We start from the raw sequence: 55,387 nt of genomic DNA on the forward strand, positions 1-55,387 counted from the left end.
TTGGCCATTTTTATAGTGCCGGTCATCATCTGCCTTGCCATTCCATGTAACAGTCGGTCCCCTGATAGTGCGCATCGATGGGCTTTTCCATCAGGGCGAAATTCAGTTTCTCATACAGCCGCATGGCGGGCATGAGCTTGGTGTGGGTTTCAAGATACAGGCGCTTGCCGCCTTTGGCCTGGAAATAATCGATGACCGCCTCGCACAGCAGGCGCCCCAGGCCCAGGCCCTGCGCCGACGGGTCGACCCCAAGTTTGGTCAGCTCATAAATGCCGTTTCCGTCTGCTCGGATGGCGACGGTACCGAGAACATCATCGCCGCGTACGGCGAAGAAGATCTCCCCGCCACCGTCGAGAATTTCGCTTTCCGGGTTTTCAAGCGCGTGTCGGTGCACAGGCTCGACCGTGAAATATTTTTCCAGCCACGCCATATTCAGGTCATGGAATGCCTGCTTGTAGGCGCGCCGGTAGGGCACCACAGCAATGGCGTCCTGCTTATTCTGCGGCTGCGCGCTCATCACGGCCTCCCATCCATTCCATATAGTGGTTGGCACGCTCATAAGGGCTGGGCTCTGATGGTGTCAGCTTCTTGAAATTCAGTTTTTCATACAGGCGAATGGCGGGCGCGAGCTTGGTATTGGTCTCGAGATACAGCGTCTTGCCGCCGCGCGCGCAGAAGCGTTCGATCACCTTTTCACACAGGGCGCGGCCCATGCCGCCTTGTTGTACGGTTGGGTCGACCCCCAGTTTGGTCAGTTCATAGACACCCGGGGACTGCAGCTTCATGGCTACGGTGCCCACCGGTTTGCCGTCGATCAGGGTGAAATAAATCTCGCCACCCTTGGCAAGGATATGGCCCTCAGGGTCCGACAGGACAGTTTCGTCGATGGGTTCCATCTTGAAGTATTTCTCCACCCACCAGGCATTCAGGTCATAGAAGGCTTGCTTGAAGCGGATGTCATAGGGCACCAGCTCAAAATCGGGCGCCGCTTTCTGGCGAGCGGCCTGGCGTTCCTTCACCCGGTCGTACAGGCTCTTTTCGGCATAGGTGGCTTCCATGGCGTCAATGCCGGCGAGCAGTTTCGAGGCCCCGGCTTCGGTATTTATGGCTTCAAGGTCCCGCCACAGCGGGCGCACCTCATCCACCATGGCCCGCCCGGCGGCCGTCAGTTGCACACATTTCTGGCGGCCGTCATCCATGGCGGTAGTTTCCACCAGGCCTTCCTTGATCATGCGCTTGACAGTCTGGCTGACGGCGGAATGCGAGAAACCGGCAAGACGGGCAATCTCGCCAATCGGCATGCTGCCATGTTCCGACAGGGCATAGACAGCATAGAAATAGCTCACCCGAAACTTGAGGCCAGCTTCCTCATAGATGCGGTCTGCATCGGCCGTCAGTTGTTCCTGCAGGCGGCGCATGCGGGTGCCGACACCTAGCTCAAAAAAGATTTCGTTGGGGATGCTCATGATTCTGTCCTCGCTATACTATAAGAAATTATATAAGTACTTATGTAATTTCGTCAAGAGGGTGAATTTCAGGTGTCTGAGCATAAAAAAGGCCGACCCGAAGGTCGGCCCTCTAACGCTAGGGTGCCGCTTGGATGGCAATGGTTAGAAGTCGAACCAGCTACTGTCGACCGTGTCATTAACACCTGCGAGCAACACACTGCCGCCATCCCAGCTGAGAAGCAGGCCGGCATCTGTTGCTGTGGCCGTGATGTCTTCAAACACGACGCCAGCGCCTGTTAGGTCAAGCACATCGTCATCGCTGTCGAAGCCGTAAATGACATCGTCACCGGCGTTTTCTTCAAAGACAAAGCGTTCGCTGCCGCCCGCCTTGCCGCCATAGAGCGTATCGTTGCCTTCACCGCCGTTTAGGGTGTCGCTGTCTTTGCCGCCAAACAACTGGTCATCACCGGCCCCGCCTTCGATATAGTCGTTCTGGTTGCCACCGAACAGCATGTCGTTGCCGTCGCCACCGAAGATGGTGTCTTCGCCCTGGTTGGCAAAGACAGTGTCGTCGCCAACACCGCCGACAACCTTGTCGTTGCCGGTCTGGCCGCTGAACAGCACATCGTCGCCGCCAAGACCATAGAGCGTGTCGTCACCGACGCCGGCGCCCATTATGTCGTTACCATCGCCGCCGAACAGCTTGTCGTCGCCGATGCCCGACCAGAGGCTGTCGCCGCCGGTGTCGCCGTCAACGGTATCGTCACCGCCAACGTCATTGGCACCACCATCGTCGTTAGCGCCGCCGTCATCGTTGGCCCCGCCGTCATCGTTGGCCCCGCCGTCATCGTTGGCCCCGCCATCATCGTTGGCACCACCGTCATCGTTCGCGCCGCCGTCATCATTCGCGCCGCTGCCATCAGACATGAAGTCTTCAATGTCCACGATGCCGTTCTGGTTCAGGTCAACCCATGACCCACCAACCAGCGTGTCGTCGCCAGCGCCGCCGAAGAGGGTGTCATCGCCTTCCAGGTCTTCAAGGTCGTCTCCGTCACCGATCAACAGATCGGCACCGCCGCCACCGCCCAGGAGGTCGTTCCCCTGGCCGCCATAGGCCTTGTCATTGCCGTTGGCGTCAGATCCGGCCCAGATGAAGTCGTCGCCGTCGCCGCCATCAAGGGTGTCATTGCCATTAAAGCCTGCGAGCGTATCGTCACCGTCGCCGCCGGTGAGCGTGTCGTCGTCCTGGCTTCCCTTGACGCGGTCATCGCCCGCATCGCCAACAATTTCTTCCCATTCGGCATCCTGTGCAGCCTCAAGGGCTTCGCGCTCCGCCTCATGGGCTTCTTCGAGGGCCTCATATTCAGCCTCTTTTGCGTCTTCCAGGGTCTCCCACTCAGCGTCCTGTTCTGCCTCGAGTGCGTCGATCAGAGCATGCAGTTCATCTTCGAGTGCATCCCATTCGGTGTCATGCTGCTCTTCAAGGCCCTGCCATTCTTCTTCTTGTGCAGACGCAAGGTCGGCGACCATGGCGTCATAATCCGCTTCAAACTCAGCCAGCTGTGCGGCATGGTCATCTTCAAGAGCCTGGCGTTGGGCATCATGGTTTGCGGCCAGTTCGTCGTCCGCAGTACCTGCGTCTTCGGCTGTGGCCCATTCGTCCGCCAGCTGTGCCTCAAGGGCCTCCCATTCAGCCAGAAGAGCCGCTTCCAAAGTGGCATAAGCCGCATCCAGCTCTTCCTTCAGGGCCAGCATGGCGGTCTCATGTTCTGCCTGAAGTGCTGACGCTTCAGTCTCATGTTCTGCTGAAAGGGCGTCCAGCGCGGCCTGCTTTTCTTCGTAAAGCGCATCCCATTCCGCCTCATGCTCGGCGGTCAGGGCTTCAATGGCTGTGGTCCACTGGGCCTCAAGCTCGTCATATTCTGCTTGCTGCTCAGCTTCCAGCTCTTCCCACTGTGCTTCATGTTCGGCCTTCAATGCGTCAATGACCTCGTCACCGACATCTGTTTCGTCGTCATGAGCCTTGGGTGGATTGCCAGCAGCGCTGGCCGCCAACGGTGACGTTGGGGTAATTGATGTGATCACTCTTGCCTCCTACTGTGTGCCTGATTAGGCGGCTATATTAGTTGCCTGAATAGGGCATTTTGTAGGCGGCGAATTAAGAAAACGTCAAATAATACAATGACTTGACGCAAAATTGTCTTAAAATTTTTATAGAATTTTTATGGGTTTGAGGATTGGCTTTATCAATCAATGATTTCCCGCTCGTACACACCCCACAGATAGCGCCGTTCAATCCAGCCTTCGGTGCCATCAATGTCAAGCTGGCACCAGATGCCTTCGCAGGATTTGACCTCACCAATCACGCCGGCGTCGGCAAGCAGCCGGGTGGCGGAAGCCGGCGATGGGTCGTCATAAAGCTTGCGGGTTGTGCCGATGATCATGGCGGTGCGGCGCGAGGACAGAAGCGATACATGCATCCATCCGGTGGTGCCTTCATGATCGCGTACCTGACGCCAGGCCCGGTGCTCGTCAATCACTTCAAGAGGTAGTTGGGGGCGCTCGTACACCCACAGAATGGGGTACTGCCTGCCGGGTCCCGAGCGCATGAACGCCTTGCTGGCGGCAAGGGAAATCAGTCGGGGCAGTGGCTGACCACTTTCTCCGACACGCGGCTCCTGTGCCCCCGATTGGGCGTGAGTCGGCAGGGATTGCCCCAAAAGCCCACTGAAAAGCATCAAAATCGACAAAAAGCGCAGCATAACACCCCTTTCCCAGTCGCTTGACGTTTGAACTGGCCTCCACCTTCTGGTACTAGAAGCGCATGGTCTGAGGCAAGCACTGTCTCGCGGTTCTGAAAAAGGTATTTGTGGCCCATGGCTCAAAAAGGAAATCGGCAGCGTACCAAGGTTGTTGTCACCCGTAAGCTGCCTGACAATATTGAAACCCGCATGGCGGAGCTTTTTGACGTGCAACTGAACCTGGCGGACAAGCCGCTTGGCAAGGAAGGGCTGATCAAAGCCGTCCAGACAGCTGATGTTCTGGTGCCAACGGTGACTGACCAGGTAGACGCCGAGGTGATCGCGGCCGCTGGCAAGAATCTGAAGATGATCGCCAACTTTGGCGCCGGTGTGAACCATATCGACACCAAGGCCGCGCAGGAAAAGGGCATTGTCATTACCAATACGCCCGGCGTGCTGACGGAAGACACGGCAGACCTCGCCATGGCGCTGCTACTTTCTGTGCCGCGCCGCCTGTTTGAAGGCGAAAAAATCCTGCGTGCCGGTGACTGGACGGGTTGGACACCCACTTTCCTGATGGGGCACCGCATCCAGGGCAAGCGCCTGGGCATTATCGGCATGGGCCGAATCGGCACCGCGATTGCGCGCCGGGCCAAGGCCTTCAACATGGCCGTGCACTATCACAAGCGCTCCCGCCTGCCGGAAGACGTGGAAGCCGAACTTGAGGCAACCTATTGGGATGATCTGGACGAGATGCTCAGCCGGATGGATTTCGTGTCCGTCAACTGCCCGCTCACCGACGAGACGCATCATCTGCTGGACCGGGCGCGCATGAAAAGGCTGCAGCCTCACGCGGTGATCATCAACACCGCGCGCGGTGAGATTATTGACGAGGAAGCGCTCGCTGACCTGATTGAAGTGGGCCGCATCGCTGGCGCCGGCCTTGACGTGTTCGAGCAGGAGCCGGAGATCAATCCGAAGCTGATGGAGCTCGACAATGTGGTGCTGCTGCCGCACATGGGCTCAGCCACCGTTGAAGCGCGCATGGCCATGGGCGAGAAAGTCCTGATCAATATCCGCGCCTATGCCGACGGCCACCGGCCGCCGGACCGGGTGGTTCCTTACTAAGATCAATCAAAGACAAAAATCGGCCGCACCTAATGTGCGGTCGTCGCCCATCGGGGCCAACAACTGTCACAGTATGAGTTAGAAACGGTTATGACCGACCAAAAGAACATCCGCAATTTTTCGATCATTGCGCACATTGACCACGGCAAGTCCACGCTGGCTGACCGCCTGATCCAGAATACCGGCGCATTGACCGACCGGGAAATGAAGGCGCAGATCCTCGATTCGATGGACATTGAGCGCGAACGCGGCATTACCATCAAGGCCCAGACCGTGCGTCTGGAATATAAAGCCAAGGATGGCCAGAATTACACGCTGAACCTGATGGACACGCCGGGCCATGTTGACTTTGCCTATGAAGTCAGCCGCTGTCTGGCTGCGTGCGAAGGCTCGATCCTGGTGGTGGACGCCAGCCAGGGCGTGGAAGCCCAGACACTGGCAAACGTCTATCAGGCCATTGAGAACGATCATGAAATCGTGCCGGTGCTGAACAAGATTGACCTGCCGGCTGCGGAACCAGACCGCGTGCGCCAGCAGATCGAGGATGTGATCGGCATTGACGCCACCGAGGCGGTGGAATGTTCTGCGAAATCAGGCATCGGCATCAATGACGTGCTTGAAGCCATTGTCGAGCGCCTGCCAGCACCTGAAGGTGATCCGGACGCGCCACTGAAGGCCATGCTGGTGGACAGCTGGTACGATGCCTATCTGGGTGTGATGGTTCTGGTGCGGGTGATCGACGGCAAGATCAAGAAAGGCCAGACCATCAAGATGATGGCGGCTGACGCCGAGCACCAGATCGAACGTGTGGGCGTGTTCACGCCGAAGGGCGTGATCGTGCCTGAACTCGGGCCCGGCGAAGTGGGCTTTATCACGGCATCGATCAAGGAAGTGGCCGACACCCACGTGGGTGACACCATCACTGAAGTGAAGCGGCCATGTGCCAAGGCGCTGCCGGGTTTCCAGCCCAGCCGGTCGGTGGTTTTCTGTGGCCTGTTCCCGGCGGACACGAGCGAGTTCGAGCGCCTGCGCGACGCCTTGCAGAAGCTGCGCCTGAATGACGCCAGCTTCGAGTATGAGATGGAATCGTCCGCGGCTCTGGGCTTTGGTTTCCGCTGTGGCTTCCTGGGTATGCTGCACCTGGAGATTATCCAGGAGCGCCTGCTGCGCGAATTTGACCTCGAGCTGATCACCACCAGCCCAAGCGTGATCTACAAGATCCACATGACGGATGGGTCGATGATTGAGCTTCACAACCCGGCGGACATGCCGGACGCGGTGAAGATCGACCACATCGAGGAACCCTGGATCAACGCCACGATCCTGGTGCCGGATGAGCATCTGGGTGCAGTGCTGAAGCTGTGCGAAGACAAGCGCGGCATCCAGGAAGACCTGACGTACGCAGGCACGCGCGCCATGTTGAAGTACCGCCTGCCGCTCAACGAAGTGGTATATGACTTCTATGACCGCTTGAAATCTGTCAGCCGCGGCTACGCAAGCTTCGACTATGACCTATACGGCTACGAAGAATCGGACCTGGTGAAAATGTCGATCCTGGTGAACGCCGAGCCGGTGGACGCGCTCTCCATGCTGGTGCACCGCAGCCAGGCGGAAGGCCGGGGCCGGGCGCTGTGTGAGCGCCTCAAGGACCTGATCCCACGCCAGCTGTTCAAGATTCCGATCCAGGCAGCCATCGGTGGCCGTGTGATCGCCCGCGAAACCATTTCGGCCATGCGCAAGGACGTGACGGCAAAATGTTACGGCGGCGACGTGACGCGGAAGAAGAAGCTTCTGGAAAAGCAGAAGAAGGGTAAGGCCAAGATGCGCATGTACGGGAAAGTGGAAATCCCGCACAACGCCTTTATCGCTGCGCTCAAGATGCGGGAAAACTAAGTGGCTGAAAGCGTCGACATCAACCAACTGGCAGTGGCGGCAAATGCCGGGGACGCCGACGCCCAATATAAGATGGCAGCTTACCTGTCTGGTGAAGGCCAGAAGGATGCGGCCATCAAGATGCTCAAGGCCGCGGCCACCGCAGGCCACCTTGATGCGCGTTTCACGCTCGCAAACTTCATGCTGTCCGGCCATATGGTCGACCGCGATGTCAACCACGCCGTGCAGGTTCTTGCACAGGCTGCTGCCAAGGGGCATGAAGCCGCGACGCGGCTACTGGCTGTCCTCAAGGCCATGGGGCATGGCTGTGAGGCGGATTGGCCCGCGGCTGTGGCGCTTCTGGTTTCCGGCGCCCGCCAGGGCCACATTCTGGCGCTGGCGGAACTGGCGCTCCTGCGGGAGCTTTACGGCTTTAATGATGACCTGAATACCGCGCTTCTCTTGGCGGCAGCCACCCGCGGCAACATTATTGCCGCCATGCAGCTTGTCAGTCGCCACCTGAAGGGCGACCGGACGATCGAAGCGGGCCTGGCCAAGCAATGGACTCAGCAGGGCCGTCAACTGGGGCATCCGTTGGCGGGTAACCTGCTGCCAGCTTTTGAAGCTGTTGAAGCGGCACCACTGCCTGACCCGACGGCACTACCCGATATTCCGGAAGACCTGCTCTCGGATTTGGCGACAGCGCCCGAATCGCTTGCCCGCCCGCAAGCGCGGGTGGAGCTGGATCGCCCGCATGTAGAAACAATTGAAGGGCTGATCAGCCACGCCTTGTGCGAACATATCATCGCAGCCTCCGCACCGAGCCTCGCGCCTGCGCGGGTGGTGGACCCCAAGAGCGGTGAGTTGCGTGCGGACCCCTACCGCCATTCCTATAACATGACCTTCTGGCCTGCCGACCTTGACCTGGTTCTCTATGCCATTGGCGCGCGCATGTGTGCAGCGGCTGGCGTTACGCCGGATCACGGCGAAATGCTGAGCGTGCTCTATTATCAGCCCGGTATGTATTATGGGCCGCACTATGATTGCCTGGTACCGGGCGCGGACGGCCAGAATGCCGAGCTTGAGCGCAGCGGCCAGCGGCCCAAAACCGTGCTGATTTATCTGAATGACGGCTATGAGGGCGGCAGCACCAGCTTTGTCCGTGCTGGATTCGCGCATAAAGGCGGCATAGGGGACGCCATCGTGTTTCAGAATGTGCTAGCAGATGGTGAAATCGATGAACAATCGCTGCATGAAAGCACGCCTGTGACAGGCGGCGTGAAGTGGATTGCGTCCAAATGGATCCGGGAAAAAAGCTATCAATTTTAATGGCTTTGCCCTTTTCCTCGATAGGGCTGATGTGGGACCAACGAAAAATTTTTTCGCCAGATTCCTGATTTGTGATTTTTCGAGACTCTGTTTACCGGTTGTTAACAGGCTTCATTCTATAAAGAGGATGCTGATACAGCCTAATAGCTCCCTTGATCTGACTGTGTCGCGCGGAACCGCATGTCCTCCCCCGATTGCGGTTCCGCTTTTTTATGTGCTCCTCTTTTTCGATGCTCTTTTGCCCCTTCCTCTTGCATGCTGTGCCAAGATGACTTTGAATGTAGCTTCAATTGAAACGGCAAGGTCTGGTATGCAGTTGATCCGGTTGATCATTTTGACACTCTCAATGGTAAGCACCCTTGTGCTGGCTCAGCCCGCCCTTGCCCAGTTGCAGGGTGACGGTGAAGACCCGCGCCAGCTGGCACATGACATATATGTCGGCGTCAACCGGGGATCGCCTCCGGCTGCAGTGGCATTGAAGCTGGCTGACGTGATCAGGGTGTACCGCTTCCGTTGCACCCGGGTGACGGATTATCAGGTTTACGTATCGCGTCCCAATCTTCTGGACATCAAGGCCAAATGCAGCGGCGACCCGCTTTACGGTGTCACAGTGGCCTCGAACGGCTATGTGGCCGTCTATGGCGGTAACGGCATTCTGGGCGCGCTCGACCGCCGGGACGGGCTGATCTACAGCTTCTCGGCATCAGGCGATGTGGAATCCGATTCGCGCCTTACCGCGGATCAGGCGCTGGACGAAACCGTTGATCGGCTGCAGCTGGATGACGGCATGAACCTCTGGTACGTGATGGCGATGTTTGCCGTGCTGCTGGCCCTGATGATCCTGATTGCCGGTGTGTGGATGAAGATGTGGCGCCGCCGGGACGCAAAGAAGCGCGAACGGCGCAAGATCAAGCCCATGGCACGCCATACGGTACAGGCCACAACTGACGTCAAGGATATGCTTTTGAAGGAAAGCACCCGGGTGGCAGCCAATATCTACAAGCACCCATCGGGTATCTTCATTGCGCGCGGCAAACGCGGCAAGCGGCGCTTCTTTCGCTCACGCTTCTGGGCGGCCATGTATCGGTCTATCGGCCTCAGAATGTTTGAGACAGGCGCCCCTCAAGTGATGCATGTGGACATGCCGGGCGAGGCCGAAACCCCGCAAGGCTAGCGCTGGAAGGGCGGTGTCCAGTCGATGCCGGTGGTGATCGAGAACAGGTGTGCGGCGAAAACGAAGAAGCCGACAATCCCCAGAAACTGGATATAGAAGGGCGGTATCAGCGATACCGTCCCCATCTCATGCTTTTTTTCGCGCCAGTAGCCAAACAGCCACACCAGCACGCAGGCCACCAGGCCGATAATCGTTCCCTTGAGTGACACTGTTTTATTCCGTGCGCGGCGAATAATCGGGCTTGCCGAAGTGGAAGCCCTGGGCGAAATCCACGCCCAGCGAGCGCAGGAAATCCGCCTGGAAGCGGTTTTCCACATGTTCGCCGATGGTTTTGACCCCAAGGTCATTACACAGCCGCACGATCGACAGCAGGAAAGTCGGGCGGTAACCCGGCGTGTTCATGTCTTCCACATAAGATCCGTCAATCTTGACATAATCCACATTGAAGGCACGCAGATACTGGTAGCCCGCAGCCCCGGCGCCGAAGTCATCAAGGCAGATCTGATAGTCCATGGCCTTCAGGTCATTCAGGATGGCCTCGACCTTTTCGAGATTCTCGATGGTGGCGGTTTCCGTCAGTTCCACCAGGATGTTGCGGGCGGCGTCCTTGCCGGCGATGAATTCCTTCATCAACTGGTCGGTATAGCGGCTGTTATCCAGCGTCCGGCCTGAAATATTCACGGCCAGTGTCAGCGGGTTGCCCAGCTTCTTCATCTTTTTCACATAGTCGATCGCCTTGTGGCACAGGGCGATGTCGAATTCTTCAATAATGCCCACTTCTTCGGCGAAACGGATAATATCCAACGTGCTTTTGTCACCCATGCGGTCGTCAAAGCGGCTCAGCACCTCATTGTGGTGCACTTCGTTGGTCGACAGGGAAAAGACTGGCTGGAACGCCATCTTGAAGGTGCCGGTTTCGATCATCTGGCGCATGCCAACGACCCGGCGCTGAGCTTCGGAGGCCATGTCTTCATAGGCTGTCGACAGCGAATCGAAATCAACCGCGCCCGGGTCTTTGACAAATTGGTTCAGCACATATGTCAGCGTCCGCAGCACCTGGTCTTCCGTGCCTTCCTTGGGTATGTCAGACGCCAGGGTCGAATAGGCCGTCTTCAGTTTGACGTTTTCATCCACATGCTCTAGCGAGCTGCCGAGCTGCGAGCCGTCTGATTTTGCGCGGTGCAGGAAAGCGAAATGCTTGTCGCCGATCTGGCCGGCGATTTCGCCGTCTACCGACAAGGTCTTGAGGTGTGCGGCCACCTGCTTCAGGAGTACGCGCATATATTTCGGGCCGAATTTCTTCTTGGCGTCTTCGATGCCTTCAACTTCGACCGCAGTCATATAGAGATTGTTGCCTGCCGGGTTGTCCTTCATGGTACGTGACGCCAATTCCATGAAGCTTTCGCGCTGCAGCAGGCCTGTTTCCGGGTCAGTAGCTTCATTGTCCGCGCTACTGCCCCCCAGGGGTGCTGCGCGCAGGGCCAGGAATGTGTGGCTGTCTTCGCCCGGCATCTTGAGCGCAAACAGCCGAAGTGCCACGCTGCGGCCACCCTGCGAGATGAAGCGTAGCGGGATCGGACCAATCCGGCCCTTGTGCATCAGATGCTGCTGAAGGGCGGCATAGACATCGCGGTCATCTTCGTCGATCTGGTCAGCGATCAGCTCACCCACCAAGCTGCCGCTATCGGTGCCGACACGTTCTGTCGCGCCCCCTTCGAAGACAATCTTGCCTTTTTCATTCACCTCGAAAAAGATTTCCGCGGCGGCGAAGGCAAAGGCAACAAAGCGTTCACGTTCTTTTTTGATTTCTTCAATTGGGCCGGACATAGCGTTCCTGTTTGGCGTCGCATGTTGATGCGGAAACTTTTCCCTGAACCAGTACTAAGGGGGAAAGGTAAAAGAATTATCGTTAAATCATTAAAAACTTATCGCGCTTGTGATGGAAGGACAAGCTCTGCTAGGTTTTCGACCAACGAATTTATCAGACTGACAAGGGGATACAAGGAATGCGCATCACGGGGACACTCACGGCGGGCTTTTTGTGCGCCGCGGTCATCGGGTCTGCGGCAACTGCTGCTGACGAAGACGCCAAGAAATTCGAGCTGACGGACATCTTCAACCTGGAATATGCCACTGGCCCACGGCTTACGCCGTCGGGGGATGCTGTTGTCTATGAGCGCCGGTCGCTGGACATCATGACAGACAGCACCCGGTCCAATATCTGGCAGGTGAACCTTGACGGCAGCGGCCACCGGCCCGTGCTTTCGGGCAAGGCCAGCTACCGCATGCCGCGTTTCTCTTCGGACGGCAGCCGCATGGCTTATGTATCTTCCGTGGAGGGCAAAAATCAGATTTATGTGCGCTGGCTGGATACAAATGAGACCGCGCGCGTCACCGACCTGCAATATGGTCCGGGGTCGCTTTCCTGGTCGCCGGATGGCAGCATGATTGCCTTCACCATGTTTGTGCCATCGGACACCAAACCGCTCTATAGCCTGCCTGCGGCCCCCAAGGGCGCCGAATGGGCGGGCCCTGCCAAAGTGGTGGACCGGGTGACCTACCGGGCAGACGGTGCGGGCTATCTGCCGCGTGGTTTCACCCATGTGTTTGTGGTGCCTGCGGACGGTGGCACGCCGCGCCAGGTGACAAGCGGTGATTATAACCACGGTGGCGCGCTGGCCTGGACGGCCGATTCCCAGAACATCATCTTTTCCGCCAACCGCGTGGAAGGCTGGGAGCTGAATGGGCGTGAGTCTGAAATTCACAGCGTCAATGTGGCATCGGGCGAGATCACGACACTCACGAACCGCAAGGGCCCCGACTTCGGCCCGCAGATGTCGCCGGACGGCAAGCTGGTGGCATACCTGGGCTTTGATGAAGACGGCATGTCCAGCAAGAATGCTGAACTCTATGTCATGAACACGGACGGCAGCGGCAGCCGCGCCTTGTTGCCGACGCTGGGTCGCGGCATTGGCGAAATCCAGTGGGCACCGGATGGCCGCGGCATTTTCTATAGCTACGACAATAACGGCAAGACGCTGGTGGCATACGTGAACCTTGTGGGCGGTGGCCGTGTGATGACAGACGCCGTGGGCGGCACCACGCTGGGACGGCCCTACACCAGCGGTACATTCCGCGCGACCGCCGATGGCCGCGTGGTCTTCACCCAGTCCCGTACGGACCGGCCAGCTGACCTGGCGGTGGTGGACCGCATCTCCAATGTGACCACGCTAACGGACCTGAACGGCGATGTGCTGGGCCACCGCGCCATGGCGAGCGTGGAGGAAATCTCCTTCCCTGCAAGTGTTGGTGGCCATGAAATCCATGCCTGGGTGGTCAAGCCGGCGGACTTTGATGCCTCCAAGAAATATCCGCTGATCCTCGAGATCCACGGCGGCCCGCACACAGCCTATGGCCCGCAGTTCTCGGCTGAAATCCAGGCCTATGCCGCTGCCGGTTATGTTGTGGTGTACGGCAACCCGCGGGGCAGCACGTCTTACGGTGAGGATTTCGCCAATGAAATCCACCATAACTATCCGTCGAATGATTATGACGACCTGATGGATTCGGTGAACCAGGTGATTGCCCAAGGTTATATCGATGAAAACCAGATGTATGTCACCGGCGGCTCAGGCGGCGGCGTGCTGACAGCCTGGATCGTTGGCAAGACAGATCGTTTCCGTGCGGCCGTTGTGGCCAAGCCGGTGATCAACTGGACCAGCTTTGTGCTGACCGCCGACTTCAGCCCCTTCTTCACCAAATATTGGTTCGATGGCTTCCCTTGGGAAAACCAGGAAAACTATTGGAAGCGGTCGCCGCTCAGCCTTGTGGGCAACGTGAAGACGCCAACCATGCTCTTGACCGGCGAAGTGGATTACCGCACGCCTATGTCGGAAACCGAGCAATATTATCAGGCGCTGAAACTTCAGAAGGTGGACAGCGTGATGGTGCGCATTCCAGGCGCAGGCCACGGCATCGCGGCCAAGCCTTCGAACCTGGTGCAGAAAATTGGCAACATCCTGGCCTGGTTTGAGAAATACAAGCCGGAGGCTGAAGGCGAATAAATGTCAGACGGGGCATCGTGGGGGACCACGGTGCCCCAGACTTTTAGGGGAGGTGTTAATGACGCGTTTTTTTCAAATAGTGACGCTGGCGCTGGGCATTGTTCTGTGGGGTGGGCAGGCTTCCAGCCAACAGGCGCCGTCTGATGAAGCAACCCTTCTTGCCATGCACCAGGAAATTCTGGATGCCCACAAAAACATCGGGTTGGAAGCCTGGCTCGCCAAGGGCGTGGACCCATTCGTTTCTGCCAACCGCGGCGTAATCAGCTACCCCACGAAGGAAGCCCGGACTGACATGTTCCGGGGCTATATCGGTTCCACGGATTTTGAGTATTACCGCGACATGGTGCCGCCTGTTGTTAAAGTATCGGCAGATGGTACCCTTGGCTGGGTGATCGTTCAGGTGGAAGCGAAAGGCGTTCGCGCCGGCCAGGCTTTTGAGTTCCAGTCGGCCTGGGTTGAGCTTTATGAAAAGCAGCAGGGTGGCTGGGCCAATGTCGGCAATGTTTCCAATTTCAAGGAATGACCCAGCTAAATTGAGGTAACGGCCAAGACGAGGGATTGAGGTAGACGATGACGACGGAAGGGCAACAGGCGCATACGCCGCTGGAGATGCTGCACCCGCGGTCGCTCAAGTATCTGAGCCGCTACCTTCGCATCTGGGTACGGGGGCGCCTGTGGCTGCAGGTTGTGATCGGCATGATTGCCGGCCTGCTGCTTGGCTACGCCCTTGGCCCTACGGCAGGTTTGGTGCCTGCGGATGCATCCGCCACTATCGTCAGTTGGGTGGCGCTGCCGGGGCACCTGTTCCTGGCGCTGATCCAGATGATTGTGATCCCGCTGATATTCGCGTCCGTCATTCGCGGCCTGGCGGCCAGTGAAAACATGGAGCAGCTCAGAAGCCTGGGCATGCGTATTGTGCCCTATTTCATCTGCACCACGGCCATCGCTATCTCGATTGGCCTTGTGGCCGCCATGGTGATCAAACCGGGCCTGTATGTGGATGCGGAAACCGTGCGCGCCACCCTTGGCGGCTTGCCGCAGGCCGCGACAACCATGGCGCCGGACATGCTGAGTTTGGGCGACATTCCTGAGAAAATCCTGGGCATTTTTCCCACCAACCCGCTTGTCGCCATGACAGACATGGACATGCTGAAGGTGGTGCTGTTTGCCGTCATCGTAGGCGTGGCGCTGGTGATGATGGAGCCCGTGCAGGCCAAGCCGCTGTTGGACCTTCTTGGCTCCCTGCAGGCGGTGTGCATGACGGTCGTGCGCTGGGCCATGCTGATCGCCCCTTTTGCCGTGTTCGGCCTGATGACACAGCTTACCTCCAAGATCGGTTTTGAAGCGCTTCTGGGCATGGCCGTCTATGTGCTGACGGTGCTTTCGGGTCTTGCTGTGCTGTTCCTTTTTTACATGCTGGTGGTCACCCTTGTCGCACGGCGTAACCCGATCACGTTTGTCGGCAAGATCCGCGAACTGCTGTTGTTGGCCTTTTCCACTTCGAGCTCTGCGGCGGTGATGCCCATCTCCATTCGTACGGCGGAAGACAAGCTGGGGGTCAGGCCGTCTGTCAGCCAGTTTATCGTGCCCATCGGCGCCACCATCAATATGGACGGCACAGCGCTTTACCAGGGTGTGGCGGCGGTGTTCCTGGCGCAGGTGTTCGGCATCGATATTGGCTTGTCCGGCTATTTGCTGATTGTCCTGACATCCGTGGGTGCCTCCATCGGTACCCCGGCCACACCGGGGGTGGGCATTGTGATCCTGTCGATGGTGGTAACCTCAGTGGGCATCCCGGTTGAAGGCATTGTGTTGATCATGGGGGTGGACCGGATTCTGGATATGTGCCGCACCATGCTCAATGTCACGGGCGATATGGTCGCGGCCTCGGTGATGGACCGCTGGGTGGGCGGTGCACGGCCGCTGCAAATGGAGCTGGCGGCAGAAGCCCGGCGCGAGACCATCCGCCGCGAGACCGGCGAGGATATCATCATCACAAAACACTAGATCCCGCGGGTTGCATGATGAGTCTCTAAAGGTGTAATAACTATACCTTTAAGTGTATTTTCTGCTATACTCCATATTCTTCACAAGCAAGATGGGGAGAAGACTTATGGAGATGAAAGCGCAACAGCGCCTCGGCGGGGAGCGCGCGAGCAAGGCACTCTCAGCCAAAGAGCGCCTCGGACAAGAGCTCAACCTACCGCATGACTTTGAGCTGGAAGTGAGGCCTGTGGAAAGCAAGAGCGGTCTTGCCTTTGAGCTTAAAATCAAACGAGGTGGATTGCCCACAGGGCTGGACCTGGTGTTCGACCCGCTGGAGCCGGAAGGCGGCAGCTTCACGCTGGACCTGTCTGCCAAGAACGGCAAGGAAGAAAGCGGCAGCCGCTACTGTTCCTGCAATGGGGTCAGCATGAGCTGCCCGGAAGGCAAGTCGCCACATTGCGACTGCACGACCGATCCGCCAAGCCTGAGCTGCGGTTAAGCATAAAAAAGGGCGCCTTGAGGCGCCCTTTTTCTGTTTAGAGGTTATCCGCTCTATTCCGCCATATAGGCGACATTGCCTTTCACCACGGTCAGGATGGCCTTGGTTTTCGGGATATCAGCCGGTACCGCCGTCATGATATCGCGGTCGAAGGCCGTCAGGTCGGCTTCCTTGCCCACCGTGATGCTGCCCAGCCGGTCTTCAGCGAAGGCGGCATAGGCTGGCCACAGGGTGAACATCTTCAGGGCTTCGGTGCGGGTCACGGCTTCTTCGGCGTGCCAGTTCTCGCCCTGGAAACCCTTCAGGTCATGGCGGTGGACAGCTGCATAAAACTCGATCATCGGGTCACCGCGCTCGACCGGCGCGTCAGAGCCGCCCGCAACCACAGCGCCGCTGGCGATCAGGCTGGACCAGGCATAGGCGCCCACCAGGCGGTCATCGCCCAGGCGGTCCGGCGCGAAATGCAGGTCACCGATTGCATGGCTTGGCTGCATGGACGCGATGACGCCCAACTGTGCATAGCGCGGCAGGTCATCCGGATGCACGATCTGGGTGTGCTCGTCGCGCCAGCGCGGGTCGGCAATGGCCCGCTCAATCGTGGGCACGTCACCGAAGGCTTCCTCGAACCAGTCCAGCACCAGGCGGTTGCCGCGGTCACCGATGGCATGCATGGCGATCTGGATGCCAGACCCCAGCGCCTGCTTCAGGATTGGCATGGTTTCTTCCTTGGTGGTGATCAAGAGGCCCGATGATGCCGCATCGGAATAGGGTTCCAGAAGCGCCGCCCCGCGGGAGCCCAGCGCGCCGTCCATATAAAGCTTGATGGCGCGGGTGACAATACGCCCGTCCGCGTTCTGGCGCATGCCGGAGGCAAACAGGCTTGGCGCGTCTTCGGGCTCGATGGCGTTATAGACACGGATGTCCACATCACCGGCGTCTGCCAGGCGCTCCAGTGCATCCACGCGGCTGATGGGCACGGACATATTGTGCAGCCCGGTCCAGCCATATTCGGCATAGACGCGCGCGCCGGTCACCAGCGCGTGGTCAACGTCAGCGTCCGTCGGCGCGGGCACAAGACCGGACACCAGACTCATGGCTGTGTCCACCAGTATGCCGGTGGGCTCGCCCAAGGCATTCTTGATGATCTCACCGCCATAGGGCGCCTCGGTTGCGCCGGTTATCCCTGCCATCTCCAGTGCTTTGGAGTTGGCGACAACGGCATGGCCGTCAGCGCGGGTCAGGATCACCGGGATATCTTCAACGACCGCATCGATATCCCAGCGGGTCGGGAAGCGTTTTTCCGGCCAGTGGGTTTCGATCCAGCCGCGACCTACCAGCAGGCTGGGTTGTTCCTTGGTCCGCCAGTCAGCAACAGCTTTCTTCACACCTGAGAGAGAATCGATGCCCTCAAGGTTCAGGGTCAGCTCTCTCTCGCCAATGCCGTGAAGGTGCGCGTGGGCATCCACAAAGCCAGGGTAAAGTGCTGCACCGTCCAGCGACAGGACGGTTGTCGCATCACCCACAAGGGCTTCGGCGTCCGCCCGGGTGCCGACATGGATGAACACACCGTCCTTGATGGCAACGGCTTCAGCGCTGGGGTTGGCGTCATCTGCTGTATAGATGGGTCCGCCCCAGATCACCATGTCGGCGACAGGGCTGGACGGTACCGGTGCGGCAGTATCCTGTGCGACAACTGCGGTCGCGGTGGTGCCGGCAAAGGCAAGTAGGGTGAGTAGAAACTTGATGGGGCGCATGGTGCATCTCCTGATCTGAGGCCTTCATGCTATGTCGGCAAAAAGGTGTGTCAAGGGAAAGGGTTAGTCCGGCCTTGCACCTTGCATGCGGAGAGGCCACAATGTGGCCAGGTCCAAAAGGGACAGGGGAAGGTTCAAGCCGTGCGTGACATAGTTGTTGCATTGATTGTTTTGGGGTGGCTGCCCTTCGCCTTTTTCCGTCCGGTGGTCGGTATTCTGCTGTGGTTCTGGTTGTCGCATATGAACCCGCACGCCTATACCTACGGATTCGCCCAATATTTTGGGTTTCTCGATTATGTCGCGCTTGCCACCATGGCTGGATTGGTGATGGACGGCAGAAAAAAGTCTCTGCCGACGCATCCTGTTGTTGTCCTTTTGATCCTTTATTTCATCTGGATTGTCGTCACCACCATTGCGGCCTTCGACCCTGGCAGAGCCATTGAGAAATTTATCCATCTGTTCAAGATTCTGCTGTTCACATTTGTAGCTGTGATGACGATGCAGACACCCAATCGCCTTAAGGGGATGCTGTATGTCCTGATGATGTCGATGGCTTTCATCGGCCTCAAGGGCGGGTTTTATACGATTGCCACCGGTGGCGGTGGTCGTGTGGAGGGCGCCGGCGGCATGATGGGGGACAACAACCAGTTGGCCGTTGCAATGGCTATGTCATTGCCGCTTGCGCTCTATTTCTTCCAGCATCCGCCCAAACCTTTCCTGAAATGGCCTGCTCTTGGACTGGCCTTGTGTTTCGCCATTTCAGTGGTTGGTACCCAGTCACGCGGTGGCTTTGCCGCGCTTGCTGCTGTGTCATTCATGCTGTTGATGAAAACCAAGCGGAAGTTTACAGCGATTGTTGTCATGGCGGTGCTGGCCAGCGGCGGCTATTATTTTGCGCCCGATAGCTGGAAAAATCGGATTGAAAGCTCGGAAAAAACCACGGAGGACAGTAGCTTCCGTGGGCGGGTGGTGATGTGGAAATTTTCCTCCAACCTGGCGGATGACAACCCGATTGAAGGTGGCGGGTTTGATGTGTTCTATGTGCCGCGGGCGCGGGAGCTCTATATGAGCCCGGGCGAAAGGGCGCGGGCACCACATTCGATTTATTTCGAGGTTTTGGGCGAGCATGGTTATACAGGCCTGGTGCTTTGGCTGACCATCCTGTTCACCGGCTGGTATGCCGGCGGTACGGCGGCAAAACGATACCGATCCTATGAACATACACGATGGTTGGGAGACTTGTGTGCCGCCTGCCAGTTGTCGCTGGTTGCATATGCTGCTGGTGGCCTGACGGTTAATATTGCGACCTTCGACTATTTTCATGATCTATTGGCGATCATTGTGCTCAGCTTTGTCATTGGTGACAAACTGATTGCGCGGGGCGATCGTTTGGAAAGTAAGTCTGAAGCGGGAGAGAAAGCGTCGCCGCGGACCACGTCGTCCAAGAAGTGGTCGCCGTATCAAAATGGCGGTGGCCGGAATGGACAAGGCAGGGCGGCACGAGGCTTGCCCTGATCGCTTTAGTCGGTCAGCCCTGGGTGTCCGACTTGGGCGTCTCTTCAGGGTCGGGTGTTTGCCCGGCATCATACTTCGCCGCAAAATCCAGGGTTTGTGCACCTGACCGGCGACGGATGAAGGCAACCAGTAACCCGATCGCGGCTCCTGCCAGAATGACAGTTCCCAGCATGATGGCGAAGCCCAGCACCCAGCCCATGAGGCTGTACATGCTTTCGCAATTGTCGCCGCACAGGCTTTCCATTGGGTTGCCCACCCAGAAACGGAAGGCGCCGTAAGCCACAAGGCTCAGGAGTATCAGCCCAAAAAGATGCTTCATCCGGAGGTTCAGGGCCCCGGCCTTGCGCCGCTTCTGGCGCTTTTTGATCATGAGATGCTCTGACATGGGCCGCACTATGGGCTTGGGGCAGGGTGTGGTCAAGCCGCGATCTCACCGATCACGGCAATTTTCACGGGGTTTTCAGAGCAGGTCATGCTTCTTCAGGCCATGGCGGAACTGGTCATAGGTCAGGCCAACATGCTTGGCCGCTGCGCGCTGGTTGAAGCGGTTTTCCGCCAGCGCATGTTCATAAAGTTTGCGCTCAAAGCTCGCGGCTTCCTCACGCAGGTCAAAGGGGCCGTCTGGCAGGCAGGGTGTGGCGGGGTCCGGGGGCGATGCAGCGGGCGCGGGTGCAGCAGTCGCTGGCAGTCGCCGGTTGGTTTTGGCAGGTGGCCGGAAGGGGCTTTCGAACGGATCAAAGGTAATGTCGCATACCGGCTGTTCGCCGTCCCACGCGCGGTAGATAGCGCGTTCCACAACATTCTTCAGCTCGCGGATGTTGCCGGGCCAGTGGTGGTCCATCATGGTTTCGGTCGCTTGTTTGGAAAAGCCAGGGAACACCAGCCATTCCAGCTCGCGCGCCATGGCCATGCCGAAATGTTCGGCCAGCAGCATGATATCTTCCCGTCGTTCCCTGAGCGGCGGCACAGTGATCACGTCAAAGGCCAGGCGGTCCAGCAGGTCATGGCGGAACTCGCCCGCGTCTGCGGCTGCCGGCAGGTCTATGTTGGTGGCGCCGATGACACGCACGTCCACGGTGATGGTGTCCGTGCCGCCGACACGCTCAAACTCACCATATTCGATCACGCGCAGCAGCTTTTCCTGCGCGGCCATGCTCATGGTGCCGATTTCATCCAGAAACAGGCTGCCCTCATCCGCCGCCTCGAACCGGCCTGCGCGGCGGTTGCGCGCGCCGGTGAAGGCGCCGGGTTCATAGCCGAACAGTTCGCTTTCCAGCAGCGTTTCCGCGAGCGCCGCACAGTTCATCTTCTGGAAGGCCTTGTTCCAGCGGTTTGACAGATAGTGCAGGCGCCAGGCGATCAGTTCCTTGCCTGTGCCGCGTTCACCAATCACCAGCATCGGCCGGTCCAGCGGTGCGGCGCGGCTGATCTGGTCCATCATGTCCAGAAAGGCGGGGCTGTCGCCAATGATTTGATCTTGTTTTTTAATCATACGCCAATAGTAAGTGAAAAATACCAAATATTGGTAATTATTTCTGTGTGCCTTGTCGGTTATTCAAGGGGTAAAATTTTTTACCATTATAAAACAATGGCTTAATAATTTTTGAAAAACTGGCACACCCCCTGCAAACAAGGGAGATGTCAGCACAAAAAAAGACTGACACCAAAAAAACAAACACAAGACAGCGAAACAAGAACTAGAGGACGACAACAATGACCAAGATGCTCCACATGATGCCGGTAACGCCCGGGACACGACGCGAGGGGATGGAAGCAGTTGGTGTGATTGCAGGCTTTGGTCTGGTGCGCCATTCAGATGGCCGCTTGCCACAGTCAAGCCGCCGCAGCCGCCGCATGGAACGTCAGCGTCGTCTCAACTAGTTCAACCTGGCCCCGGTTTAACCCCAAAAAGAGGGATGCCGGGGCCGCGACTAACACAGCAACCCGATAATAATAAAAGCGAGGATCGGGGAGCACGTCCCAAAAAATGGCAAAAGCCCGGGACACGTAGCGAGGACATACGAAAGGAAGTATAAAATGGGTATTTTTTCACGCCTGACCGACATCATCAATTCCAACATCAATGCCATCCTGGACAAGGCGGAAGATCCTGAAAAAATCATCCGTATGGTCATCCAGGAAATGGAAGACACGCTGGTTGAGGTTCGGTCCTCCGCCGCCAAGACGATTGCCGACCAGAAAGATCTGGAACGCCGCATCAAGAAGGTGAAGCAGGCAACGACCGACTGGGAAAAGAAAGCCGAACTGGCGATTTCCAAGGGTCGTGACGACCTTGCCAAAGGCGCGCTGATCGAGAAAGCCAAAGTGGCTGACATGGCAGCGCACCTTGAAGAAGAGATGAAGCATCTCTCTGAAGCGCTGGGCCGGAATGAGGAAGATGTCATCAAGCTTGAAGCCAAGCTTCGTGAAGCCCGCGCCAAGAAAGCCAGCATGACCGCGCGTCATAAGTCGGCGTCCAACCAGGTGCGTGTACGCAAGAACCTGTATGACAACCGCATCCAGGACGCGTTCGACCGGTTCGACAAAGTTGACGCCCGTCTTGACCGCCTGGAAGGTGAGGCAGAAGCCATGGCCATTGGTCGCGGCGAGAATCTCGAAGACGCCTTCAAGGAACTTGAAAGCAATGATGAGATCGAACAGGAACTGGCTGCCCTGAAGGCGAAAGCCGCAGGCACGACGAGCGCGAAAGCTCCAGCAAAAAAATCGGCGTCGAAATAATCGGCGCCCAACAAAAACAAGAATGACTAGGGGAACTTAAAATGGACGTTGTACCGATCTTATTGCTCGTGATCGTGGCCCCTCTCTGGATCATCTTTCACTATATCACCAAGTGGAAGCAGATGAAGGGGATCACCGCGGAAGACGAAGCATCGCTGGGTGACCTGCGCACCGCCGCAGACCGCCTGGAAGACCGCCTTCGCACCATGGAACGGATCATGGATGATGAAGTGCCAGACTGGAGGAGCCGCCACCATGACAAATTCTAAAGGACGCCCGACCAAACTCTATAAAGACCCTGTAAAAGGGCGAGTGATGGGTGTATGCGCGGGTATTGCCGACTATTTCGATATCAAGGTTGGCGTCGTACGGTTCCTGGCTTTCTTTGGCATCCTCTTCACCATGCCGTGGCTGCTGATCGGTTACTTCATCCTGGGGATGTCGCTGGACCCAAAGCCTGAAGGTCTCTATGAGGACGAGAACGAGGAAGAGTTCTGGAAGCAGACGCGCAAGAGCCCGGACTATACAGCTGCTGAGCTGCGTCGCCGGTTTCGCGACATTGAGCGCCGCACGTCCGAGATGGAGGCCTACATGACCAGCAAGCGCTTCCGTCTGGAACGGGAACTGAAGGCCCTAGAGGACTAGACTATTCAAGGGACTATTTGTCGAAGCCTTCCCTTCCTAGAGAACTTTCCCTTTCTCCCGAGAGAAGTGCAGAGACAACGGGCAGGTGCTGATCGGGCCTGCCCCTTTTTTATCAAGCCGGATGGTTTAACCTGATGGTAACGAAGAGTGCCTAAAAGGCACCGACCAAAGCCGATGAGCCCGGTAAAGGGCCCCCGTTAAAGGGTAAGGCAGACAGCAAGGACAGTGAGTGACATGAGTGCAATTATCTTTGGTTTGGCCCTTGGGCTGAACGCCACATCGCCCGCGATCGCGAGTGAGATGAACCCCCATATGCTTGCAGCAGACCGCCACTATCAGGAACTGGTGTATCAGCACCGGCCGCTCATTCGCGCCGTACAAGGCAAGTCCGGCGAACTTGCTCTGCGCCAAAGGACCAGGGCCGAGAAACGAGCGGAAGGCGACGCGACAATCGAAGTGCGCTAGTGCCCTTCCTGTTTAATCTTCCTTAAATGTTGCACCCTATCTTAGAGGCCAGTTTTGGGGGCACGTGGGTGCGAGCATATGGTTGAAAGTTTACGCCTTGAAGGGCGTTTCAAGGATTTCTTTGATATCTGGGCTTCTTTCCGGCGAGAGGGGCAGCATGTTCCTGACTGGGAGCAGGTCAGGCCCATGGCGTTTGGCAATTTGCTGCCGGATGTGACGTTGGCACAGAAACATGGCCCTAACGACTATCGCTACAGGCTACTGGGGTCGGGGATTAACGAACGCATGGGGCAGGATCCTGTCGGGGTGGACATATTGTCTTTCCTGGCGTCCGATCATAGACGATACGCAGACGCCTGGCTGGAACTTGCAGCGGCACATCCTTGCGCTTTGCTTCATGAAGCCAGCGTGGAATACCAGAAGGTCCACCACAAGTCCTATCAAGCGCTGAACCTGCCCATCCGCGGGGGCAGTGGTGAGATCGATACCTTTATTTACTATAACCTGATGCAGGCCCCGAAGCTGGGTGAAGACACAGGCGAGCTGATCTCTGTCGGGAAAAAGGCGTTTGTGATCAAGCCGGTTGATATTGGGGCTGGGGTGCCGGACGCACCCAAGCCCTGCTAGCTGGCTTGGTTGAGCCGGGCTTCCTCTTCTTCAAGCGCTTTGGCAAAAGCCTTGCGACCCCACAACAACAGCCCGATGGACAGCGGCGTCGTGATGGCGGCAACAAGTGCCAGCGAGTAATTTAGCAGCATTTCATCGCCGAACAGATGGTCTGTGAAGGCGCCGATCAGCAGAGGGCCAGCACCGTATCCGATGATATTGGTGGCCAGCACATAGAGCGCGATCACCTGACCGCGCATCTGGTTTGGCGTGATGATCTGAAGGGCCGCGAAGGCAATGCCCGACGGCAGGTTGATAAAGATATTTGAGAAGCCCAGCACCCACCAGACAACAGTGGTGTCGGCAATGAATGGTAGCGCGAGAGACGGCACCAGATACATCACAGGGGCCACCAGGAGCGCCCGGATATGGGCATCCTTCTTGCCTTGCGCCAGCCAGCGGTCCGCCAGGAAGCCACCCAGCAACAGCCCTGCAGGGCCGGTAAACAGCGAAATGGTGCCAAAGGTTTTGCCCACATCGGCTGGGTTCATGCCGTGATAGCGGTAAAAGAAAAAGGCCAGGAAGCTGAGCGTACCAAACCCCAGCGCTGCCACACAGGAAACGCCAAGGCAGACACCCGCGTAGGCCCGGCCACGATCCTTCACATGCTTGATCACGTCACGCACCGGAATGCTTTTGCCGCCCTGTGTTGCGCCTTTGCGAATGGGTTCTTTCACCGTCAGCATCATCAGGGTCAACAAAAGGCCGGGAATGCCCACCATCAGGAAGGCCTTCTGCCAGCTGCCCATCATGCCAAAGCCGGGGACTTCCACATCAGGCAAGCTTTCGGCCAGGTCGATCACGGCGCCGCCGACGATAAAGGCGATGGCCGATCCCATCGGGATGCCCATGGAATAGACGCTGAGCGCTGTCGCCAGGCGTTTCTTCGGGAAGCTGTCTGCCAGCAGGCTGTTGGCGGCGGGCGCCAGTGCGGCTTCGCCCACGCCCACGCCCATGCGCATCAGGAACAGCGAGCTGTAGCTGCGCGCCAGTGAGGAGGCCGCGGTCATCAGGCTCCAGAGAAATAGGCCAGCGGCAATCAACAGCCGCCGGCTCTTGCTATCGGCGATGCGGGCACAAAACAGGCCGAAGAAGGTGTAAAAAAGCGCGAAGGCAAAGCCTGTAAGCAGGCCAAATTCAGTATCCGAGATGCCGAAATCCGCCTTGATAGCGGGCCCAAGAAGGCCAAGGATTTGCCGGTCGATGAACGAGAAGGTGTAGATAATCAGCAGCAGGATCACCATATACCAGGCATAGGCCGGGCGTGGATAACCGTCTTGGTTCGGTGACATATGCGCTCCCCTCGCTTTGTGTCGTGTGCTCTTTTTCGGCTTTTGGCCTTTAACTCCCCCGGCCAATCCGATAGACACACTGTCTGTACGCAAGGCATTAGGTCGGTCATTCGGCCTCCCTGTCAAGGCACCGGTGTTTGGATATAGACTATGTCACTTGAAAATACAACGATCGTTGAAATTTTGGATACATTCGAGTTTCTCGATGATTGGGAAGACCGCTATCGCTATGTGATCGACCTGGGGCGCAAGCTGGAGCCACTCGATGAAAGCGAAATGACGGACGAGTATAAAGTGCGTGGTTGCCAGAGCCAGGTGTGGCTGGTGCCTGAAGTGGACGCAGAAGGCCGCATTCAGCTGCGCGGTGACAGCGACGCCCATATCGTGAAGGGCCTCGTGGCGCTGATGCTGCTGATTTATTCAGGCAAGACGGCAGAAGAAATCCTGGCCACCGACGTCAAGGGTATTCTGGACAAGCTCGGTCTTGCGGCGCACCTGTCACCCATGCGGGCCAACGGCCTGTTTTCGATGGTGGAGCGCATTCGGGGCATTGCCGAAGCGGCCTGACCTGGTAGCAGTTTTGTCGCTACAATAGAAAAAGGCCCCGGAATGCCCGGGGCCTTTCTTGTTTGTGCCGGTCGCCTGGGCTTAGCCCACGACCGTATCGTAGATGATCTTGATAAAGATAATGCCGATCGCAGTTGGGCTGACGAAGCGTGCCAGGAAGTACCAGATGCGGAAGGTCTTATCTTCCATCGCCAATTCTTCCATCATTGCTTTGCGGCTGACGAACCAGCCCACGAACAGGGCAGTAAACAAGCCGCCCAGTGGCATGATGATGTTGTTGGTCAGGAAGTCTTTGGCATCCATGATGCTCAGGCCGAAGATGCTGATGCTGGACAGCATGTTGTCACCCTGGCTGTAGGCTGACAGCACGCCAAGCACGCCTGCTGCAACACCCATGGTGATCGCAACCTTGCGGCGGTTCCAGCCGGTCTTTTCTTCAACGTAGGATACCGGAGGTTCCAAAAGCGAAATGGAGCTGGTGATCGCTGCCACGGCCAGCAGACCGAAGAACAACGTGCCGACGACGATACCAAATGGCATCTGACCAAAGGCAATTGGCAGGCTCATGAACACCAGGCCGCCGCCTTCAGCAACATCCAGGCCGTAGGCGAAAACGATCGGGAAGATCGCAAGGCCCGCCATCAGGGCCACGGAGCTGTCTGCTGCGGCAATTGTCAGCGCAGACCTGCCGACATTCACATCGCGCGTCAGGTACGAGCCGTAAGTCATGATAGAGCCAAGCGCCAGCGACAGCGAGAAGAAGCTCTGCCCCAGGGCCTGAAGGACCATATCAAGGCTGAATACTTTAGTGGCACCGCCTGCAGCGATGGCTTCTGGCGAGTTGGCTTTATAGAGCAGTTCGTCAAAGTCCGGATTGAACAGGAAATCCACTGTCTTGGCGAAATCGCCGGTGAACCCGGAATAGACGACCAGTACCAGAAGAATGGCGAACAGAGCCGGCATCAGGTAGGTCACCGCTTTTTCAAGGCCGCCCTGCACACCCTTGGCCACGATGAAGATGGTGATGCCCATGAAGGCGAAGTGTGACACCAGCGTCATGACAGGATTTGAAATGTAGCTTACAAACGTGTCTTGGGCTGTCTGGGCATCAATGTTGCTGAAAGCACCCATTGCTGACTTGACCATATAGGCCAATGTCCAGCCACCGACGACCGAGTAGAAGCTGATCACGATAAAGGCGCCGACAACGCCAGACCAGCCAATCAGCCCCCAAAGCGGGCTGCGCTTCTCTTCTTGTGCGATCTTTTTCATCGACCCAATCGGAGACAGTTGCCCACGCCGCCCAAGCGAAAGCTCTGCCACCAGCATTGGTGTACCGATAAAGAAAACAAAAAGCAGATAGACCATCACGAAGGCGCCGCCGCCCCCCTGGCCTGCTTCATATGGAAATTTCCAGATATTGCCCAACCCGACGGCGCTACCGACGGCGGCCATGATAAAGGCCCAGCGTGATGACCAATGAGCGTGTTGCGCTGCTCCAGCCATAAGTCCCTCTCCCCAGATTACTGTGTTTTATTACGCAGGATCACGACCCATGCGTAAATTGGGCGCCATCATAGAAAGAAGGCGCCCCAGAGGCTAGCGGAATCTTTGGTGGCCGGAGAAGTCCGTAAACCAAGGCTTATGGCGCCGTATCGAGCACCGCGCAATAGTCGCCATTGCTTTTGACCTGCTGGCACAGGCGCCGCGCGTCTTCCCGCTCGTCCAGGCGCACGCCAAGGCGCACAACACCCCCGGAAACATTCACTTCCCATTGGTCGATATAGCCTTTCAGGGAGGTGAACTTGGCTTCAAGCGTTGGCTTGTTTGCCTGGGCGGACTGATAGGTCTTGTAGGATTCCAGGTGGGCGAACCAGCGTCCTAGTGGAGACGTGGAAGCTGGCCGGTAAACTGTCATGGGCGTGCTGGAAAAGCCGCTGGACGGCCTGACGGCACTGATGCTGCTGCCATCAAGGGTGGGCAGGCCTTCGTGCAGGGTCTGAGGCCGTGTTGCCGCAACGTCGAGGGACCGGAGGTCCTGCGCGATCACGGCCAGGCGGCGGGCTGCTTCGCCAGACACAGTGCCGTTCGCGAACACTTCGCTGCCGCAATCCAGATAGACAGGATCGGTCGCGCCTGAGGTCATCAGGGACGCATAGATTTTTCGGGCCGAAACGGGGTGGCCGCTTTTCTCCATCGCCAGCGCAGTGAAGAAACGGTCCACGGGCCCCGACAGGGGCTCGGCGGTCAGCATGGTAACCGCGTCGGCGGCGCGGCCTTCACACAGCGCGTTGGCTACCTGGTTTGGTGCGCGCTTGGCGCCGGCCGTTGGCTTGGGCCCTGACGGCCCGCTGGAGCAAGCCGCGACAAGCAGAAGGGACAGCGCGAAGCCTGCGCCTTTTGCGGTGATGGACATGCCGGATTTACTGAGTTTGCGCATCGAGGATAATCCGGTTGTCGCGCGGCTGGACCGGGCGGTTGTTGGTCCCCACAATGCCCTGAATCAGCTTGATCTGGTCGGCGGAAAACTCAATCGGCGTTTTCAGCACATACCAGTTTACGCCGGGCGTGCAGGGTGGGTGGCTCAGGAACCCCATATAGCGGTAATAGTCTTTTTCCTGGGGCATGAAGTCCCGCGCGTTGATCTTCACATTCGGCAGGTTGATGCCCTGGCCTGGCTCAATCGGCAGGTTGGGCAGCAGTTCTTCTGCGGCCTGATTGGCCCTGCCTTCCCTCACTAGAACCGACACAATGGCCATTTCCCCATTCAGCGCCTGGTGGGTGAACTGGATTTCCATCGGGAAGGTCTGCTCCAGAACCTGGTGTTCTGCAGGGGTATGAAAATGAAATTCCTTCAGGATGAAAACCTTGGGTCCAACCCGCAGGAGGCTGCCTTGCTCATAGTTCTGCTGTACGGTGTTGGCGGCATTCTGTGTGGCAACCGGTGTCACATTATAGAGCGTCTCCAGCCGGTGCATCACGGCCGGCTCGGTGCCGGAAATAACGATGGGTGACTGCATGCCCGCGCCGCATGCCGGCGCGACTGTGGACCAGGCGTCAGGCCCATCGCTGCCACCATAGCTCCAGTTTTCGCCAAAGCTCATGCTCTGCTGAAGCGCGGACGCAGCTGTCGCGGTGCCGATGATGGCCATTGTGGCAGCCAACGCGTGTTTTCGGATCATCTACCCCTCCTGGTGCGGCATTGGGCGGCGAACAATCAACAGGCCACCCTTTGTGTGCCGATCTTGGCCCTAGGCTACTATGGGGAGCGCGCTATTAAAAGCCTGTAATTTCATCTAGTTCCCGGACAAATTGGTCCAGCCTTTCAGGCATGGCGGCTTCAGGAACGTTGGCGAAGCCGAACAGCAGGCCCTTTTGTGCCGTGGCATGATTATAGGTGCCTGAAAGCGGCACGGCCCCCAGACCGCTGCGGTGCGCCGCTTTTGCCAGGCTCGTGTCATCCAGCTGTGCAAGCCTGTCGCCGGCGAGCCCAACTATATGCAGCCCGGCGTCGGTGGGCACCAGGGTGAAGTAGCGGCAAAGGCCCGCGCTTGCCGCATCAAAGAAGCACTGCAGCCGCGACTTGTGGATGGCGCGTAGCCGTCTGAGGTGGCGGGCAAAATGACCGTCAGCAATGAAGCGCTCCAGGATCATCTGGTCGCTGAGCGGCGGGAAGCTCTCTGTTTTCTCCCGGTGGCGGATCACTTTGGCGGCAATGTCGCGCGGCAGGATCAGATAACCGATCCTCAGCGACAGGAACAGCGATTTGGAAAAGCTGCCGCCATAGACCACCCGGCTGCCGCCATCCAGTCCCTGCAGGGACTGAACAGGCCGCCCGCCATAGCGGAACTCGCTGTCATAATCGTCCTCGATGATGAGGGCGTCATGCTCGCGTGCCCACTCCAGCAGCTCAAGCCGACGGCTGATCGGCATGGTGGACCCCAGCGGATAATGTCGGCTGGGTGTCACCAGCAGCATACCGGGCACGCCGTGGGTGTCTGATGGCACAATGGCCCCGCTGTCGTCAACGCCAGTGAAGGCAACCGTATGGGGCAGATGTTCCGCCGTCCTGAGGATACCGGGATAGCCGGGGTCTTCCAGAATCAGGGTGCGGTCGTGCGGTACGACACTTTCGGCGACAAACTTCAGGCCCTGCTGAAGGCCCGACGTGATCATGATCTGGTCTGCATCCGCCACCACGCCGCGCGCGGCCTGCAGATAGTCTGCAATGGCCTGCCGAAGCGGTCGGTATCCCGCCGGGTCATTGTGCTGAAGCTGCTGTTCGCTTGCGTGGCGCCATACGCGGCCAGCGATGCGGGCCCACAGCGCGAATGGGAACTGGTCCAGGGCCGGCATGCCGGAAAGGGGCCGGATTGTTCGTTCCGGGGGCGCTGCTGCCTTCTGGTTGGCGCCGTTCCCTACAGTCAAATAATGGTCAGGCAGGTCACTGCTGACAAAGGTGCCTGCACCCACGCGGCTTTCCAGGTAGCCTTCCGCCATCAGTTGGTCATAGGCTGCCAGCACCGTGTTGCGCGACAGCGCCAGGCGGCTGGCCATGGCGCGGCTTGCGGGCAGGCGGTCCCCCGCATGCAGGTGGCCGTTCAGGATGGCGTCCTGCAGAAGGAGCATCAGCTGCTCGTTCAGTGGTTTGTCGCTCTCCGGGTTTAGGCCGGGTGTCAGCAGGGTTTCCACCATTCGGTCGGTACGGCGGCGGGCGTTGGCGCCAGTCATAATTGGACCCTTTAAAAAATACGAATTGGACCTTCTGGTGGGATCAATAGTATCGCAAGCTGCGGCCATGTCCAGTGCTGAGGCTGGCAGAGTTCAGAGAAAAAGACATGACCGAGTTCACGATTAACGAGCGAAACCGGGTAAAGCGTGGCCACAAGCGCGCCTGCTATGATGAGGAAACCGTATACGGCATCCTCGACAGTCACTTCCTGTGCCATGTGGCGTATGAAGTGGACGGCCAACCACAGATTATTCCCACCAGCTATTGGCGTGAAGGCAACCGGCTCTATTGGCACGGTGCCTCGAAAAGCCGCATGATCCGGGAGGTGACAAGCGGCAAGGAAGCGTGTGTGAGCGTGGCCCATCTGGATGGCCTTGTGCTGGCGCGGTCGGCTTTCAACACAAGTGCCAATTACCGGTCCGTCATCTGTTATGGCCGCCCGGAGCTGGTGACCGACACCGCAGAGTTTGACCGCCAGATGGAACTGTTTTTCGAGCAGCTTGCCCCCGGCCGCTGGTCGCAGCTGAGGCCGATCACGGGCCAGGAACGCAAGGCAACGGCGCTGGTGGTGATGGAAATCACGGACGCCGCTGCCAAGGTACGCGACGGCGGCCCGGGTGACGGCGATACGGAGGACGTGGATTGGCCTGTCTGGTCCGGGCACATTCCGCTGACGACACAGCAGCGTGGGCCCGTGGGCGCGCCTGAAGGTGTGCGCGCGGCGCTCAATCACCGGCTGATGCCGGGTTATGACTGGAACAATAGGTAGGACAATTTGATGCTGGATATCAGGCCAAACTGCGAACAGTGCGACAAGGACCTGGCGCCAGACGCCACCGACGCCATGATCTGTTCCTATGAGTGCACTTTCTGCGCGGACTGCGTGGAAAGTGTGCTGGAAAACGTTTGCCCCAACTGTGGTGGCGGCTTTGTGTCGCGCCCCGTTCGCCCGGCGACCGAATGGCGGGCCGGGGTGTCGCGCAACCGGCAGAAGCCTAGCGACAAGCGGGTTCTGAAACCGGTGGACGGTCACGCCCACAAGGCCTACGCACAGACCATTAAATCCATTCCCCCAGAAAAGAGATAAGCCCATGGACGGTATGACCAAACCAAGCCTCAAGGATTGGACCGGGTGTAAGGTGCCAGGTGACGCGGTGCTTTCAGGCACCTATGCAAGGCTGGAACCGCTGGACTGGGCCCAGCACCGGGATGGGCTGTATGCGGCCGTCGCGGGTGAGGCGAACCGGAACTTGTGGGACTATATGCCCGTCGGCCCGTTTGAAGACGGCGCAGAGGCTTTTGAAAACTCGCTTGAGGCCATTCGTCAGCTTGGCGGCTGGCGCACCATGGTGATCCGCGATAAAGCCACTTTGGAAATCCTTGGCATGGCCAGCTATATGCGTATTCGCGAAGCCTTCGGCAGCGCCGAGGTGGGCTGTGTGGCCTTTGGTGAAAAGCTCAAGCGCACGCGCATTGCCAGCGAGGCCATTTACCTGATGGCGGCCTATGTGTTTGATGACCTGGGCTACCGGAGGTTCGAATGGAAGTGCGATGACGCCAACGCCGCCAGCATGCGCGCCGCCACCCGCTTTGGATTTTCTTATGAAGGCACGTTCCGACAGGACATGGTGGTCAAGGGCCGCAACCGCGACAGCGCCTGGTATTCCATGCTGGACAGTGAATGGCCGGGCCTGAAGGCGGCCTTCCGCGCCTGGCTGGCACAGGAGAATTTCACTGCGGCCGGTACACAGAAAGCGTCGCTCGAAAGCTACCGTGAGGGGCTTTAGGCCCCCCTTGCCTGGAACGGCCAATTCCCTTGATGTCTCTTCTGCTGTGGCCTACCATTGATGGTCTCGGGGGAGAGGAGGCATGAGGTCTGTCCTTGCGCATTATCATAGGTTCGGCCTGTTTGGGCCTGTTCATATCCGGCGCTTGCGCGGCTGATCCGCTCCGGATATTCGGCACCGAACTGCGCGGCGTATTTGAGCCAGACGGCACGGGCCCCTACCATGAAGCCTTCGAATTGCTGACCGACGGCTATGACCAACCGGTAGAGCTGAAAATGGCGCCGCTGAAGCGGGCGGAAAACCAGTTCGTACAGCGGGGCAGTGATTGTCTGTTCGCGGGCTCTGCTGTGGCTGGCTACTATGAGCCCTTCGGACTTTCCGGAAAGCAGCTTCTGGTGTCGGACCCGATCTTTACCTTCAAAATGAAGCTCTATGGGCCCAAAGGGGCGGACCCGATTGAGGAATTCGAAAGCCTCAAGGGTAAGATGATTGCTATCGACACCGGCGTTGGCAACGTGCCTTTCATTGCTGAACAGATGGGGCATCCTGCCGATCTGGTGCTGCCCAGCCGAACCCTGCAGCAAGGATTTCAGCTTCTCGATATCGGGCGTGTTGCCGCGTTGGTGGCGGTTGATCTGGACGTGCGGTTCCTGCAGGCGCGTGAGCCCGGTTACCTTGGGTATCCCGTGTCGCGAGATTTGAGCGTGTTGGAGAGCAAGGATGTGGTTGTGTGCCATAAGGGGCCGCAAACAGAAGCTTTTATCGCCCACATCAACCGGTCTGCCCGCGCGCTGAATTGCGGGCGCACACTTGAAGCGCTGCTGGACCGCTATCTGGTTGGCCTGACACCCCAATGATGCTCTGAAAAAAAGAAACCCGAGCGGGGCCAGTGGGCCGCACTCGGGATACAGGCGCTGAGGTAAGCCTGAATGGGAGGTTCAGCTTTCTCAGGAGGGGTTCTGTTATAGTTATGTCTGCGGTGTTTCGTTGGTGGCGCTTTTGAAGTGCCAGTGTATGGTTTCATCCTTTGACAAAAGTTGTTGGGTGGTCGCTCAAGGCTTTCTTATCCTGCGAAGGCGCACGCCCATGGCCACGCCAATACCGCCGATGATGGCCACGAGGCCCAGAAGCTCAACCGGCGAGGGCACTTCGCCCAGCACCAGGAACGACAGCACCACGGCGACAACCGGGATCAAGGCATTCAGTGTCGCTGCCCGGCTGGTCCCCAGATAGCCAACGGCCTTGTTGAAAAGCACCAGTGCCAGGATGGCGGAGACAACGCCCTGCCACAGGCCCTGTGTAAGGATCGTCTCGCGCGCCACGCCCGTGATGCCGTCGGCCAGGCCGAACACACTGCCGATCGCCACCAAGAGAAGAGACAGCACAGAGACCCGCGCCGCAATCACAAGCCCGTTGGTGGGCCACTGGCGTACAAAGAAGGTATAGCCCGCCCACATCAGGCCGCCCGCCATAAACAGGAGGTCACCCTTGAGGGAAGGAACCATGCCGCCGCCTGCCAGGCAGACAAGCCCGGTGATGATGGCCGCGGCGCCAAGGGCCCGGGTGCGGGTGATTTTCTCCCCGAACCAGATGTGCGCCAGCACGAGGCTGGTCACCAGCATGGTGCCGGGTATGATCACCCCGCCGTGGCCAGCGGGCGCATGTTCAAACGCGCTTGAGACCACAAGGCTATAGGGGAAGCCTGCGCCCAGCATCATCACCAGCGCCTGGCCCCATTCCTTCAGGCCCGGGTTGCCACGAAAAGCAAAAGGCAGCAGCAAGGGGCCAGCCACGGCGAACCTGAGCAGAACAAGCTGAAAGGGGGTGAGCGCATCGGCATTGACGCCAATGGACGTCACGACCGGCCAGGTGCCCCAGATGAAAGCTGCCGACAGGCCGCAAACAATACCAACAAGGGGGGCTGGCGGTACAGGGAGGGCGCCAAGCGCAGGGGCACGCTGAATATGATCGGTCATCTTTCTATCCTGCTGTCGGTTTCTTGTTTTGAATAATATGGGGCCAGTGGCACGTTTATTCTTCGCAAATTTTACAGTTTGATGATAAAGTTCTTCGTAATTTTGAAAAAAATCGCGGAAAAAATACGCAAATGGCTGAAATTGACAATTTTGACATCAAAATCCTCAATGAGCTTCAGGATAACAGCCGCCAGACATCAGAAGTGATTGCCGAAAAGGTCGGCCTGTCACCTGCGGCAACCCAGCGGCGCATCAAGAAGCTGCGGGAGGACGGTACTATCAAGAAAGAGGTCGCCATTCTGTGTCCTAAATCACTCGGCGGCCGGACCACATTGATCGTGCAGGTGGTCTTCTCCTGTGGGGGTGAGGCAACCATCGAGACTTTCAAGCAGCAGATGGCAAGCGTGCCTGAGGTGCAGCAGTGTTACTATGTGACCGGGCAGACGGATTTTGTACTGATCATGACAGTGAAGGACATGAAGGATTTCGACCGCATCACGCGCGAATATCTATTCTCCAACCCGTCCATTGGCCGATTTGAGACCATAGTCGCGATCGATACTTTCAAGGAAGGCTTCAAGATTCCCCTTGAGGTGGCCTGAGGACAAGTTAACCTATCGGCTTAATAGTGTTCACGATGGGGGTATCATGGCAGGCGGATTTCTATGTCAGAATGAAGAATGTCGTCAGTGGCTAAAGCCCAACTTTGATTTCAGAGAAAATAGGCATCAGGCGGTGACCTGTTCTGCTTGCGGTCGGGAATATGACCAGGAAGCTGCGGCCCTTGAAGTGGAAAAAGAAACCAGCGGCAGGGCGCTGCGGTTGGGTGGTGCCGAACATGAAATTAAAGCTGACAGCCAGTTTGGGTGGGCTGTCATATGGATTTGGGGTTCTTTTCTGGGTACCCTTGCAGTGATCATCGCGCTGGCGATGCTGGTCCTCTAGGGGCCTTAAGCGCTCACTTTCGCGCCAGCAGGTCTGTCAGCATCTCGAACTGGGTATCGCGCTCCTCTTTCGTGGGGCGTTCGCGAGAAAGCTGGTCTCCAAGCTGGAAGTAGTAGAGTAGATGGGCGCGGAAATGGGCGTCGGCCTTAGGTAGGCCCGTCTCGGCAAACGAGGCTTCAACAAGCCGCAGCCGGGCTGTGTCAACTATCGCAACCGCGTCGGCTGCGGGTTTGTGGTCATAAGCCCATACCCGCATGGCCACGTCATGTTCGATATCCTTATCCCTGATCCGTTCGATGATGGCTCGGATGCGCGCCAGCCCGGTTGGCGCGCCCGCATCTGATTCCAGCGCTTTGGCGTGCCCCAGCTGGTCTTCCGTCCAATGACTGATCATGGACTGCAGCAGGTCGGCCTGATCCTTGAAATGCCAATAGAAGCTGCCGCGGGTGATCTTCAGCCGCTTGGCCAGCCGGTCAACTTTGACCGCACGAATGCCTTCCTCGAACAAGGCGGTCATCCCGGCCTTGATCCAGTCCTCGCGCCCCAGATCTTTGCGTTCTGTTTCCATACAGTACTGTATTGACAAGCTAGGTTAATAATGTCAACACAATACAGTGCTGTATGGAGTCATATTTTGGCAGGGAGGGACCTGATGGATTTTGCAGCTGTAAATTGGGCGTATGTGGGCTTTCCGGTGATGATCATCTCATTTGGTGTGTTTGTCTTTTACGCCCTGAAGCGGCAGTGGGACTGGCGTGCGTTACTGGTTGGGCTGGTGCACCTGCCGGTGGCCTTCATTCACGCTGCCGCGCCGTTTCGCGGGTCACTCGACCCTAATTATGTGGGCTATAACGGTGGTCTCGTGCATGCCGACAAGGGGTTCGAGGTGTTGGTGTTTGCCAGTTTCGTGCTGGTTGGTGCAACGGCATGTGCAGCCATTGCGGTGCAGAACCGGAATGACCTGAGGAACGCTTTTATCGCCATGTTCGACGGCTTCATCTTGCTGATTTTCGCAACACCGATTATCGCCGACCTGCTCGCGGGCAGGTTCACCGAAAGCCGTATCGAGTTTGGCGAATATCTGCAGTTTGGCGGCTTCAGCGCCTTCCTGTTCGAATTCATGCTGGTGGCAGCGCCCTATGCGTTTGGGCTTTGGTGGTCGCTTGGCAAGCTGAAACAAATGCAGAGGCAGGCCTAGGCGTTTTTGTCCTTGAGGCGGTCGTAGGCGCTTTGAATCTGGTGGAAGCGCTCTGCCGCTGCCGGGTCGCCGGGGTTGGCATCGGGGTGATAGATTTTGGCAAGCTTGCGATACTGTTTCTTCAGCTCGTCCTGCCCCGCACCGGGGTCAAGCTCGAGAGCGTCATAGGCGGCATTTTCCGTGCTGGTGAAGCCGTCATCATCAATGGCGCCGCCCCACTCGAAGGTGCGGGCGCTAGAGAAGGCATCGGATGATTCGCTGCCGTCATTCATATGGCGCTGGGCTTCTTCGTCGCTCATGCCCTGGAAGAAGTCCCAGTTGCGGTTATATTCAGCCGCATGCGGGCGGCAGAAGTACCAGCGTTCAGGTGAACCGGGTGACTTGGGCGCCGGATGAGCGCCCTTTTCCGCGCAGCCGGAATAGTCGCACATGCGCACGGGCTCCGCGTCCTTGTCGCGGCCATATTCGCCCCAGCGGGGGAACCCAAAACTTTTGATATAGTCGTTCGCCATGCGCTCAGTGTAACTCAACTTGGACCATTTTTCTGCAACGAACCGCCTCGAACCGGGTTGGCGACAAGGGCGGTGACTGGCTGATATACTGCATGATGCAGCGATCGTCCAGCCAGAGGCCAAACTTCCTCAATTGTTGATGCGCCAGGGCGGGTAGCGTCGGCTGGGGCCTGCGTGATAGAGGCACAGGCGGTTACCCGCAGGGTCGGTCAGGTAGGCTTCGCGCCACAGCCAGCGCTGATCCTTCGGTTGGGTGTCAAAGGCAATGCCTTGAGCCTCCAGCCGCGCCACTTCGGCGTCCACATCTGGCACCTCGAAATAGACCAGCCCGCTGCCGGTGTTGGTCCGGTCGGCGTCCACCTTGTGCAGCGAGAAGGTGGTATTGCCGCTGGGTAATTCGAACCGGGCATAGTGATCGGCAGAATGAACAATCAGCCGGAGCCCCAGGGTTTTGTAGAATTCGATACTGGCGTTCAGGTCAGTGGCGCCGAGCGTAACTTGATTGAGATCCATCGCGCTGTCCTTTTTATAAATTAATTTATTTAGAAAATAAGGATAGTTTCAAAATCTGCAAGGCTGTACCGGCTTTTTTTTCGCGCTTTACTAAAGCGTTAGCCTATGGACCCGTCCTCCGGTGCGCGCTAGCATGCGCGAAAATGTCAGCGAGGATAAGAACATGCGCACATTTGCAGAAATTCTTGAAATAGCGGCGGACCGTAGAGGCAGCGTCGAGATCGTGGAAGGCATGCTGCCGGAAATCAAGACACCCGAGGAGCTGTACGGCATCCCGGAAGACCGCATCCTGGCGGGCATGACCAAAGCCGTATTCCAGGCGGGTTTCAGCTGGAAGGTGATCGATAACAAATGGCCGGGGTTCGAGGAAGCCTTCGAGGGCTTTGTGCCTGTTCGCTGGAAATTCATGTCCGATGACGACCTGGACAGCCTGATCAAGGATACCCGCATTGTCAGGAACGGTCCCAAGATTTTGACTGTGCGCGACAATGCCATCCTGGTGTGTGATCTTGAGGACGAATATGGCTCTGCCGCCAAATGCATCGCCGACTGGCCGGCTGAGGATTTTGTCGGGCTTCTGGAGATGCTCAAGAAACGCGGCGGTCGTTTGGGCGGTATGACAGGGCAGATTTTCCTGCGCTATCTGGGCCGTGACGGCTGGGCGCTGTCGCAGGATGTGGTGGCTGCCCTGATCCGGGAAGGCGTTGTGGACAAGGCCCCGACCGGCAAGGGCGCCATGCGGGCGGTGCAGGCGGCCTTCAACGACTGGGCGGAGGAAAGCGGCCGCCCATTCGCGCATATATCCCGCATCCTTTCCTACACTGTCGGCTGACACGGCCAGGTTGGGCGCTGACTCAATTTCTTGCCACGCCGAGCCATGCTGGTGCAAACTGGCGCCTGTGGGGGATAGATGACCCGGGTGCAACCGGGGGCTGCTTGTATTCAGGTCGGCTGCCGGTTTGCGCCAAATGGTGTGTGAATGCATTTGTGCGACCCTGAAATCGAAAGACAGCATCGTTGTCATAGCCTGATTTGGCTGCTTGCATCACTGGTGATGCTGTTGGGTTCGTCTGTCGGCTGGGCACAAGGTGACCCCGCCCCCCATCCTGTTCCTGAGCGCGATGGCCCGATGAAGCTTGATGGTGGCTGGTTCGTTTATCGTGACCAGATCGTGACGCCGGGCAGCCTGATGGCAACCGCCTGTGGCAAAGGCAGCGCCGAAGCCGTCACAGCGCCTGATGTATGGGGGCCAGCCTTCACGGCCAGCCTGACAAGCGGCCACGGCAAAGCCACTTACTGCCGGGAAATCATCCTGCCTGAGGACGATAATTCCTATGCCTTCTGGATGGGAACGCTCCGGTCGGTCTCCCATATTTATGCGGTGGCTGAAAACGCCGACGGCTCGCCACAGACCTGGCTGTTGTTCAAGAATGGGGAGCTGGAACCCGAGGGCGAGCAGGTGGTTGCCAACCCGGCCACACCGATGATTTCCCTGCCCTATGGCACCCAGAAATTCACGCTGGTGGTCCAGCTGTCGAACTATATCCACAAGCAGGGTGGCATGATTGAGGTACCGCTCTTGGACCTTCGGTGGCGCATGGCCGCGATGGAAAATCGTGCCACGGGACTGCCGAGCGCCCTCGTGATCGTACTGTTGTTCGTGGGTATTGCCGCCCTGGTTATGGGATACCGGCGGCGGACCTCCCGCTCGCACATGTTTTTTGCGCTGCTGGCCATTGCGGCGGCCGTTCGGGCGGCCTTTGTGAGCGACCTGATCTGGGATTATATCCCGTCCTTCAGCTTGGCGCGAAAATATGACCTCGAGTATCTGTCGCTCTATTTCATTGCGCTGGCTTACTATCTGTTTGTCATCGACCTTCTGCGACCGGGGAAGCGGCTTCTGGTCGACAAGGCGATCATCGGCATCTCCTGCGCAATGATTTTCTTCGCTACCATTCTGGCGCCGTTTTTCCCGCCGGGGACCATTACCCTGACGCGCGAGCCGGTGCAGATCCTGTGGATGTCGATCATCTGCATGGTGATCTATTCGGTGTTCCACGCCAGCATCAAAACCCCGGAAGTCCGGCGCGAGGCCATTTCCGTCAGCCTGGGCGGCCTGATTTACGGCGCCTATGAAATCCTGTCTGTATCGGGCGTGGTACCCTCGTCGCTGGAATGGTCGCAGTTCATCATCTTCGCAGTGATCATGATGCATGCCCACGCTTTTGTGGTGCAGGCACGCCGGGTTGAGCACGAGCGCGACATGCTGATGGCCAGCCTGGAGGACACCAACCGCGACCTGCAGAACCGGGCGCTGGCGCTTGATGTGGCGCTCAGGGAGGCGGAGCAGGCCTCGAACGCGAAAAGCCACTTCCTGGCCACTTTCAGCCATGAACTTCGGACACCGCTGAATGCCATCATCGGCTTTTCGGAACTGATGTCGCGCGAGCTTCTCGGCAAGCTGGGGAACGCGCTTTATAAGGATTACGCCCGCGACATCCATAATTCAGGCACCCACCTTCTGGAATTGGTGGACGACCTCCTTGACCTGGCGCGGATCGAAGCAGGGGTGGATGATGTGAAGGCCGACCGGATCGATGTGGAAGCCCTGGCGGTGGAAGTCATGAACATCCTCAGCCTGTTGGCCGAACAGCATGACGTGACCATGAAGCTTGAATGCCAGAAGAAGCTGCCGCAGCTTTTGGGTGATGAGCGCAAGATCCGGCAGGTGCTGATCAATCTCATCAACAATGCCATCAAATTCAATGTGGAAAAGGGCAAGATCAACATCGCGCTCAGTGCCAATGAGGCGGGCCTCCACATTGAAGTGGCCGACACCGGGATTGGTATTGCAGAGGCAGACCTGCCGCTGGTGCTGTCGCGCTTCGGCCAGGCAGACAGCGAACGCCGGCGCCGTAATGCGGGTGTGGGCATCGGCCTGCCGCTCAGCGGGGTGCTGGTGCGCCAGCATGGCGGCGATATGGAGGTCAAAAGCAAGCTCGGTGAAGGCACCCGTATCACCATCTGCTTCCCACCGGAACGTCTGGCGCAGAAATCACAAATGGTGGACGTGGGCTGATCCACACTGCTTGGCACGGCTACCCGTCGTCGCTAAGGTGCGGTCTGCCGCATGGGGCATTGGCAGTTAGCGTTACAATGCCTAGTTATAGGGGGTGAAGGAGTAGCCATGTTTGAGAGAATCAGCAAAATCCTGGGCCTGAAGGGCGAAGATGAGACCGGCGCATCGGGGCTTGAGTTGGCGACCGCGGCGCTTTTGGTGCAGGTCTCGAAAGCGGACGGTGAGTTCACAAGCGACGAGCGCGACCAGCTGGAAGAATGCGTGAAAGAGCATTTCGACCTGACAAACCGGGAGGCTGCTGAGCTTTTGACACGCGCGGAACGTGACCAGTCAGACGCCACCTGCCTTTATGCCTTCACCCGCACTATCGCCAAGGAACTCGATAACGAAGAACGACAGGAAATCGTGCGCCTTCTGTGGCGCGTGGCCTTCGCCGACAAGCATATCGACAATTTCGAAGAAAACGTGCTGGCCAAAGTGTCCGGCCTTTTGGGCGTCTCGCCCCAAGACCGCATCCGCATCAAGCATGAGGTCGAGGCCGGTTAATCCCCTGCTGCCTCAAGATATGTTATCGCAGCTTCGATGCCACTGCTGGCCTTCAGTGTCAATTCCGATGGGTGCGGGGTGAAATCCAAAACCATTTCGTTCGCTTCCTGAAGTTCATCGGAGGACATTTCGGATTCAAGAAGCTGGAGAATTTCGACAGCTTCGCCGTTGAGGCTTTGCTGCCGCGCGCGCATTCCTAGGCGAAAGTACACAAATGCCAATTTAGGGTTTCGGGCAATTCCAAGGCCCACATTGTACTTAAAAGACTGCATCAATAGCGCATCAGAATAGCCTTGGTTAGCCGCACGACTAAGCCAATCGAGTGCCGTCGCATCTTCTCCCATGTTTGAATAGAGAAGGCTCACATCATATTGTGCCAAGGAATATCCTGCCTCGGCAGCGATAAGCTTGTATTTAAGTGCCAAAGTATGGTCCGCTTCGACTAGATCGCCGCCTTGCCCGGCATAATAGCAGCCTATTTTATATGCTGAAAGCGGATGTCCCGCTTGTGCCGAGGTTTCAAAAAGTCTGTAAGCTGCCACATAGTCGCGCTCGGTACCGATCCCGACGTGATACATCATGCCCAGATGATATTGGGCTTCGGGATCGCCAGTTTTGGAGACAGCAGTTAGTTGTTTGAAAATTTCTTCATGCGAAGTGTCAATCGCAAACAGTGGCGTTGAGCATAGCAGCATTATGCAAAGTGTTAGTATGCGCATGATTTCCCCCATTCAGCTGGAATGCTATGAGGGACTGGGTGCGATAACAATACAAAAAAGCGCGGAACCGGGTGGCTCCGCGCTTTCTTCATGTCTGGATTTTGAAACGCTTATTCGGCGGCTTTTGGCGTCTGGCGTGGGCTGGCGGCCAGCACGCTGTCGTCCACATGGTCGGCGAATGTTTCAAAATTCTTGATAAAGAGGCCCACAAGGTGCGCCGCTTTGGCGTCGTAGGCGTCTTTGTCTGCCCACGTGTCGCGCGGGTTCAGAATCTTGGCGTCAACGCCCGGCACTTCCACAGGAACCTCGAAGCCGAAGTTCTCGTCGATGCGCATCGGGGCATTGTTCAGGCTACCGTCAAGCGCCGCGTGCAACAGGGCACGGGTTTCCTTGATCGGCATGCGGTGGCCAACGCCGTAAACGCCGCCGGTCCAGCCGGTGTTCACAAGCCAGCAGTTCACGCCGCCTTCGGCGATTTTCTTCCGAAGAAGGTCGCCATACACGCTTGGGTGACGCGGCATGAAAGGCGCGCCGAAACAGGTTGAGAAAGTCGCCTGTGGCTCTTTCACGCCGATTTCAGTGCCGGCAACCTTCGCGGTGTAACCTGAAAGGAAGTGATACATGGCCTGCTCTGGCGTCAGACGCGCGATCGGAGGCAGGACACCGAACGCATCCGCTGTCAGCATGATGATGTTCTTTGGCTTGCCGCCACGGTTTTCTTCCGATGTATTCGGAATGAAATGGATCGGGTAGGCCGCGCGGGTGTTTTCCGCCAGCGTGTTGTCGTCCAGGTCCAGCACGCGGGTGTTTTCGTCCATCACCACGTTTTCGAGGATGGTGCCGAAACGCTTGGTGGTGGCGTAAATTTCTGGCTCAGCTTCAGCGGACAGATTGATCATCTTGGCGTAACAGCCGCCTTCAAAGTTGAAGACGCTGTCGTCGGACCAGCCGTGCTCGTCGTCGCCGATCAGCGTGCGGCTGCTGTCAGCCGAAAGCGTGGTCTTGCCGGTGCCGCTGAGGCCGAAGAAGATGGCCACATCGCCCTCTGGGCCGATGTTGGCGGAGCAGTGCATCGGCATGATGCCTTTTTCCGGCAGCAGATAGTTGAGGATGGAGAACACGGATTTCTTGTTCTCGCCCGCATATTCCGTACCGCCGATCAGCACCAGGCCTTTGGAGAAGTTGACTGCGATCACTGTCTCGGACCGGCAACCCATTGTTTCAGGGTCAGCGCGGAAGCTTGGCAGGTTGATCACGGTGAACTGCGGCGCCATGCCCTTCAGTTCGTCCTCGCGCGGGCGTACCAGCATGGTGCGGCAGAACAGGCTGTGCCAGGCGTATTCGCCAACGGTCCGAACGGCGACGCGGTTTTCCGGGTCGGAGCCGCCCCACAGGTCCTGAACGAAAAGATCCTTGCCTTTCATGTGGGCAAGGAACGCTGCATGCAGGGTGTCGAACTGTTCCGGCGTCATCGGGCGGTTGGTATCGCCCCACCAGATGGTGTCTTCGGTCATCGCGTCGCGAACGGTGAATTTGTCGCTTGCGGACCGGCCGGTGTGTTTGCCGGTTTTCACCACAAGCGGGCCATCTTTTGCAATCTGGCCTTCGCCGCGGCGAATCGATTCTTCATAAAGGGCTTCTGTGCCCAGGTTCCAGTATTGATTTCCGGTGTCAAGGATGCCCTGGGCATCAAGACCGACGGTGCTTAGACAGGCGCCAAAGACTTGCAACGTCTTGTCCTCCAAGTGATTTATTGGGGCGCTCCGGGGCTAGCGTTCCGGAGCAATTCATGCCGGGCTCATTCGATTTTCACGCGCGCGTGTCGGCCCTGGTCAATTCTTGTCCCGACCCATCTCGGGAAGGCCGATAAACTTGCGGATATACCCCCTAAAATCAACCAGAATCTGAATGATTTCAAAATGATAGCGCTGTCAAAATGCTAAGTACCGGTAAGCATTTGGACTCTTGGGATTGGATATTTTCCGTCACCCCGATGAATTTGCCCCCGCAGTGTCCATTATGCGCCTTTTTTTGGACTTAAAGTCAGCCTAACGCTTAATCTTGACAGGGCTTTAGGTGGGGGCCCACACTCCCGCCCAAGCCAAAATGGAAAAAGCGGCCACCAGGCGCCCCGGCGCGGTGGACTTGAGGGGACACTATGACAGCACAAATCGCACTGGTTGACGATGACCGGAATATCCTGACGTCGGTGACAATCGCGCTGGAGGCCGAAGGCTTCCGCGTCCGCACCTACCCGGATGGGCAGAAAGCATGGGAAGCCTTGTCCAAGAACCCTGCGGACCTTGCGGTACTGGATATCAAGATGCCGCGCATGGACGGGATGGAGCTTCTGCGCAAGCTTCGGGAAGTGACCGACATGCCGGTGATTTTCCTGACCTCCAAGGACGAGGAAATCGACCAGCTTCTGGGCCTTCGGATGGGCGCGGACGACTATATCGGCAAACCCTTTTCCCAGCGCCTGCTGATTGAACGCATCCGCGCGCTTCTCCGTCGCATGGAAATGAACAAGCGCGACCCTGAGGAAGGCCCGGTTGAGCCAGGCGATGAGGTGATGGAGCGCGGCCGCCTGGTGCTGGACCCGATGCGTCACCGCGTGACCTGGGCGGGCAAGGACGTGACGCTTACCGTGACCGAATTCCTGATCCTGAAAACGCTGGCGCAACACCCAGGGCACGTGAAAAGCCGCGACCAGCTGATGGACGCTGCCTATTCCGACGACGTTTATGTGGATGACCGCACCATCGACAGCCATATCAAGCGGCTGCGGAAAAAGTTCCGGGCCGTGGCGGACGATTTTGATGCGATCGAGACACTTTATGGTGTTGGCTACCGCTACAGCGACGACTAAGCTTTGTGCATGACATGATCAGCACAAATGTATGACCGAAACCGAGCATAAAAGAAAATCGGCACAGGGTCGCCGGCGCCGCGCAAAGCAATCTGCGCGGCCGCGGCACTATTCGCGCGGCCTGTCGCCCCTGATGGTGCGCATCATGGCGGTTAACGCCATTGCGCTGATTATCCTTGTGGGCGGCGTGCTGTATCTGAACCAGTTTCGCGCCAACCTGATCGGCGAACGCATCCGCACCCTGACCGTACAGGCCCAGATTATTGCAGGTGCGCTTGGGGAATCGGCGGCCGGCGGGCCGGAAGCTGTGGATATTGACCTGGCGCCAGCACGCCAGATTCTGACACGCCTTGTGGGGCCAACCGACAACCGGGCCCGTCTGTTCGCAACCGACGGCCGCATGATCGCCGACAGCCGTTTTCTGGCGGGCGACAAACGCTTGGTTGAAGAAGAACTGCCGGCGCTGGACGCCCAGATCAGTTTTGATGAACAGCTGGAAGATGCCGTTCACCGGCTGCTGGACAGCATCACGGAGCGTATAGAGGCGCCGCCAAGCGTGGACCGCCCCGGCATGCGCGGTGAAGATTTTCTAGAGGTGATGGCCGCGCTTGAAGGCGAAACCATGACCCAGCTACGGGTGCGCGAGGATGGCCGCTATATTATCAATATCGCCGTGCCGGTGCAGCGCTTCCGCCGCATTCTGGGGGTGATGTTGCTGACGTCCCAAACCGACGACATCGACGCCATCGTGCGCCAGGAACAGATGCTGACGGTGAAGGTTTTCGTGGGCGCGCTGGTGCTCACATTGCTTCTCAGTTTCTTTCTGGGGCGTACTCTGGTGCGACCCATCCGGGTGCTGGCGCGGGCGGCAGAGCGGGTCCGCCAGGCCATTGGCCGCGAAGAGAATATCCCCGAGTTTGCCGAGCGGATGGACGAGATCGGCGACCTGTCGCGGTCCCTGTCGGACATGACGCAGGCGCTTTATAACCAGATCGACCGGGTGGAGCAGTTCGCCGCCGATGTGGCACATGAGATCAAGAATCCGCTCTCAAGCATGCGCAGCGCGCTTGAGACATTGGCAATGACGGACAAGCCTGACGTTCAGGCCAAACTTTTCGCCATCCTGCGCGACGATGTGAAACGGATCGACCGGTTGATCACCGATATCTCGAACGCCTCCCGGCTGGAGGCCGAGCTGACCCGCGCCCAGACCGAGCCTGTCGACTTGGCTGTGATGCTCGGTGTGCTGGTGGAATCCTATGAGACCACGCAGAACAGCGGCGAGGTTGAAGTGGTGCTGGATGAATATGAACCCAACGTGTTCATGATTGCCGGCGTCGAGGCGCGGCTGGGACAGGTGTGGTGCAACCTGATTGATAATGCCATCAGCTTCAGTCCCAGGGGCGCGAAGGTCACCGTGACGCTGGAGCGTCAGGACCGCTGGGTGATCGTGATGGTGGACGATGAGGGCCCCGGCCTGCCCGAAGGTGCCGAAGAAAAGATCTTCAGTCGCTTTTATTCGGAACGTCCTGACACCGAAGATTTTGGCAAGCACTCTGGCCTTGGCTTGGCCATCTCCCGCCAGGTCGTTGAGGCTCATTCCGGCATGATCCGCGCTGAAAACCGGATTGGCGAGAATGCGACTGTATTGGGCGCCCGCTTTATCGTAGAGTTGCCCATGTCCGCATGATGCGGGCGCTTGTGACGGGCAACTTTGAGGGGCAGACCCCAGTGAATAACATCCACGGTACATTGGTTGATCTGGTCGGCGGCGGTGTCCTGCTGCGCGGGCCTTCAGGCATGGGCAAGTCAGACCTCGCGCTCAGGCTGATGGATCGCGGCGCCGTTCTCGTGGCGGACGACCAGGTGATCCTGGATGCCCGGCGCCGCGGCCTTGTGGGGTCGGCACCCGACAGCCTTTATGGCCTGATCGAGGTGCGCGGCATTGGCATTATGTCGCTGCCCGCGATCAAGACGGCCTTGGTCAAACTGGTGGTTGACCTGACGGACGCAGATAGCGTTGAGCGGTTGCCGGAAAAGGCGTTTGTTGAGCTAGAAGGCGTCTCGCTGCCCTGCCTGAGGCTGCATGCCTTTGATGTCAGCACGCCACAGAAAATTGAACTCGCCATCCGTTATCCGGATCAGCTAGGGTTGGGTGTCGAGGATTATAAAAAGGGATAACCTTATGGCTGAAGCCGCGGACGGCAAACGACAGCTGGTAATAGTGACCGGGCTATCGGGCGCAGGTAAATCTTCTGCGCTGCATTCGTTTGAGGACATCGGCTATCAGGCCATCGATAACCTGCCGCTGACCATGTTGGAGCGGCTTGTGGACGAGGCGCGCAGCGCGGGCGATATGACACCCCTTGCGGTGGGGATCGACAGCCGTACCTTGCACTTTTCCCCGGAACAGTTCGCTGAGACCATCACGGACCTGCGCCAGATCACGGACGTGGCACTGCATGTTCTTTTCATGGACGCATCAGACGATGAGCTGATGAAGCGCTTTTCAGAGACACGGCGGCTGCATCCATTGGGCAAGGGTCTCTTGCTCCGGGAAGCCATCCGACGCGAGCGGGATATGATGTCTCATATCCGACCTCATGTTGACGGCATGATCGATACCACGGGGCGTACGGGGGCGGAAACACGCCGCACGGTGCTCGGGCGTTTCGCTAGCGAGGCGCTGCCGAAATTGATCGTGACCTTCATGTCTTTCGGGTTTGCGCACGGCGTGCCGCGCGACGCTGATATGGTGCTGGATGTCCGGTTCCTGAGGAACCCGCACTATGTGCCGGAGTTGAAACCCCACACCGGGCGAGAAGAGGCCGTGGCCAATTTCGTCAAGGCGGATGAAGGCTTTGATCCCTTTATCGACAAGGTCGAAGACCTGCTGGAGTTCCTGCTGCCGCGATACGGCCAGGAAGGAAAATCGTATCTGACGCTTGCATTTGGCTGTACAGGTGGCAAACATCGTTCTGTCGCCGTTGCGGAAACCATTGCGGCGCGAATGAAACTGGACGGCATGGCCGTCAATCTCTATCACCGGGAAATTACCGGGGACGACCCGCAGTAGTCAGGCATTAGGCTTAGGGGCCAGGAAGAAAAAAGAGGGTTTGTGTATGATTGGCATGGTGTTGGTGACCCACGGGCGATTGGCGGACGAATTTGTTGCCGCGACCGAACACGTGGTTGGTGCACAAGAGCAGATTCGTGCCATTTGCATCGGGCCGGACGACGACATGGAGCTGCGTCGTCAGCAGATCATGGATGCGGTCAAGGAAGTAGATAGTGGCAGCGGTGTTGTGCTGCTGACCGACATGTTCGGTGGCACGCCGTCGAACTTGGCGATTTCTCTTCTTGAAAAGGGCAAGACCGAAGTCATCGCAGGGATCAACTTGCCAATGCTGATCAAGCTGGCTAGCGTTCGGCACGGGTCGACATTGGAAGAATCAGTTGAGGCTGCCAAAGAAGCAGGCGTGAAATATATCAATGTTGCCAGTCAGGTCTTGGGCGGCTGACGGTATAAGAAAGAAGATGCGGCGGTCTGCAGGGGTCCAGAGCGCAGTGCTGGGGAGTGAAACAGAAGTGAGTATGGCTGTAGCTGGTGAAAAGAAACGCGTGTCCATCGTGAATGCGCGCGGGCTTCATGCGAGAGCATCCGCCCGGTTTGCAACGGAAGCCGGGCGCTATAATGCCATCGTCTCCGTGTCCAAAGACGGTGTCAGCGTGGTTGGCACCTCAATCATGGGGCTGATGATGCTGGGCGCCGCCAAGGGCGACGACATTGAGATTTCAGCAGAAGGGGACGATGCATTTGCCGCGGTCGAAGCCTTGTCTGCCATGGTGTCGAGCCGGTTCGGTGAAGATGAATAAGTATCTAATCTTCATTATATAAAGAAATCTTTATCTTTTCGATCCTGCCTGCTATAAGGGGCCGAATTTAGTTTGGCCGTAATGCCTTTATGCTGGCCCTTGAGTGAAGCAGGATCAAATCCATGACCGATTATAAAGTTGCCGATATTTCGCTTGCCGACTGGGGGCGGAAAGAAATCAGAATAGCAGAAACCGAGATGCCAGGCCTGATGGCGCTTCGGGAAGAATTCGGCGAAAGCCAGCCCCTGAAGGGCGCGCGCATTGCCGGCTGTCTGCACATGACCATCCAGACCGCAGTTCTGATTGAAACGCTGACGGCGCTTGGCGCTGAGGTGCGCTGGTCCAGCTGCAACATCTTCTCAACCCAGGATCACGCTGCGGCGGCCATGGCCGCGTCCGGCATTCCTGTATTTGCCTGGAAAGGTGAAACCGAGGAAGAGGCCGTTTGGTGTATTCACCAGACCATCAAAGGTCCTGACGGCTGGGTGCCGAACATGATCCTGGATGACGGCGGTGACCTGACTGTGATCATGCACGAAGATTATCCAGAGCTGATGGACGGCGTGAAGGGCATTTCCGAAGAGACCACCACCGGTGTGATGCGCCTTTATGAAATGGCCAAGGAAGACCGCCTCGCGGTTCCGGCGATCAACGTCAACGACAGTGTGACCAAGTCCAAGTTCGACAACCTCTATGGTTGCCGCGAAAGCCTGGTCGACGGCGTCAAGCGCGCGACTGACGTGATGATCGCGGGCAAGGTTGCAGTTGTTTGCGGTTACGGCGACGTGGGCAAAGGCTCCGCCGAATCGCTCCGCAGCCAGGGCGCACGCGTGATGGTTACTGAAATCGACCCGATCTGTGCACTGCAGGCCGCCATGGAAGGCTATGAAGTCGTGACCATGGATGATGCCGCCAAGGTGGGCGATATTTTCGTTACCGCCACAGGCAACAAGGACGTGATCACGCTTGACCATATGCGCGACATGAAAGATCGCGCCATTGTGTGCAACATCGGCCACTTTGACAGCGAAATCCAGATCGCGGCCCTTTCCAACATGAAGTGGGAAGAAGTGAAGCCACAGGTGGACGAAGTTGTGTTCCCGGATGGCAAGCGCTTGATCGTGCTCGCCAAAGGCCGCCTCGTGAACCTGGGCTGTGCCACCGGTCACCCAAGCTTTGTGATGTCCGCATCTTTCACCAACCAGGTGCTGGCGCAGATCGAGCTGTGGGAAAACCACACCAAGTACGACCGCAATGTTTATGTGCTGCCAAAGCACCTGGACGAAAAAGTGGCCGCGCTGCACCTCGGTAAGCTGGGCGCCAAGCTCACAGAGCTCAGTGAAGACCAGGCCAAGTATCTGGGCCTCAATGTGGCAGGTCCGTTCAAGCCGGAACATTACCGCTACTAGGGGCTGATCAGGCATCCTCCCTTTGTCTCGAGGAGAGAAGAATGAGTGAATATGTTTTCACCAGTGAATCCGTTTCAGAAGGCCACCCGGATAAGGTAGCCGACCGGATTTCCGACAGTGTTGTTGACCTCTATCTGGGGGCTGACGCAGAAGCGCGTGTGGCGTGCGAAACCATGGTCACCACCAACCGGATTATCCTGGCGGGTGAGGTTCGTGGTCCTGAAAGTGTGCAGGGCGATATCGAAGAGGTCGCGCGCAATGCTGTCCGTGAAATCGGATACGAACAGGACGGCTTCCACTGGAAGAATGCGGTGTTCGAAAATCACCTGCACGAACAGTCGGCCGATATTGCCATGGGCGTTGACGCCGCGGGCAACAAGGACGAAGGTGCAGGCGACCAGGGCATCATGTTCGGTTATGCCTGCGACGAAACCGAAAGCCTGATGCCAGCGCCGATCGATTTCTCGCACCGCATCCTGAAATCCCTTGCCGCCGCCCGTCATTCCGGGGAAGCGCCAGAGCTTGAGCCCGACAGCAAAAGCCAGGTGACGCTCCGCTATGTGGACGGCAAGCCAGTTGGTGCCACGTCTGTTGTGGTGTCCACTCAGCATAAGGATGGCGTGACCCAGGAAGACCTGCGCGCGCTCGTGCGCAAGCATGTGGAAAGCGTGCTGCCGGAAGGCTGGATGTGCCCGGAAGGCGAGTTCTATGTGAACCCGACTGGCAAGTTCGTCATTGGCGGGCCTGACGGCGACGCGGGTCTCACCGGCCGCAAAATCATTGTGGATACTTATGGCGGCGCAGCCCCCCACGGTGGCGGTGCTTTCTCGGGCAAAGATCCGACCAAGGTGGACCGCTCGGCCGCCTATGCGGCGCGCTATCTTGCCAAGAATGTGGTGGCAGCAGGCCTCGCGAACAACTGCACGATCCAGCTTGCTTACGCCATTGGCATCTCCAAGCCGCTCGCGGTGTATGTGGATCTCTGGGGCGACCAGCCACGGGTGGACCCACAGCATCTGTCGAACGTTCTGCAGCAGATGGTGAACCTGAGCCCACGCGGCATTCGCGAACATCTGGGCCTCAACAAGCCGATCTATACCCGCACGTCGTCTTACGGTCACTTTGGCCGCAAGCCAACCGATGACGGTGGCTTCTCCTGGGAGAAGACCGATCTGGTTGACGCGCTGAAATCGGAATTCGGCATCTAAGAGCGCGAAAGAAGACTCTAAAAGGCCGGGTGCGGAAACGTAGCCCGGCTTTTTTGTTTGTTGCAGAACAGCCTCGCGGTTTAGCTTAGCTGCAGGTCTGAAATTGAGGGGGTCGGTAGTGTTAAAATCCATACTTTTGATCTGTATGGCTTCGTTTCTTTCGTTTGCCGCTGTTGCAGAACCAACGCAACAAGAAGTACTTGCAGATACCTATTTGAAGGCCTTGTCGGAAGCCGACTATGAGGCGTTGGACCGGTTGCTGGATGACGACGCTACCGTATTCGACATGCTAGGAGCCGAAGTCGCCGCGTCGATGGACAGCATTGCAACCCCAGCAAAGTGGAAAGGGAAGGCATTCATACTCGAACAAATACGACAGAGTGAAGAAGCGAAGACGTCTGAAACCACAGAATCCTATGAGTCCATCAATGGGTTTTCATATGGGAACGTGGTGGTTCGGGAAAATTTTGTGACATACACAACTGACCACCCTGAATATGTGATCACGGGTAGCAGTAAAGTTATTCATGTGATCACCCTCAAAGGCGAAAAAATTCTGGAACATTTGATTGTTGCAGACTTCAAAGGACTAGATGAAACGATCCAGCTTATTGAGAAGGAAGGGCAATAGGCTTCGGCTCAATAGTTGACATTTCTTGTTCTTGTTTCTCTGCCCCTTAACGCGCTACTCTGATTAATGATTTTCGAGGGGAGATTTTGGCTGTGCCGTTTGGTGACCTGCCATCATATGCAATCTGGATCGTGATCGGTGTTGCCGCAACCGCGTGGGTTGCGCTGGCGCTCTATGCCTTGTGGCGCACGGGCCGCGCGACAGACCGCGCCCGGTCCCTGCAGGATCTCGCCAATTTTCTCGACAGCATGATCCAGACAGACCGCCGGCACCCCATCTGGCTGTGGACGGACGGTCGTATGCAGGCGGACGCCGATACGCTGGATCTGGTCGGCCTGGATGAAGGGGCACGGACCCTTGACGAACTCGTCACGGCCGATAACGGTATCCCCGACCGTACAGTCGCGGACCTCAAGCGCAGCCTCAATTCAGGGGGCGACATCTCAACTCCGCTGGTTATCGACCGGGGCAAGAACCAGCCTCGCCTGATCCTGGATTTCCAGTGGCTCCCGGCGCGCGATGACCGCTGGCCCGCCAGTATCCTGTGGATCGAGGAAAGCATGGACCGCACAGCGCGCACCAACCGCCAAGGTGTGCGGGCGCTTGAACTGAAGCTGAAGGACCTGTCACGGGTGTTCAACAACCTGCCGTTCCCGGTTTGGGTGCGTGGGCCCGACTATGGCCTCGTGGACGTCAATGACGCCTATGTGAAGGCGGTGGACGGTAACAGCGTCTATGACGTTACCGAACGCAACATGGAGCTGTTCGACCGAGGCAGCCTGGCAGCCGCGCGCAAGGCAAGGGACACGGGCGAGCGGGTACGCGAGCGCCGCTTTGGCGTTACGGACGGTCAGCGCCGGGCCTTTGCGGTCACCAACATGCCGCTCGATGAAGAGGGTCATGTGATGGGCATTGCGGTCGATGTGACCGGCGAAGAAGAAGCCCTCTCGGAGCTTGCCCGGGTGCTCGAGGCCCAGTCGGAAACGCTGAACCGCCTCCGGAGTCCGGTGGCAATCTTTGGCCCGGCCCAGACGCTCAGGTTCTACAACAGTGCCTTCGCGCGGCTGTCGCATTTGTCCGAGGACGTGCTTTCAAGCCAACTTCGCCACAGCGAAATCCTGGATGCCATGCGCGAAAAGCGCCGCCTGCCCGAGCAGGTGGATTTCCAGCAGTGGAAGAAAAACATCCTGAAGCATTACACCACGCTCCTCGAGCCGTTCGAGGAGATGTGGCACCTGCCTGACGGCACCGCACACCGCGTGGTGACCCAGCCACACCCGTTCGGTGGGCTGTTGATCCTGTTCGAGGATGTCACGGACCGCCTGGCGCTCGAGCGCTCCTACAATACGCTGATGGCGGTTCAGCAGGAAACGCTGGATAACATGGTTGAGGCCATTGCCGTGTTTGGTACGGACGGCCGCCTGCAGCTGTCGAACCCGGCGTTCCGGTCGCTGTGGCAGCTCACGGAAGACGATATCGACGGCAACCCGCACCTGACAGAACTGACGTCCAGGGTGCCTGCGATTTCAGACGAAAAAGACCCCCGCTTCAGCGACTTCAAAAGCCATCTGGTCAGCTGGGTCAGCGAACACAAGCACAGGAGTGGCCGCTGGTACCGTACCGATGACGCGGTGATCGATTTTGCCATCGTGCCCTTGCCCGACGGCGGCGTGATGCTGACGCAATCGGACGTGACCGACAGCTTCAAGGTGGAACAGGCCCTGCGCGAACGCTCCAGCGCGCTGGAAGCCGCCGACCGGCTCAAGAGCGAATTTATCACCAACATGTCCTATGAACTCCGGACGCCGCTGAACAGCATCATCGGTTTTGCAGAAATGCTGGACCAGAAGATGTTCGGCGAACTGAATGATCATCAGGCCGACTATGTCAAAAACATCCTGACTGCGTCGGGTGAGCTGAAGGATCTGATCGCGGACGTGCTTGACCTGGCGGTGCTGGACGCGGGCGAGGCGCACCTCACTCTGAAACCGATGAATGTTACCGAAGCAATCAAAGATACCGGCCATCTGGTGGTTGAACTGGCGCGCAAGTCGGAAATCCAGGTCAAACTCGACAAGCTTGAGGACGTTGGGATCATCGAGGCGGACGAGCGCCGGGTGCGGCAGGCCTTCTATAATATGGTGTCCTCGATGCTCAATTTTGCCCGTCTGGGCGGCAGGCTGTTCATCAAGCTGTCGGGCACCGATGATGAAGTCACAATTAATATCAAAAACCCGGACTCCGGCCTCACGGAACGCGAACGTGACAGGCTGGTCAACACGGTGCGTATGGGGGCGTCGCCAGGCGGCAAGCTGGCCACCGGGCTTGACCTGGCACTGGTGCGCTCGATTGTGAACCTGCATCATGGCCGCATTCGCCTTGACCCGCTTGGCGAAGAGGGGCTATCGCTCAGTTGTGAGCTGCCGCGTACCCAACCCGTTGCCGCTGAACCCGTCAAATAGACCGGAAGACCATGAGCGATACGATTTCCCGGACCATCAACTGCCGTACCGAGGAGGAAACGCTGACGTTGGCGCAGGCACTGGCCAGCAGCGTTCCTGCCGGGCGTCTGATCGCGCTTGAGGGTGACTTGGGGGCAGGCAAAAGCACGTTGGCCCGCGCCTTCATCCGGGCGCGCCTGGGCGACGAGGAAGCGGAGGTCCCCAGCCCCACCTTCACGCTGGTACAGACCTATGACTGCGATGACGGCGTTCAGGTGTGGCACGCAGACCTCTACCGCCTGACCGACCCCGAGGAAGCCTATGAGCTTGGCCTTGATGAAGCCCGCGACGACGGCATCTGCCTGATCGAATGGCCTGACCGTATGCCGCAAGATTGGTGGGACGGCGCGCTGAAAGTCCATTTGACCATCGGTGACCGCGGCGAACGCACGGTAGTGCTGTCGGGCGACGCCGGCTGGCGGTCTCTTGTGGAAGAGCTGTCGGCATGAGTGCCGCCCTGAATGCCATGGTTCTGGCGGCGGGCAAGGGCACCCGAATGGGGGCGCTTTCCGACACCACGCCCAAGCCGCTGGTGCCGGTTGCGGGCGTGCCGCTTCTGGACCGCATTTTGGCACATCTGGACAAGGCCGGATGCGCAAAGGTGGTGGTGAATGTGCATCATCTGGCCGACCAGATTGAGGCCCACCTTGCCCCCCATGTAGAGGCGGGTCATGTGATGATTTCAGACGAGCGCGATGCACTATTGGAGACCGGTGGCGGCGTAAAAAAAGCCCTGCCGATGCTGGGCCGCGACCCCATCTATGTGATCAACAGTGATGCCCTGTGGGTGGATGGTGATAAGGGCACGCTCAAGCGACTCGCGACCGCCTTTGACCCCGCGCGCATGGATGTGTTGCTTTTGCTGGTGCCGACCGCTGATGCGCTGGGCTATGACGGTGCGGGAGACTTTATCCCGGCTGGCGACGCGACAGAGCCCACGCCTATCACCTTCCGCGCCGACGCGCCTTCCGCGCCCGTGATGTTCGGCGGCATTCAGGTGGT

Annotated in this window: 58 protein-coding genes (1 of these 58 cut by a window edge); 38 read left to right on the plus strand and 20 right to left on the minus strand. The window is 58.0% G+C overall.

Annotated elements, in window-relative coordinates; translation table 11 throughout:
- Nucleotides 1-25: 25 nt before the first annotated feature.
- From B3Z17_RS12330 to B3Z17_RS12345, 4 genes are all read right to left on the minus strand, one after another.
- Nucleotides 26-517, minus strand: coding sequence for a GNAT family N-acetyltransferase (locus B3Z17_RS12330; protein ID WP_068301218.1), 492 nt, complete (start codon nucleotides 515-517; stop codon nucleotides 26-28).
- Nucleotides 495-1,466: a bifunctional helix-turn-helix transcriptional regulator/GNAT family N-acetyltransferase gene (locus tag B3Z17_RS12335; protein ID WP_068301216.1), complete on the minus strand. Its 972-nt coding sequence runs from the start codon at nucleotides 1,464-1,466 to the stop codon at nucleotides 495-497. The genes B3Z17_RS12330 and B3Z17_RS12335 overlap by 23 nt, the downstream gene beginning before the upstream one ends.
- 144 nt (nucleotides 1,467-1,610) lie before the next feature.
- Nucleotides 1,611-3,533 carry a calcium-binding protein gene (locus tag B3Z17_RS12340; protein ID WP_286830039.1) on the minus strand — a complete coding sequence of 641 codons (1,923 nt, stop codon included), beginning with the start codon at nucleotides 3,531-3,533 and terminating at the stop codon, nucleotides 1,611-1,613.
- Between the two features lie 161 nt (nucleotides 3,534-3,694).
- The gene (locus B3Z17_RS12345; RefSeq protein WP_286830040.1) at nucleotides 3,695-4,057 is read right to left on the minus strand and encodes an SH3 domain-containing protein; all 363 of its coding nucleotides are present in this window, start codon (nucleotides 4,055-4,057) and stop codon (nucleotides 3,695-3,697) included.
- Nucleotides 4,058-4,324: 267 nt separating this feature from the next.
- On the opposite strand from B3Z17_RS12345, the gene B3Z17_RS12350 reads away from it, so the two are divergent.
- The 4 genes from B3Z17_RS12350 to B3Z17_RS12365 all read left to right on the plus strand — a co-directional run bounded on the left by B3Z17_RS12350 (nucleotide 4,325) and on the right by B3Z17_RS12365 (nucleotide 9,692).
- Nucleotides 4,325-5,317 carry a 2-hydroxyacid dehydrogenase gene (locus B3Z17_RS12350; RefSeq protein ID WP_068301206.1) on the plus strand — a complete coding sequence of 331 codons (993 nt, stop codon included), beginning with the start codon at nucleotides 4,325-4,327 and terminating at the stop codon, nucleotides 5,315-5,317.
- 90 nt (nucleotides 5,318-5,407) lie between these two features.
- Entirely contained in the window at nucleotides 5,408-7,210 is a 1,803-nt protein-coding gene (lepA, locus tag B3Z17_RS12355) for a translation elongation factor 4 (RefSeq protein ID WP_286830041.1), read from the plus strand.
- Nucleotides 7,211-8,518, plus strand: a complete 1,308-nt coding sequence (locus tag B3Z17_RS12360) for a 2OG-Fe(II) oxygenase (protein WP_286830042.1) — start codon at nucleotides 7,211-7,213, stop codon at nucleotides 8,516-8,518.
- Nucleotides 8,519-8,864: 346 nt separating this feature from the next.
- Nucleotides 8,865-9,692, plus strand: coding sequence for a hypothetical protein (locus B3Z17_RS12365; protein ID WP_286830043.1), 828 nt, complete (start codon nucleotides 8,865-8,867; stop codon nucleotides 9,690-9,692).
- Here the strand turns inward: B3Z17_RS12365 and B3Z17_RS12370 are convergent.
- Together B3Z17_RS12370 and B3Z17_RS12375 are read right to left on the minus strand one after the other, a co-directional pair.
- Entirely contained in the window at nucleotides 9,689-9,901 is a 213-nt protein-coding gene (locus tag B3Z17_RS12370; protein WP_068301195.1) for a hypothetical protein, read from the minus strand. The two genes, B3Z17_RS12365 and B3Z17_RS12370, sit on opposite strands and share 4 nt — an antisense overlap.
- A gap of 4 nt (nucleotides 9,902-9,905) precedes the next feature.
- Complete coding sequence (locus tag B3Z17_RS12375; protein WP_068301192.1) at nucleotides 9,906-11,519, minus strand: EAL domain-containing protein; 1,614 nt, start codon at nucleotides 11,517-11,519, stop codon at nucleotides 9,906-9,908.
- A gap of 179 nt (nucleotides 11,520-11,698) precedes the next feature.
- Here B3Z17_RS12375 and B3Z17_RS12380 point away from each other — a divergent pair, with 179 nt between their 5' ends.
- The 4 genes from B3Z17_RS12380 (at nucleotide 11,699) to B3Z17_RS12395 (ending at nucleotide 16,241) form a co-directional block, all read left to right on the plus strand.
- Entirely contained in the window at nucleotides 11,699-13,756 is a 2,058-nt protein-coding gene (locus tag B3Z17_RS12380) for a S9 family peptidase (protein WP_286830044.1), read from the plus strand.
- Between the two features lie 58 nt (nucleotides 13,757-13,814).
- Entirely contained in the window at nucleotides 13,815-14,279 is a 465-nt protein-coding gene (locus B3Z17_RS12385) for a hypothetical protein (RefSeq protein ID WP_286830045.1), read from the plus strand.
- 47 nt (nucleotides 14,280-14,326) lie between these two features.
- The gene (locus B3Z17_RS12390; RefSeq protein WP_286830046.1) at nucleotides 14,327-15,763 is read left to right on the plus strand and encodes a dicarboxylate/amino acid:cation symporter; all 1,437 of its coding nucleotides are present in this window, start codon (nucleotides 14,327-14,329) and stop codon (nucleotides 15,761-15,763) included.
- Nucleotides 15,764-15,869: 106 nt separating this feature from the next.
- Nucleotides 15,870-16,241 carry a hypothetical protein gene (locus B3Z17_RS12395; protein ID WP_068301174.1) on the plus strand — a complete coding sequence of 124 codons (372 nt, stop codon included), beginning with the start codon at nucleotides 15,870-15,872 and terminating at the stop codon, nucleotides 16,239-16,241.
- A gap of 53 nt (nucleotides 16,242-16,294) precedes the next feature.
- Here the strand turns inward: B3Z17_RS12395 and B3Z17_RS12400 are convergent, their stop codons facing one another.
- Nucleotides 16,295-17,995: an amidohydrolase gene (locus B3Z17_RS12400; protein ID WP_286830047.1), complete on the minus strand. Its 1,701-nt coding sequence runs from the start codon at nucleotides 17,993-17,995 to the stop codon at nucleotides 16,295-16,297.
- Nucleotides 17,996-18,136: 141 nt separating this feature from the next.
- Here B3Z17_RS12400 and B3Z17_RS12405 point away from each other — a divergent pair, with 141 nt between their 5' ends.
- On the plus strand, nucleotides 18,137-19,510 hold the full coding sequence (locus B3Z17_RS12405) for a putative O-glycosylation ligase, exosortase A system-associated (protein WP_286830048.1): 1,374 nt from the start codon (nucleotides 18,137-18,139) through the stop codon (nucleotides 19,508-19,510).
- 13 nt (nucleotides 19,511-19,523) lie between these two features.
- On the opposite strand, the gene B3Z17_RS12410 is transcribed toward B3Z17_RS12405, so the two are convergent.
- Together B3Z17_RS12410 and pspF are read right to left on the minus strand one after the other, a co-directional pair.
- Nucleotides 19,524-19,880 carry a hypothetical protein gene (locus B3Z17_RS12410; protein WP_286830049.1) on the minus strand — a complete coding sequence of 119 codons (357 nt, stop codon included), beginning with the start codon at nucleotides 19,878-19,880 and terminating at the stop codon, nucleotides 19,524-19,526.
- A 90-nt stretch (nucleotides 19,881-19,970) separates the two neighbouring features.
- Complete coding sequence (pspF, locus tag B3Z17_RS12415) at nucleotides 19,971-21,002, minus strand: phage shock protein operon transcriptional activator (protein ID WP_286830050.1); 1,032 nt, start codon at nucleotides 21,000-21,002, stop codon at nucleotides 19,971-19,973.
- Nucleotides 21,003-21,223: 221 nt separating this feature from the next.
- Here pspF and B3Z17_RS12420 point away from each other — a divergent pair, with 221 nt between their 5' ends.
- The 6 genes from B3Z17_RS12420 to B3Z17_RS12445 all read left to right on the plus strand — a co-directional run bounded on the left by B3Z17_RS12420 (nucleotide 21,224) and on the right by B3Z17_RS12445 (nucleotide 23,986).
- A complete protein-coding gene (locus B3Z17_RS12420; protein WP_286830051.1) occupies nucleotides 21,224-21,391 on the plus strand; it encodes a hypothetical protein in 168 nt (55 codons plus the stop codon).
- Nucleotides 21,392-21,547: 156 nt separating this feature from the next.
- Nucleotides 21,548-22,249 (plus strand): phage shock protein PspA, encoded by a 702-nt coding sequence (gene pspA, locus B3Z17_RS12425; protein WP_068301160.1) that lies wholly within the window; start codon nucleotides 21,548-21,550, stop codon nucleotides 22,247-22,249.
- A 41-nt stretch (nucleotides 22,250-22,290) separates the two neighbouring features.
- Entirely contained in the window at nucleotides 22,291-22,518 is a 228-nt protein-coding gene (pspB, locus tag B3Z17_RS12430; RefSeq protein ID WP_074519526.1) for an envelope stress response membrane protein PspB, read from the plus strand.
- Nucleotides 22,505-22,894 (plus strand): envelope stress response membrane protein PspC, encoded by a 390-nt coding sequence (pspC, locus tag B3Z17_RS12435; RefSeq protein ID WP_074519525.1) that lies wholly within the window; start codon nucleotides 22,505-22,507, stop codon nucleotides 22,892-22,894. The genes pspB and pspC overlap by 14 nt, the downstream gene beginning before the upstream one ends.
- A 234-nt stretch (nucleotides 22,895-23,128) precedes the next feature.
- Nucleotides 23,129-23,359: a hypothetical protein gene (locus tag B3Z17_RS12440; protein WP_286830052.1), complete on the plus strand. Its 231-nt coding sequence runs from the start codon at nucleotides 23,129-23,131 to the stop codon at nucleotides 23,357-23,359.
- Nucleotides 23,360-23,437: 78 nt separating this feature from the next.
- Complete coding sequence (locus B3Z17_RS12445) at nucleotides 23,438-23,986, plus strand: PAS domain-containing protein (RefSeq protein WP_286830053.1); 549 nt, start codon at nucleotides 23,438-23,440, stop codon at nucleotides 23,984-23,986.
- Here B3Z17_RS12445 and B3Z17_RS12450 read toward each other — a convergent pair.
- On the minus strand, nucleotides 23,983-25,317 hold the full coding sequence (locus tag B3Z17_RS12450) for a spinster family MFS transporter (protein WP_286830054.1): 1,335 nt from the start codon (nucleotides 25,315-25,317) through the stop codon (nucleotides 23,983-23,985). The two genes, B3Z17_RS12445 and B3Z17_RS12450, sit on opposite strands and share 4 nt — an antisense overlap.
- 150 nt (nucleotides 25,318-25,467) lie before the next feature.
- Here B3Z17_RS12450 and B3Z17_RS12455 point away from each other — a divergent pair, with 150 nt between their 5' ends.
- Nucleotides 25,468-25,884 carry a SufE family protein gene (locus B3Z17_RS12455; RefSeq protein ID WP_068301147.1) on the plus strand — a complete coding sequence of 139 codons (417 nt, stop codon included), beginning with the start codon at nucleotides 25,468-25,470 and terminating at the stop codon, nucleotides 25,882-25,884.
- A gap of 81 nt (nucleotides 25,885-25,965) precedes the next feature.
- Here B3Z17_RS12455 and B3Z17_RS12460 read toward each other — a convergent pair whose 3' ends face one another.
- The 4 genes from B3Z17_RS12460 to B3Z17_RS12475 all read right to left on the minus strand — a co-directional run bounded on the left by B3Z17_RS12460 (nucleotide 25,966) and on the right by B3Z17_RS12475 (nucleotide 30,615).
- On the minus strand, nucleotides 25,966-27,390 hold the full coding sequence (locus B3Z17_RS12460) for a sodium-dependent transporter (protein ID WP_286830055.1): 1,425 nt from the start codon (nucleotides 27,388-27,390) through the stop codon (nucleotides 25,966-25,968).
- 136 nt (nucleotides 27,391-27,526) lie between these two features.
- The gene (locus B3Z17_RS12465; protein ID WP_068301145.1) at nucleotides 27,527-28,324 is read right to left on the minus strand and encodes a hypothetical protein; all 798 of its coding nucleotides are present in this window, start codon (nucleotides 28,322-28,324) and stop codon (nucleotides 27,527-27,529) included.
- Entirely contained in the window at nucleotides 28,308-29,066 is a 759-nt protein-coding gene (locus B3Z17_RS12470; RefSeq protein ID WP_286830056.1) for a carbonic anhydrase, read from the minus strand. Before B3Z17_RS12470 ends, B3Z17_RS12465 begins: the two co-directional genes overlap by 17 nt.
- Before the next feature lie 94 nt (nucleotides 29,067-29,160).
- On the minus strand, nucleotides 29,161-30,615 hold the full coding sequence (locus B3Z17_RS12475; RefSeq protein WP_286830057.1) for a PLP-dependent aminotransferase family protein: 1,455 nt from the start codon (nucleotides 30,613-30,615) through the stop codon (nucleotides 29,161-29,163).
- 107 nt (nucleotides 30,616-30,722) lie between these two features.
- Here B3Z17_RS12475 and B3Z17_RS12480 point away from each other — a divergent pair, with 107 nt between their 5' ends.
- The 4 genes from B3Z17_RS12480 (at nucleotide 30,723) to B3Z17_RS12495 (ending at nucleotide 33,260) form a co-directional block, all read left to right on the plus strand.
- The gene (locus tag B3Z17_RS12480; protein WP_286830058.1) at nucleotides 30,723-31,385 is read left to right on the plus strand and encodes a pyridoxamine 5'-phosphate oxidase family protein; all 663 of its coding nucleotides are present in this window, start codon (nucleotides 30,723-30,725) and stop codon (nucleotides 31,383-31,385) included.
- 6 nt (nucleotides 31,386-31,391) lie between these two features.
- Nucleotides 31,392-31,703: a DUF1272 domain-containing protein gene (locus tag B3Z17_RS12485; RefSeq protein WP_349680325.1), complete on the plus strand. Its 312-nt coding sequence runs from the start codon at nucleotides 31,392-31,394 to the stop codon at nucleotides 31,701-31,703.
- 4 nt (nucleotides 31,704-31,707) lie between these two features.
- Nucleotides 31,708-32,403 (plus strand): GNAT family N-acetyltransferase, encoded by a 696-nt coding sequence (locus B3Z17_RS12490; RefSeq protein WP_286830060.1) that lies wholly within the window; start codon nucleotides 31,708-31,710, stop codon nucleotides 32,401-32,403.
- Between the two features lie 95 nt (nucleotides 32,404-32,498).
- Nucleotides 32,499-33,260 carry a transporter substrate-binding domain-containing protein gene (locus tag B3Z17_RS12495; RefSeq protein WP_286830061.1) on the plus strand — a complete coding sequence of 254 codons (762 nt, stop codon included), beginning with the start codon at nucleotides 32,499-32,501 and terminating at the stop codon, nucleotides 33,258-33,260.
- Nucleotides 33,261-33,455: 195 nt separating this feature from the next.
- On the opposite strand, the gene B3Z17_RS12500 is transcribed toward B3Z17_RS12495, so the two are convergent.
- Nucleotides 33,456-34,379, minus strand: a complete 924-nt coding sequence (locus B3Z17_RS12500) for a DMT family transporter (RefSeq protein ID WP_068301130.1) — start codon at nucleotides 34,377-34,379, stop codon at nucleotides 33,456-33,458.
- A gap of 131 nt (nucleotides 34,380-34,510) precedes the next feature.
- Here B3Z17_RS12500 and B3Z17_RS12505 point away from each other — a divergent pair, with 131 nt between their 5' ends.
- Nucleotides 34,511-34,981, plus strand: coding sequence for an Lrp/AsnC family transcriptional regulator (locus B3Z17_RS12505; RefSeq protein WP_286830062.1), 471 nt, complete (start codon nucleotides 34,511-34,513; stop codon nucleotides 34,979-34,981).
- A 133-nt stretch (nucleotides 34,982-35,114) separates the two neighbouring features.
- A complete protein-coding gene (locus B3Z17_RS12510) occupies nucleotides 35,115-35,324 on the plus strand; it encodes a hypothetical protein (protein ID WP_286830063.1) in 210 nt (69 codons plus the stop codon).
- Nucleotides 35,325-35,337: 13 nt separating this feature from the next.
- Here the strand turns inward: B3Z17_RS12510 and B3Z17_RS12515 are convergent, their stop codons facing one another.
- Nucleotides 35,338-35,892: a TetR/AcrR family transcriptional regulator gene (locus tag B3Z17_RS12515; RefSeq protein ID WP_286830064.1), complete on the minus strand. Its 555-nt coding sequence runs from the start codon at nucleotides 35,890-35,892 to the stop codon at nucleotides 35,338-35,340.
- A gap of 84 nt (nucleotides 35,893-35,976) precedes the next feature.
- Between B3Z17_RS12515 and B3Z17_RS12520 the strand changes: the two genes are divergently transcribed.
- Nucleotides 35,977-36,522: a hypothetical protein gene (locus tag B3Z17_RS12520; protein WP_286830065.1), complete on the plus strand. Its 546-nt coding sequence runs from the start codon at nucleotides 35,977-35,979 to the stop codon at nucleotides 36,520-36,522.
- Here B3Z17_RS12520 and B3Z17_RS12525 read toward each other — a convergent pair.
- A complete protein-coding gene (locus B3Z17_RS12525; RefSeq protein ID WP_286830066.1) occupies nucleotides 36,519-37,052 on the minus strand; it encodes a J domain-containing protein in 534 nt (177 codons plus the stop codon). The two genes, B3Z17_RS12520 and B3Z17_RS12525, sit on opposite strands and share 4 nt — an antisense overlap.
- 111 nt (nucleotides 37,053-37,163) lie before the next feature.
- Nucleotides 37,164-37,547, minus strand: a complete 384-nt coding sequence (locus B3Z17_RS12530; protein ID WP_286830067.1) for a VOC family protein — start codon at nucleotides 37,545-37,547, stop codon at nucleotides 37,164-37,166.
- A gap of 163 nt (nucleotides 37,548-37,710) precedes the next feature.
- Here B3Z17_RS12530 and B3Z17_RS12535 point away from each other — a divergent pair, with 163 nt between their 5' ends.
- The 3 genes from B3Z17_RS12535 to B3Z17_RS12545 all read left to right on the plus strand — a co-directional run bounded on the left by B3Z17_RS12535 (nucleotide 37,711) and on the right by B3Z17_RS12545 (nucleotide 41,172).
- Nucleotides 37,711-38,379 (plus strand): DNA-3-methyladenine glycosylase I, encoded by a 669-nt coding sequence (locus tag B3Z17_RS12535; protein WP_286830068.1) that lies wholly within the window; start codon nucleotides 37,711-37,713, stop codon nucleotides 38,377-38,379.
- A gap of 228 nt (nucleotides 38,380-38,607) precedes the next feature.
- Nucleotides 38,608-40,626 carry a sensor histidine kinase gene (locus B3Z17_RS12540; protein WP_286830069.1) on the plus strand — a complete coding sequence of 673 codons (2,019 nt, stop codon included), beginning with the start codon at nucleotides 38,608-38,610 and terminating at the stop codon, nucleotides 40,624-40,626.
- A gap of 108 nt (nucleotides 40,627-40,734) precedes the next feature.
- Complete coding sequence (locus B3Z17_RS12545; protein WP_286830070.1) at nucleotides 40,735-41,172, plus strand: TerB family tellurite resistance protein; 438 nt, start codon at nucleotides 40,735-40,737, stop codon at nucleotides 41,170-41,172.
- Here the strand turns inward: B3Z17_RS12545 and B3Z17_RS12550 are convergent.
- Complete coding sequence (locus B3Z17_RS12550) at nucleotides 41,169-41,891, minus strand: tetratricopeptide repeat protein (RefSeq protein ID WP_286830071.1); 723 nt, start codon at nucleotides 41,889-41,891, stop codon at nucleotides 41,169-41,171. The genes B3Z17_RS12545 and B3Z17_RS12550 overlap by 4 nt on opposite strands.
- Before the next feature lie 110 nt (nucleotides 41,892-42,001).
- Entirely contained in the window at nucleotides 42,002-43,621 is a 1,620-nt protein-coding gene (locus B3Z17_RS12555; protein ID WP_286830072.1) for a phosphoenolpyruvate carboxykinase, read from the minus strand.
- A 428-nt stretch (nucleotides 43,622-44,049) separates the two neighbouring features.
- Between B3Z17_RS12555 and B3Z17_RS12560 the strand changes: the two genes are divergently transcribed.
- The 12 genes from B3Z17_RS12560 to B3Z17_RS12615 all read left to right on the plus strand — a co-directional run.
- Nucleotides 44,050-44,760: a response regulator transcription factor gene (locus tag B3Z17_RS12560; RefSeq protein ID WP_286830073.1), complete on the plus strand. Its 711-nt coding sequence runs from the start codon at nucleotides 44,050-44,052 to the stop codon at nucleotides 44,758-44,760.
- Nucleotides 44,761-44,791: 31 nt separating this feature from the next.
- A complete protein-coding gene (locus tag B3Z17_RS12565) occupies nucleotides 44,792-46,450 on the plus strand; it encodes a sensor histidine kinase (protein ID WP_286830074.1) in 1,659 nt (552 codons plus the stop codon).
- A gap of 41 nt (nucleotides 46,451-46,491) precedes the next feature.
- Nucleotides 46,492-46,941, plus strand: a complete 450-nt coding sequence (locus B3Z17_RS12570) for an HPr kinase/phosphorylase (protein WP_286830075.1) — start codon at nucleotides 46,492-46,494, stop codon at nucleotides 46,939-46,941.
- Between the two features lie 4 nt (nucleotides 46,942-46,945).
- Nucleotides 46,946-47,836, plus strand: coding sequence for an RNase adapter RapZ (gene rapZ / locus B3Z17_RS12575; protein ID WP_286830076.1), 891 nt, complete (start codon nucleotides 46,946-46,948; stop codon nucleotides 47,834-47,836).
- Between the two features lie 46 nt (nucleotides 47,837-47,882).
- Nucleotides 47,883-48,281, plus strand: coding sequence for a PTS sugar transporter subunit IIA (locus B3Z17_RS12580; protein ID WP_068143312.1), 399 nt, complete (start codon nucleotides 47,883-47,885; stop codon nucleotides 48,279-48,281).
- A gap of 73 nt (nucleotides 48,282-48,354) precedes the next feature.
- Nucleotides 48,355-48,636, plus strand: a complete 282-nt coding sequence (locus tag B3Z17_RS12585; protein WP_286830077.1) for an HPr family phosphocarrier protein — start codon at nucleotides 48,355-48,357, stop codon at nucleotides 48,634-48,636.
- Nucleotides 48,637-48,758: 122 nt separating this feature from the next.
- A complete protein-coding gene (ahcY, locus tag B3Z17_RS12590) occupies nucleotides 48,759-50,045 on the plus strand; it encodes an adenosylhomocysteinase (protein WP_286830078.1) in 1,287 nt (428 codons plus the stop codon).
- Nucleotides 50,046-50,086: 41 nt separating this feature from the next.
- Nucleotides 50,087-51,253 carry a methionine adenosyltransferase gene (metK, locus tag B3Z17_RS12595; protein ID WP_286830079.1) on the plus strand — a complete coding sequence of 389 codons (1,167 nt, stop codon included), beginning with the start codon at nucleotides 50,087-50,089 and terminating at the stop codon, nucleotides 51,251-51,253.
- 118 nt (nucleotides 51,254-51,371) lie between these two features.
- Nucleotides 51,372-51,884 (plus strand): hypothetical protein, encoded by a 513-nt coding sequence (locus tag B3Z17_RS12600; protein WP_286830080.1) that lies wholly within the window; start codon nucleotides 51,372-51,374, stop codon nucleotides 51,882-51,884.
- 92 nt (nucleotides 51,885-51,976) lie between these two features.
- A complete protein-coding gene (locus B3Z17_RS12605) occupies nucleotides 51,977-54,346 on the plus strand; it encodes a PAS domain-containing sensor histidine kinase (protein ID WP_286830629.1) in 2,370 nt (789 codons plus the stop codon).
- A gap of 11 nt (nucleotides 54,347-54,357) precedes the next feature.
- Nucleotides 54,358-54,834, plus strand: coding sequence for a tRNA (adenosine(37)-N6)-threonylcarbamoyltransferase complex ATPase subunit type 1 TsaE (gene tsaE / locus B3Z17_RS12610; protein WP_286830081.1), 477 nt, complete (start codon nucleotides 54,358-54,360; stop codon nucleotides 54,832-54,834).
- Nucleotides 54,831-55,387, plus strand: partial view of a nucleotidyltransferase family protein gene (locus B3Z17_RS12615; RefSeq protein ID WP_286830082.1) — the 5' portion only. Its footprint extends 181 nt past the window's final position; the window shows 557 of its 738 coding nt (coding positions 1-557); it begins with the start codon at nucleotides 54,831-54,833; its stop codon lies beyond the right edge, outside the window. Before tsaE ends, B3Z17_RS12615 begins: the two co-directional genes overlap by 4 nt.

The sequence above is a fragment of the Kordiimonas sp. UBA4487 genome, from assembly GCF_002389025.1.
GTDB lineage: Bacteria > Pseudomonadota > Alphaproteobacteria > Sphingomonadales > Kordiimonadaceae > Kordiimonas > Kordiimonas lacus.

What these genes read in the sequence shown, in the direction of transcription:
- B3Z17_RS12515 (WP_286830064.1), bottom strand. Translation starts at nt 35,892, where the DNA reads ATGGAAACAGAACGCAAAGATCTGGGGCGCGAGGACTGGATCAAGGCC.
- B3Z17_RS12465 (WP_068301145.1), bottom strand. Translation starts at nt 28,324, where the DNA reads ATGCGCAAACTCAGTAAATCCGGCATGTCCATCACCGCAAAAGGCGCA.
- B3Z17_RS12545 (WP_286830070.1), top strand. Translation starts at nt 40,735, where the DNA reads ATGTTTGAGAGAATCAGCAAAATCCTGGGCCTGAAGGGCGAAGATGAG.
- B3Z17_RS12450 (WP_286830054.1), bottom strand. Translation starts at nt 25,317, where the DNA reads ATGTCACCGAACCAAGACGGTTATCCACGCCCGGCCTATGCCTGGTAT.
- B3Z17_RS12390 (WP_286830046.1), top strand. Translation starts at nt 14,327, where the DNA reads ATGACGACGGAAGGGCAACAGGCGCATACGCCGCTGGAGATGCTGCAC.
- B3Z17_RS12470 (WP_286830056.1), bottom strand. Translation starts at nt 29,066, where the DNA reads ATGATCCGAAAACACGCGTTGGCTGCCACAATGGCCATCATCGGCACC.
- B3Z17_RS12565 (WP_286830074.1), top strand. Translation starts at nt 44,792, where the DNA reads ATGACCGAAACCGAGCATAAAAGAAAATCGGCACAGGGTCGCCGGCGC.
- B3Z17_RS12330 (WP_068301218.1), bottom strand. Translation starts at nt 517, where the DNA reads ATGAGCGCGCAGCCGCAGAATAAGCAGGACGCCATTGCTGTGGTGCCC.
- B3Z17_RS12420 (WP_286830051.1), top strand. Translation starts at nt 21,224, where the DNA reads ATGACCAAGATGCTCCACATGATGCCGGTAACGCCCGGGACACGACGC.
- B3Z17_RS12475 (WP_286830057.1), bottom strand. Translation starts at nt 30,615, where the DNA reads ATGACTGGCGCCAACGCCCGCCGCCGTACCGACCGAATGGTGGAAACC.
- ahcY (WP_286830078.1), top strand. Translation starts at nt 48,759, where the DNA reads ATGACCGATTATAAAGTTGCCGATATTTCGCTTGCCGACTGGGGGCGG.
- B3Z17_RS12505 (WP_286830062.1), top strand. Translation starts at nt 34,511, where the DNA reads ATGGCTGAAATTGACAATTTTGACATCAAAATCCTCAATGAGCTTCAG.
- metK (WP_286830079.1), top strand. Translation starts at nt 50,087, where the DNA reads ATGAGTGAATATGTTTTCACCAGTGAATCCGTTTCAGAAGGCCACCCG.
- B3Z17_RS12520 (WP_286830065.1), top strand. Translation starts at nt 35,977, where the DNA reads ATGGATTTTGCAGCTGTAAATTGGGCGTATGTGGGCTTTCCGGTGATG.
- pspA (WP_068301160.1), top strand. Translation starts at nt 21,548, where the DNA reads ATGGGTATTTTTTCACGCCTGACCGACATCATCAATTCCAACATCAAT.
- B3Z17_RS12445 (WP_286830053.1), top strand. Translation starts at nt 23,438, where the DNA reads ATGGTTGAAAGTTTACGCCTTGAAGGGCGTTTCAAGGATTTCTTTGAT.
- B3Z17_RS12365 (WP_286830043.1), top strand. Translation starts at nt 8,865, where the DNA reads ATGGTAAGCACCCTTGTGCTGGCTCAGCCCGCCCTTGCCCAGTTGCAG.
- B3Z17_RS12550 (WP_286830071.1), bottom strand. Translation starts at nt 41,891, where the DNA reads ATGCGCATACTAACACTTTGCATAATGCTGCTATGCTCAACGCCACTG.
- pspC (WP_074519525.1), top strand. Translation starts at nt 22,505, where the DNA reads ATGACAAATTCTAAAGGACGCCCGACCAAACTCTATAAAGACCCTGTA.
- B3Z17_RS12350 (WP_068301206.1), top strand. Translation starts at nt 4,325, where the DNA reads ATGGCTCAAAAAGGAAATCGGCAGCGTACCAAGGTTGTTGTCACCCGT.
- B3Z17_RS12440 (WP_286830052.1), top strand. Translation starts at nt 23,129, where the DNA reads ATGAGTGCAATTATCTTTGGTTTGGCCCTTGGGCTGAACGCCACATCG.
- tsaE (WP_286830081.1), top strand. Translation starts at nt 54,358, where the DNA reads ATGAGCGATACGATTTCCCGGACCATCAACTGCCGTACCGAGGAGGAA.
- lepA (WP_286830041.1), top strand. Translation starts at nt 5,408, where the DNA reads ATGACCGACCAAAAGAACATCCGCAATTTTTCGATCATTGCGCACATT.
- B3Z17_RS12395 (WP_068301174.1), top strand. Translation starts at nt 15,870, where the DNA reads ATGGAGATGAAAGCGCAACAGCGCCTCGGCGGGGAGCGCGCGAGCAAG.
- B3Z17_RS12585 (WP_286830077.1), top strand. Translation starts at nt 48,355, where the DNA reads ATGGCTGTAGCTGGTGAAAAGAAACGCGTGTCCATCGTGAATGCGCGC.
- B3Z17_RS12480 (WP_286830058.1), top strand. Translation starts at nt 30,723, where the DNA reads ATGACCGAGTTCACGATTAACGAGCGAAACCGGGTAAAGCGTGGCCAC.
- pspF (WP_286830050.1), bottom strand. Translation starts at nt 21,002, where the DNA reads ATGATTAAAAAACAAGATCAAATCATTGGCGACAGCCCCGCCTTTCTG.
- B3Z17_RS12385 (WP_286830045.1), top strand. Translation starts at nt 13,815, where the DNA reads ATGACGCGTTTTTTTCAAATAGTGACGCTGGCGCTGGGCATTGTTCTG.
- B3Z17_RS12410 (WP_286830049.1), bottom strand. Translation starts at nt 19,880, where the DNA reads ATGATCAAAAAGCGCCAGAAGCGGCGCAAGGCCGGGGCCCTGAACCTC.
- B3Z17_RS12455 (WP_068301147.1), top strand. Translation starts at nt 25,468, where the DNA reads ATGTCACTTGAAAATACAACGATCGTTGAAATTTTGGATACATTCGAG.
- B3Z17_RS12500 (WP_068301130.1), bottom strand. Translation starts at nt 34,379, where the DNA reads ATGACCGATCATATTCAGCGTGCCCCTGCGCTTGGCGCCCTCCCTGTA.
- B3Z17_RS12460 (WP_286830055.1), bottom strand. Translation starts at nt 27,390, where the DNA reads ATGGCTGGAGCAGCGCAACACGCTCATTGGTCATCACGCTGGGCCTTT.
- B3Z17_RS12560 (WP_286830073.1), top strand. Translation starts at nt 44,050, where the DNA reads ATGACAGCACAAATCGCACTGGTTGACGATGACCGGAATATCCTGACG.
- B3Z17_RS12335 (WP_068301216.1), bottom strand. Translation starts at nt 1,466, where the DNA reads ATGAGCATCCCCAACGAAATCTTTTTTGAGCTAGGTGTCGGCACCCGC.
- pspB (WP_074519526.1), top strand. Translation starts at nt 22,291, where the DNA reads ATGGACGTTGTACCGATCTTATTGCTCGTGATCGTGGCCCCTCTCTGG.
- B3Z17_RS12490 (WP_286830060.1), top strand. Translation starts at nt 31,708, where the DNA reads ATGGACGGTATGACCAAACCAAGCCTCAAGGATTGGACCGGGTGTAAG.
- B3Z17_RS12380 (WP_286830044.1), top strand. Translation starts at nt 11,699, where the DNA reads ATGCGCATCACGGGGACACTCACGGCGGGCTTTTTGTGCGCCGCGGTC.
- B3Z17_RS12530 (WP_286830067.1), bottom strand. Translation starts at nt 37,547, where the DNA reads ATGGATCTCAATCAAGTTACGCTCGGCGCCACTGACCTGAACGCCAGT.
- B3Z17_RS12375 (WP_068301192.1), bottom strand. Translation starts at nt 11,519, where the DNA reads ATGTCCGGCCCAATTGAAGAAATCAAAAAAGAACGTGAACGCTTTGTT.
- B3Z17_RS12400 (WP_286830047.1), bottom strand. Translation starts at nt 17,995, where the DNA reads ATGCGCCCCATCAAGTTTCTACTCACCCTACTTGCCTTTGCCGGCACC.
- B3Z17_RS12535 (WP_286830068.1), top strand. Translation starts at nt 37,711, where the DNA reads ATGCGCACATTTGCAGAAATTCTTGAAATAGCGGCGGACCGTAGAGGC.
- rapZ (WP_286830076.1), top strand. Translation starts at nt 46,946, where the DNA reads ATGGCTGAAGCCGCGGACGGCAAACGACAGCTGGTAATAGTGACCGGG.
- B3Z17_RS12345 (WP_286830040.1), bottom strand. Translation starts at nt 4,057, where the DNA reads ATGCGCTCGGGACCCGGCAGGCAGTACCCCATTCTGTGGGTGTACGAG.
- B3Z17_RS12580 (WP_068143312.1), top strand. Translation starts at nt 47,883, where the DNA reads ATGATTGGCATGGTGTTGGTGACCCACGGGCGATTGGCGGACGAATTT.